Below are 54,912 nucleotides of genomic sequence, written 5' to 3'. Positions count from 1 at the left end.
CCTCACCGAGACCGCACAGCAGCACACACTGGACGTACTGGCCCGCACTCCGCTGGCCGTCGCCCTGGTGGACGGCGTCGCCTCCGTGCGGGAACGGGTCGCCGCCGGTCTCGCCGCCGAGCCCCGCCTCCCGGCCACCGGCATCGACGTGGTGGCCGTCCGCGTCGTCGCGATCCGGCCCGAGGCCGAGGTGGAGCGCGCCCTGCGCACCCCGGCCCGCGAGCAGATCCAGCAGGAGGCGGATCGGGCCACCTACGAGCGGCGGGCCGTCGCCGTCGAGCGCGAACGCGCCATCGCCGAGAACGAGCTCGCCAGCCAGATCGAACTGGCCCGGCGCGAGGAGCAGTTGGTCGAACAGCGCGGCACCAACACGCGTCGCGAGGCCGAGGAGAAGGCGGCGGCCGACAGCGTACGGACCGAGGCCGAGGCGGCCCGCAAGGTCCGCCTGGCCCGCGCGGACGCCGAGGCCGCACGCGCGACGGGCGCGGCGCGCGCCGAGGCCCAGGCCGCCTGGCTGCGGGTGCACGGCGAGGTCGACCCGGCCACGCTGCACGTCCTGGCGGCGACCCGGCTGGCGGAGAACCTGCCGCGGATCGAGAGCATCACCCTCTCCCCCGACGTGCTCACCGGGCTCCTGTCCAGACTCGGGCGCCCGGAAAGCCAGGCGGACGCGTGAGCCTGGCACCGCGGGCGGTGCTCGTGCACCGCCGGACCGAGTACGAGGAACTGCTCGCCCGGCACGGGACGCACGGACAGGCCGCGTTCTTCCTCTCCAGCCGCGGCCGCTCGATCGAGGAGGTGGCCCGCCGCCACGACGACACCCGGCAGGCGCTGCGGGACGTGGCGTCGGCGGTGCCGCTCACCTGGCGCAGCTCCCGGGTGGAGCGGGCGGACCTGGACCGCTTCCTGTTCGCCCCGGAGGACGTGGTGATCGTGGTCGGCCAGGACGGCCTGGTCGCCAACACCGCGAAGTATCTGTCCGGGCAGCCGGTAGTGGGCATCGACACCGACCCGGGGCGCAATCCGGGGGTGCTGGTCCGTCACCGCTGTGCCGACGCGGCCTCCTTGCTGCGGACCGCGATCGCCGCCGGGGACCGGGCGGAGGAGCTGACCATGGTCGAGGCCGTCGCCGACGACACCCAGCGCCTTCTCGCGCTGAACGAGATCTACCTGGGGCCGCCCGGCCACCAGACGGCCCGCTACCGTCTGGACGCCGACGGCGGAACCGACCCGGGGGAGGCCCAGGCGTCCTCCGGGGTGCTGGTCGGCACCGGCACGGGAGCCACCGGGTGGCTGCGTTCGCTGTGGCTGGAGCGCGGCAGCACGCTGCCGATGCCCGCGCCGCGCGACCCGCGGCTGCTGTGGTTCGTGCGTGAGGCCTGGCCCTCGCCCGCGACCGGGACATCGAGGGTCGCCGGTGAGCTGAGGCGGGGGCAGGTGCTGCGGCTGACCGTGGAGTCGGACCGGATGGTGGTCTTCGGGGACGGAATGGAGGCCGACACCCTGGAGCTGACCTGGGGCCAGAGCGTGCGGCTGGGCATCGCGGCGACGTCACTGCGCCTGGTGACGTGAACGCCCTGACCGCCCGGCCCCCGGAGGGGGGAAGCCTTCGCCGCGCGCGTGGACTTCCTACGACGACTCCCCCGCCCCGCCTTCGCCCTGTGGCGGTCCGGGGTGGCGCGGGCCTGGTCGGCCGCTGCAGGGTTTCAGCGGCCGTAGCCGGCCGATCCCTGGGGCCGCCCGACTTCCGTTCGGCCGGCCGGCTTTCCAGCAGAGACAGGCTTCAGGTCAGGACCAGCCAGCGGCGGCCGTCGATGAGCTCTCGTGCCGCATCGAGGTGGCCGGCATGGCACGCGGTCTCGGTGATGACGTGCAGCAGGACGTCGCGCAGGGTGTGCAGGTGCGGTTCGCCGAACAGGTCGTGGGGCCACCAGGCCGGAGCGGCGTCAGCGGGGACGGTGGTGAGGACGGCGTCGGCGAGCTCCGCCTCCTGCCGGTATCGGTCGAGCACGTCGCCGACCGGCACTTCCGGGGCCACGTGCCAGGCTTCGTCGCCGCTCGTCAGGCCGTGGATGATCTCTTCGTCACCGGCGACAACCGCGCGGAACCAGAACCGCTCGACGTCCAGCGCGAGGTGCTGGACCAGCCCCAGGCAATGCCATCCCGAGGGCAGCACGGGCCGTCGCAAAGCCTTTGCGTCGAGCCCGTCGAGAATGCCGAGAACGTGGCGCCGCTGCCCGTCCAAGACCCTGAGAAGCGCCCTGACCTCACTGCCCGGAGCCGTTTCGCTCGTATCTTCGGTCACGGCCACCAGGATCCCTCAATTCGTGTGGCCGGGCGGAGAGTTATCGGATACCCGGGCCACACACGGTCGGGAGGAGGGGCGGCGGAACCGTTGCAGCGGGCAGTTCCCGCCCAGCACCTGCGGCTCCAAGTCCTGGCGCCGGGTGGCGACTTGCCGTCCCTCCTCCAGCCATGGATCACGAAGCCGTACCGGGGTACCAGCGTGGTCGCGCACCTGCCCTGTGCACGGGGGCGGGCACGGCGACGCGGCGTCCCGCCAAACGCCGTACGTCGGCAAGGGCGTTCGTCGGCATGCCGGTCCGGCATCACGACGGATCACCCCGTACAGACCAGCCTCGAGAACGGTCGGATGCGCGCGAAGTGGTCCTCTGGCTCCCGGCGTCCGCCGCACTCTCGACGTCGCGGTTCTTCGGCGTCGAGGTGGCCGCCGCGAACGGCCCCTGAGCGGACTACCTTTACTGTCCCACACCCGACCGTATTGCTTCGCTGCCCAGAGGAATTCATGCACCGCACCGCCGTATCCACCACCCTCGTCGCCGTCTGCTGCCTCGGACTCCTCACCGCCTGCACCGACGACGGCACCAGGAGCCACCCGGCGCCGAGTGCGCATACGACGCTCAAACTGAGCCAGAGCGCCGACACCGCCGGTGCCGGAGGTGAGGGGACTCTGCGCATCACCCCCGACACCGTGCTCTACATCCGCAAGACGAGCACCGGCACCCCGGAGCACGGTCTGTACGCCATCGTCACCTTCAGCGCCGAGAACCGTTCCAAGAGCGCCGTCACGGCGACAACCAAGACCGGCGGCTTCCGCTGGAAGGCCGCCAACGGACACACCGTCAGCGCTGGAAACAGCAAGAGCGCGGCAAGGATCGCTCCCACAGGCTTCGCCGACGGCGGTCCGACCGTCCCGGCCGGCACCTTCAGCAGAAACACCGTCGCTTTCGACATCACCGACGCCGAAAAGGGCGGCACCCTGCTGTACGTCGACGGCAACGGTGACGACCGCCGATGGCAGATACCCTCCACCAGTTCGGGGCCTGTGGTCTCGGCGCTGAAGCGTGCACTCATCTGAGTGCCACCCGAGCAGAAGAGTGAACCCGACTCCCACAGCGTCTGCTGGATGAGCCGGCATCAGGGACGGTGGCCGCCCGCCGGGCACCCTCGACAAGGCCGTGGGGGGACCGTGACGACTCACCAGGGGATGTGGCTCTCCCGGGAATAGGAGATCATGAACCAGATGACCAGAGGGAGAAGGACCAGCAGGACGATGCCTGCCAGAACCTTCGCCCAAGCGGCGGTCTTCCCTCTTACTTCAGTCGGCACGACCAGGCCCCCCTGTGCACGATGCGGCAGGAGCCCGAGTGTAGGCGGTACTGCGCAGTGACAGCGGAGCAGCGGCCCCACCCCTGAGCGCGCGGAGCCGTGCAGGTCTGCGCAGGCGTACGCGGTCGACGGGGACGTCCTCGTCGACTTCCCGGGGGCGCCGCACGGGAGGACGCCGGATGCCGCGCGGACGTGGACATCGCCGTGCATGGTCCGCACCCGCGCACGGGCCCGCGGGTTCTTCTCGTCGGAGCATGTCAGCGCGTCGGCCCCGGGCAGGGGGGCGAATCCGTCATCCTGTCCGCAGCCGGTCCTGTCCGAATCCCGTGCGCCGGGGCCGTCGGGGACTGTTCGGCGCGGCTGTGCTGTCCCTACGGTGAGAAGGCACTCACTACGGGGGATCCCCAGGGGGCGCTCTCGTGTGCCGCCGATGCGGGCGGTGCCGGCACGGGCCGGTCCCCGGAAGGAGAACGGCTGCATGACACCTCCGCCTCGGGCCACGCACGGCACGCCCGCCCCGCTCCGGCCGCCCGCCGCCACCGTCGACTCGGCTCTGCTCGCCGAGGCGCGCCGGCTGGCCCCGGAAGCGGTCGCCCTGCGCCGGGCCCTGCACGGCACTCCTGAGCTGGGCCTTGACCTGCCCGACACCCAGCGCCTGATCCTGGACGCGCTCGACGGTCTCGGCCTGGAGATCCGTACGGGCCGCGCGCTGTCCTCCGTGACCGCGACCCTCGCCGGAGCGGGCGACGGTCCGACGATCCTGCTGCGCGCCGACATGGACGCGCTGCCGGTCACCGAGGACACCGGGCTGCCGTTCGCCTCGCGCACCCCGGGGTTGATGCACGCCTGCGGGCACGACGCGCACATGGCGATGCTGGTGGGCGCCGCGCGGCTGCTCGCCGGGCGGCGCGCTGCGCTCGCCGGGCGGGTGGTGTTCATGTTCCAGCCCGGCGAGGAAGGCGAGCACGGAGCCCGTCACATGATCGAGGAAGGGGTGCTGGAGGCGTCCGGGGCCCGGGCGGACGCCGCCTTCGCCCTGCACGTCCACCCGAACATTGCGGCCGGGGCGCTGCGGCTGCGGCCGGGACCGCAGATGGCGGCCTCCGACCGGTTCCGGGTCCTGGTCCGGGGGCGCGGCGGGCACGCCTCGGCGCCGCAGAGCACGTGCGATCCGGTGCCCGTGGCCTGCGAGATCGTGCTCGCGCTGCAGACAGCGGTCACCCGTGGGGTGGCCGCCGAGGAGAGCGCCGTCCTGAGCGTGACCCGGCTGACCGCGGGCACCGCCTCCGGAGTCATTCCGGACGACGCCGAACTGTCCGGCACCCTGCGCACACTGACCGAGCCGACCCGGCAGCGGCTGCACGCCGCGATCGACCGGGTGGCCCGGGGAGTGGCCGCCGCGCACGCGGCGACCGCGGAGGTGACCGTCACTCCCGGATACCCGGTCACCGTCAACGACGCCGCGTTCACCGACCTCGTCCTGCAGGCCGGGACCGACGTGCTGGGCGCCGAGGCGGTGGGCGTCCTGGCCGCTCCCCCGATGACGGCGGAGGACTTCTCCTATGTCCTGAGGGCCGTTCCCGGTGCGTTGGCCTTCCTCGGCGTGTGCCCACCGGACGTGGAGCCGGACGAGGCGCCGTCGTTGCACTCGTCCCGCATGGCCATCGACGAGGACGTGCTCGCCGCGGGGATCGCCTGCGAGGCCGCCGTGGCCTCGGCCTTCCTCGCCGGCCGCGGACCGGAGCCGGCCCGGTGACCACCACCGGGCCGCCCCTCCGGGGCGAGGTGGAGCGGGTCGAGGCCCCGTGGCCGGAGGCGAGCCGCCGGCCGGCCGGGGCCTCGACCGAATGACAGTGGCCGCCGCGCCGGTATCGCATGACGGAGGCCGTCAAGGTGGGCGACCGTCACCGGTGTGGGGTGCGGGATCGGGCCGCGGCGCGCTACAGCCTGCCGGCCGCGGGCGTGCCGCGGCTGTGGACGTGCCTCAACTCCCCTGCGCGGGAGGGAGGACGGTGGTGTGCGCGCCGATGCGGAGATCGTTCCCCACATGGCCGGGCGGCGCGTACTCGCCGAGCTGCGCCGGCGGGCCCGTGGCCCGCGAGGGATGCCTGTGCGCCGGCTCCCGCCGTCACCGGTGCCGGACAGACGCGAGGGCGCCGGCAGGGACGGGGGCCGGGAACCATGACCGGGGCCCGTGCAGGGGAGCGAGTGCCGGGCGACACGTTTGAGTGACATGGCGTTATCCCAACCAAGCGGCCAGGAAAGCCTTCGGTGTCTCTGGAAGCGCCCCTGATCAGGGGACCCTGCGGTCACTTGCGCATGCCATCGCCGGCCGCGAAGGAACAGAAGGGACCGCTATGCGGCGCATTCTCCACCCGCTCACCACCACTGCCCTGCTGGCCCTGCTCACTGCCGGTCTCGCGGCCCCGGCCCGAGCCGCCGACAGCGTCAGTCACGAAGACACCGCTTCCCCCTTTCCCACCACGGCGAAGGCCGCGAGCGACGCGGACTACACCGCCACAGACCTGGACACCGGAAGGACGCAGCGCGGCAGTGTCGCCCCCTCGGGGCCCGCCGGCACGCAGGCGCCCGCACAGATGGCCCTCCTCGTGTGCGCGCCCGGCAGATTTCCGACGGACCGGTCGTTCGAGATCACCTGCAACGGAGTCCGTTGGTTCGTCTTCGTCGACTGCACGGACGGATTCCGCTACACCTTCGGCCCGTTCAGCGGATCCCTCCGTGTCACTGCCACGTGTCCGCTCGGCACCCGCGCTACGGGCGGCGGCGCCTCCGGCACCTGACACCGCCGCGGCGATCCTCGCGGCCGCCGGGTCGGCCGGGGACCGGGGCGCTGTCCGGGGAGCGGCGTGACAGGGGGAGGACATCGACCCGGCCCGGTGCCCCACCTGGGCGGTGGGCCGGCGACGTGCCTTCCGCCTCGGCCGCCGGCACCGTGCGTCGACCGGCCCTGCCGGCGTGGCCGGGAGGCGGCGCGTGGGGTTCTGACGACCCGTGCATGCGCCATGCGTCTCCCCTGCCCCGAAGGCGCCGGAAGGCTGTGGCCCGTTACGCGGCCGGGGTGAGTTCGGCGCGGCCGAACAGCAGCGCGTAGCCGGTGGGGAGCTGGTGCAGGATGCGGGTGATGAGGTCGGGGCCGGCGTAGGCGGCCACGGCCGCGAAGACGGCTCCGGTGTCCCAGCGGGTGGTGGCCAGGGAGGCGCCGCAGCGGGCGGCGAGGTCCTTGACGAAGGCCCAGCCGGTCAGGGGTTGGGGGGCGGGAATCTGCGCGGTCAGGATGCGTGCGGCCTCGAGGGGAAGCCGGGCGGCAAGGTCGACGCGTTCGTCGCCGGTCAGCTGACGTCCCAGCCCCGACAGGGCCAGGCGGACGGCTTCCTCGGCCCTTTCCCGGGTGGGGTAGGCGCCCTCGTAGCGGACCTTCTCCAGCATCTGCTCGTACGCCGTTCCGTAGGAGTGCTGGAACGTCGAGCGCTGGTCGGACATCACTGGGTCGTTTTGCCTTTCTGTCGCCAGGGGTGGTGGTGGCGGTGTCGCCAGGGATGGTGGTGGCGGTGTGCGGGCACCGGGGTGCGGCAGGGTGGTCAGGTGGGCTGAGGGCGGCCGAAGAGCAGGTCGTAGCCGGCGGGGAGCTGGAGCAGGATCTGGCCCAGGAGGTCGTCGCCGGCGGTGTCGGCGACCGTGGACAGGACGGCGCTGACGTCCCAGGTCGCGGTCTGCTCGGTGGCGCCGTCGATCCAGGCCGCGGTCGCCCGCACGAACCGCTCGGGGGCCAGGGGCTCGGCGCTCTGCAGCGGGTTGAGCAGGATCAGGGCGAAGGCCTCCGGCAGGCGTGCCGCGAGCTGGGCGCGGACGTCGCCGACCAGGTGCGCGCCGAGCAGGGCGAGCACCACGCGGGCCGCGCGCTCGGCTTCCTCCGGGGTGTCGTACTCGCCGCGTTCCTTCACACGGTCGAGGAACGCTTCGCGTCGCAGAGTCATCTTGGCCGCACCCCCTTCCTCTTCGGACTGCGCACGCAGGTGCGGAGGGCGGGGTGAGGGGGGACTGGTGCCCGTCCTCCGCACCTGTCCGGCCGCTGTCAGCCGGAGATCTCCTTGTGGCCGGAGCCGACGCCGATGGAGATCTTGCGGGGCTTGGCGCGCTCGGCGATCGGGATGCGCAGGGTGAGCACGCCCGCGTCGTAGTCGGCCTGGATGTGCTCGGTGTCGAGGGTGTCGGCGAGCACGATCTGGCGGGAGAAGACGCCCAGCGGCCGCTCGGACAGTTCCATGTGCACGTCGTCGGCCTTCGCCACCGGCCGGCGCTCGGCCTTGACGGTCAGCATGTTCCGCTCGACGTCGATGTCGATCGCCTCGGCGCTGACGCCGGGCAGGTCGAAGACCACCACGTACTCGTCGCCCTCGCGGTAGGCGTCCATCGGCATCGCCGACGGCCTCGACCAGGTGCCCGGGCCCATCAGCTGCTGGGCCAGCCGGTCGAGCTCACGGAAGGGGTCAGTGCGCATCAACATCGGAACACACCTCCAGAGGGTTCGGGCAGCTATTGCCAATGCGCCTCACTGACACCGTTGTAACATGTCATCCAATGGATGACAAACATGGTGTCGTCCAACCGATGACACCAGAGGGAGGTGCCCGTGACCTCGGCCGACCAGCCGTCCCCGTCCCGTGCCGACGCCCACAGCCCGGCGTCGTTCCTCGCCGCCGCAGCGGCCCTCAGCGCCATAGACGACGCCCTGCGCGCCGCCCGGCACCAGGCTCCCGACACCCCCGGCGCCGGGCCGGGTCCGGAGCAGGCCCTGGCCTCCCTGATGCTGCTGCGGCAGGTCCGCGAGCAGCTCGCCGGATGGGAGACCGGCCTGATCGAGACGGCCCGCGACGCCGGCGCCAGCTGGGCCGACCTCGCCCATCCCCTCGGCGTCGCCAGCCGGCAGGCCGCCGAGCGCCGCTACCTGCGCGGCCGCCCCGGCCCGGCCGGCACCACCGGCGAACAGCGCGTGACGGCCACCCGCCGGCGCCGCGCCGCCCAGCGCACCACCGCGACCTGGGCCCGCCGCAACGCGGCCGACCTGCGCCGCCTCGCCGGCCAGATCACCGCGCTCACCGACCTTCCCCCCGCCGCCCGCCTCCCGGTCGGCAAGCTCCACGAGGCCCTCGCCCACGACGACCCCGCCGAACTGGTCGAGCCCCTGACCGCCACCCGCCCCCATCTGGCCACCGCCCACCCCGACCTCGCCGCCCAGCTCGACTCCCTCGCCCCTCCCGACAAGGGGTCGTAGCCCGGACGGGGGGCGGGCCCCCTCGCCCCCGCGATCCGCACCGCCGACCGGAGGGCTTCCGCCGCCGCAGCCTTCGCGTCAGGACACCGGCTGTCAGATCGACGCGGCCCAGTGCGCGCCAGGGGACAGCGACCTTCCCCGCGTCCGGAGCGAAAGCCAACGCGTCCAGCAGCCGCCAGTGGAGACGGGCAGTGCCGTCTTCGGCCAAGGTCCCTCCCGCCGCGACGTAGCGATCGGCGAAGCGCATGCCCGCGGGAACCCCCGTGCAGCAGGGCGAGGGCCGTCGAGCAATGAGCCACGTCCGGGTCGGCCGGCCCCCAAGAGGTCTCCACCCAGTCGACGACACCACGGATCAGAAGATCGTCGCCGGTGCCTGCGAAGAGGACGTTTCCCGGATGGAGGTCCCGGTGCAGAAAGCACCCCTGACAGGCCGGGGGCTCCCGCAGTGTCTGCAGGCGGCCAGGGGCCTACCGGCCGTCCGGCACGCCTAGCTCACGGCTGGTCCTTCGGGCGTGCGGCTGAGGCTTGCCGGGTGTCCGCGCCGGAGCTGACGTGCCGCTGGGTCTCCTGGGGGCCGTGCCAGTCCAGGCACACGGCGGTGGCATCGTCTTCGAGCCGGCCGTCGGCGGCGTCCCGGACCGCGGACGTCAGCGCCAGCGTGGTCTCCCTCGGGTGGAGGTTCCGGGTCCGCTCCAGCAGGGCGGGCAGGTCGACGTTCTCGCCATGCCGTTCGAGCATGCCGTCAGTGAACATGAGCAGGCGGTCACCGGGCCGCAGGTCGAGGTCCTGCACACGGTACGGGTGGGGGGTCAGCTCAGACAGCCCGAAGGGATGGTCCACCTCGCAGGTGATCGCCTCCACGGCCCCCTCGCGCATGCGCAGCGGCCAGGGGTGACCGGCGTTGACGAGCTGGGCCCGCCCGGTATGGAGATTGATGCGCAGGAGCTGCCCGGTGGCATGACCGTGGCCGTGTCCGATCAGCGCCTGATCGGCCCGGTGGGCCTGTTCGGCCAGGTCGGTGCCCGCCCGGCGGGCACCGCGCAGGGCGCCCACCAGGACCGTGGCGGCCAGAGCGGAATCGATGTCGTGGCCCATGGGGTCGGTCACCGACACGTGCAAGGTGTCGCGGTCCAGGGTGTAGTCGAAGGTGTCGCCGCTGAGGTCTTCGGAGGGCTCCAGGTTCCCGCACAGGGTGAACTGCGCAGCCTCGCACGACAGCGACGGGGGCAGCAGCTGGTACTGGATCTCAGCTGCCAGGGTGGGGGGCTTGGAGCGTTTGCCCCAGGTGTAGAGATCGGTGAAGCGACCGTTGGCGATCACGATGTAGGACAGGATGTGCGCGGCTTCCCCGACCGCATCGAGGACGTCCTCGCCGGGGTCGGTCGGCAGGAGCAGTTCCAGCAGCCCGATCGCATCCCCCCGGTTGGTGACCGGCACGATCACCCGCTGCCCCTGGCCGGTCGCCTCCTGGTACAGGCACTGGGTACGGATCACCTCCTCGTAGACGCTGCCGAACAGGGGGATCCGCTCCGCCTCCCGCCCACCCTCGGCGGGGGCGGTGGACAGCCGCGCCACCGCCTTCCCCGTCAGGTCCACGATGAGGAAGGAGACCTTCGTGGCGTCGAAACGCCGCCGCAGGTCTTCCGCGATCACGTCGACGGCGTCCGCCGGCGCCGCTGTCTCTGCCGCCGTCAGCAGCCGGGGAAGCCCACTCTGTCCACCACTCACGACTGCGGTCCCTTCCACCAGCCCCCCCACCAGCTTGGGAATCACCGCAGTGAGCGTCAATCCGTGAACGGTCACGCCTTCGGCAGTCGTCCGCGGACGCGGCCGCCACGGCTGCTCTGGTGCAGGACTCGCCGAGGGGCCCGGCCGAAGCCGCCCCGTGTCCGGCGGCCCCAGCCGCGCAGGGCGGCGCCGGCCATCTCCTGGAGTTCGTCGCGGCCGACACCGCTCGCGGCTTGTACGGCGATGCCGAACGCCAAGGTGGTTGAGGAGCTCCCTCCTGTACCGCTGCCGAGCAGGGCGCCGGTCGCACCGTGCCGTGCGCCACCACCGTTCGTTTTGCCGGACCGGCAACAGAGCTGGCGTGACGGGGACACGCCGGGCGACGGTGGGGCCATGACCGACGACATCGCAGCAACAGCACGCCCGTCCGACATCGCCTCGGCCACCGAGGGATACGTCGGGGATCCCACGGTGCGGGCCGAATGGGACAACCGCTACGCCGACCGGGAACGGTTGTGGAGCGGCCGGCCAAACGGCGCGCTCGTGGCCGAGGTTGCCGGGCTCACACCCGGGCGGGTGCTCGACGTGGGCTGCGGTGAGGGCGCGGACGCCATCTGGCTCGCACGGACCGGCTGGGAGGTGACCGCGCTCGATGTCTCGGGCGTGGCGCTGGAGCGGGCGGCCGGGCACGCGCGGGACGCTGGTGCCGCCGTCCGCTGGGTCCATGCCGCACTGACGGAGGCGGCGCTGGCACCGGCCTCCTTCGACCTGGTCTCCGCCCAGTACCCGGCTCTGCTGCGTACCCCCGACGCCGCGGCGGAGCGGGCGCTGCTCGCGGCCGTTGCACCGGGCGGTGTGCTGCTGCTCGTACACCATGCGGGGATGGAGACCCGGCAAGCACACGACAGCGGCTTCGACCCGGCCGACTACGTGTGGCCCTCGATGGTCACCGCTCTCCTCGACGACGACTGGGTGGTGGAGGTGGACGAGCAGCGGCCGCGCGTGGCGCCCGGCGGCGGCGCGGGCGCGCACCACACCGACGACCTGGTGCTGCGCGCGCGCCGACTGCGCTGAATCCCCCCGGCCACCGCCGGGAGCGGTGCGCGTGGGCCGGCACGCGGGCGGAGGCCCGGAACTCCCCCACACAGGGACAGCACGGGGTTCGGCCTCGGCGGCCACCCCGCGCCGGAAGCGGGTCTGCGGATCGATCGCTCCAGCGCCTCGGTGGAGAGGCGTTCCGCCTCTGCCAGGTCGCCCTCCTCCAGGGCCGTGTCGCCGAGTCCGCGCAGCGCAGCCGCCAGGTAGGAGGGACTGCCGGCGCGGCGGGCGAGCACGGCGGTGTTCGCATAGGCGGTGCGGGCCCCCGGCAGGCCGTCCCGGGCGAGGTGACCGCCCCGGGTGACCAGCAGGTCGGCGCTGTCCTCCAGGGCGCCGAGCCGTTCGGTGAGCACCAGTGCCTCGTCGGTCAGCGCGAGCGCCCGTCCCGGCCCGGCCCCAGACGCCGTCCGGGCGCCGGGTCTTGAGCGATGGGACCTCGTCGGCCTTCGGGACGGCCCCCGTGCTGCCGGGACGCGCGGGTGAGAGCCATGCGGAAGCAGAGGGCAGGATGGGACCATGACCGAGATCCACACTCCCCGTCTTCTCCTGCGTCGCTGGCAGGATGACGACCTCGTCCCCCTGTCCGAGATCCACGCCGACCCGAACGTGATGCGGTGGGTCGGCAACGGTGTGCCGCGCTCCTTCGAGGAGACCGCTCAGGACATCGAGGCCTGGGAGGAGGAGTGGGACGAGGAGGGTTTCGGGATCTTCGCCGTCGAACTCCTCGGATCCGGGGAGCTGGCCGGAGCGGTCGGCCTGTACCTCGCCGACTCCCCGCCCGCCGTCGCGGACCAGGTGGCGATCGGCTGGCGGCTCGGGCGCCAGTACTGGGGGCAGGGTTACGCGTCGGAGGCGGCCCAGGCCACGCTCGAGTTCGCCCTCCAGGACCGCGGTCTGGACCGGGTCGTCGCCGTGTGCCGTACCAGCGACACCGCGTCCGCGAACGTCCTGGACAAACTCGGCCTGCGCGCGACGGGCACGGCGCAGGACCCGGACACGGGCCACGATCTGCGGGTGTACGGCATCGATCTCACGGAGTACGAGGCCTGACCGCGGCCGACGGCGCTCACCGCAGCGGTCGCCCCTTGCGGCAGCCCGGCGCACGCGGCGGCCACGGCGTAGCGCCGTCTTCGGCAGCGCACGGCGTCCCACCGCCCGAACTCGCGCACCGCCCTCCCGCACGGCATCTCATCGCGACCGGCAGGCCGGCCGGGCGTGAATCCGGACGGTTGAGGTGGCGCGGGACCGGAAACTCCCCCCACCGGGGACCGGTCTGACGTCCGAGGGGGCTGCGGGGCCAGGTGGGCTTTTCGATGTCGGTTTGTGGGTCATGATGCCGGCGGTCGTCCAGGCAGGGGCGGCGGCTCGGGGCCGCCCTACCGCCTTGCCGTTCGGGGCGATCCCCGAAGATGGAACCATGACAGGGGAAGCGAGCGATGTCGTTCTGAGCAAGCAGGACCTTCGTGAGGTCACCGCGTTCGCCGCGGCATGCGCAGAGGGGGTGCTGGAGATATTCGAGGCCGGTCAGCCGGACGACTCGCGGCCTCGAGACGCCATCGGTGCCGCGTGGGAGTTCGCCCGGGGTGGTGAGCGCGGGAAATCTCTGCGGGACACAGCGGTGGCGGCCCTCAAGGCAGCCAAGGGCGCGGAGACTGCGGCTGCGCGCGAGGCGGCGTGGGCGGCGATGTCTGCGGCAGGCGCCCCCTACCTGCATCCGCTGGCCAAGGCCACCCAGGTCAAGCACATCCTCGGGGCCGGCGCCTACGCGGCCAGGGCGGCCGAACTCGTCGCCGGCGACGACCGGAGCGTCGGTGCCGAACACCTTGAGCGGGCGGTGCATCGGGCCACACCGGTCGTCGTCGACGTGCTCAAACGCTTCCCCACGGCGCCGGGTGGCGGCGGACGCGTCGGTGAGTTGATCCGCATGCTGGACGCCGACCTTCGTGTGCGCACCTGCACCGAGTGACGTTCGGCGTCCAGATGCCGGCCCCCGGCGAGGGGTGTCCAGCACTCACCGACAGGTCCTGTGGCCATCTCCTGACTCACGCGGATGCGGGAAGAACTTCGCGTACGGCGCGGAGCACCCACCGGCAGGGTGCGCAGGCTCACCCGTTGCGCAGCCTCGCCCAGGTGTTGGGGCCGATGATGCCGTCGGCGGCCAGGCCGCGGCTGGTCTGGAATGCCTTGGTGGCCTTGGTGGTGAGGGGACCGAAGACGCCGTCGACTCCTTGCGGGCCCACGTAGAAGCCCCAGAGCTGGAGCAGGCACTGGGCCTCGCTCACCGGGTTTCCGGCAGCACCCTCGCGGATCGTGGGCGGCGTGAGGCGGTTGTCGAAGCCGCAGAAGGCCGGGTCTCTCACCGTGGAAGGGCCCGCGGCGGCGAACGGGGCGGTGGCGGCGGGTGACGGCGCTGCGGGCGCGGGTGCCGCGGTGGCGACAACGGCCGCGCCGGCCAGTACGAGGGCGGCGACGGAGGCTTTGAGACCTCGTGTGATCTGCATGATGCTCCTTCAGGGAGGACCGGTACCGGGCCGAGCGGGCGAGCCGTCCGCACCGGACGTGGTGAGGCGGAGGAGAGGGGGCGGCCGGGCAGGGACTGTGCGGGCTCTTGGGGAGACCGCCCCGAACCACCCGCACACCAAGAGTGACTGATCCGATACGCAGAGCCACAGGGCGTGCGAGGCGGCGCGCGCGGCAGGCCGTCGCCGGCAGGCGGCCACCCCGCGATGGGCGCGCACCCGGCTCACCCGGGCGTGAAGAGGACGAGCCGCGGGCACCGATCGGGGGCGCTGCGGGTGAACTCCCGGCCCTGGCAGGCCCGTTCCGCCCCCCGGCGCCTCCTGCCGGTCATGCCGAGCGGTGCACGAGGTGCGCGTGCCGGAGCCGGGGCTGATCGTCGTCGACGTCGCGGCGGCCGCAGGCCCGGAGCCGCACGGGGTCCGGTGTGAGGGCCGGGCTTGTGAGCCGGGGACCGCGGGCAGGCAGTCAGCCGGGAGCGCCGGCTCCGGCGTCCTCGCCGAGGCGGTCCGGCAGGCCGAACAGCGGGAAGAGGCGGCCGGTGTCGCGGAAGGCCGTGATGCTCATGATCCGGTCGCCGGAGAACTCGAGGACTTGAAGCGCCCAGGGCACGTAGCCGGCGCCGTCCGGGCGAGGGCGATACTGGCCGAAGGCGGGGGCCCCGTTGGCCTCGGTCGGAACCAGACGCGAGCCGCGGCAGCCGATCGCGGGGCCGGTGAGCCACGCCTGGATGTCGGGCACGCCCCGCATCCACTTCGCGTACGGCGGCAGGCACAACGTGGCATCCACGTGGAGGAGCATGTTCAGCTCCTCCAGGTCGTAGCGGGAGAAGGCCACGGCGTACCGCTCGGCCAGCAGCCGACGGACACTGTCGTCGCACATCCGGGCGGCCGGTGTGTCCGTCGCCCGGCGGCGTTCGGCCAGCGTGGCACGGGCCCGCTGCAGTGCGCTGTTGGCCGAGGCGACGGTGGAGCCGTGCAGGTCGGCGACCTCCCGCGCCGAGAAGCCCAGGACGTCCCGCAGGATCAGCGTGGCCCGCTGCCTGGGCGGCAGGTGCTGCAGCGCGGCGACGAACGCCAGCCGCACGGACTCGCCCGTCGTCGCGGCCGACTCCGGATCACCGCCGGGGCAGGGTTCCACCCACAGCGCGGCGTCCTCCGCGGGTGCCGGCGGCGCGCCGCCCTCGCTCGGACCCGACAGGTCCATCGGCAGCGCCCGCCGCTTGCCCGAGGCGAGAGCGTCCAGGCAGACGTTGGTGGCGATCCGGTACAGCCACGACCGCAGCGTCGACCGGCCCTCGAAGCGGTCGATGCGCCGCCACGCCCGGACCAGCGTCTCCTGCACGGCGTCCTCCGCCTCGACGTGAGACCCCAACATCCGGTAGCAGTAGCCAGTCAGCTCCCGCCGGTACTCCTCAAACCCCTCCGCCGCTACGCCGGCCGCCCCCATACCTCACCCCTCCGGAGAAAGTCCCTGTCCTGTGACCCGATGCTCGGTGCAGAGCCGGTGTCATGACCGAAGCACGGGGCACTGCGCGCAACTGGCAGGAAGATTTGAGCACATGGACGGTCGGACGGGCCCACCAGGTGGTGGTGTCCGGGCGATCGTGTGCGCAGCCGGCCGGAGAGGGCCGCTGCCGTGGCGGTGCCCGGGACGACGCAGCCGCGTTTGCCGTCGCGAGCGGCGACCGCCCGGCATCGCTTCACAGGGTTGATCGCCCGTTCGGCTGTCGGTGACCGCCACCGGCCGCAACGACCCCCGGGTGAACGGCAGGAACGGCCGCGGCCGTTCCCACGCGGCATCGGCCGGGTCATCCTCCGGTCCGCCCGGCCCCGCCCGCCGAAGCCGTTGACGCATTGGTCCAGACCTTCTACGTTGTGAGCCCTCAGTCAGGCAACGCGCACGCACGGTTCACCTCGCCCCTGTACCACCCCACGATGACAGGGAGAGCCATGTTCCACCGGCGCAGACCACCACGCGCACCGTCGCGCAGAACCCCGCTCGGAGCACTCTCCGGCGGCCCCGGCCCTGGATCCGTCGCCCGGCGTCGCGGTGCCGGGTTCCGTCGGCGGGTCGCCGCTCTGGGCACCGCACTGCTCCTGCCGCTCGCGCTGCTCACCACGCTCGCCGCCCCCGCCCACGCGGCCGGGAGGCTGACGGCGACGTTCACCACCGAGGACAACGGCTCCTGGTGGAAGGGCACCTACGTCGTCCGCAACGGCGGCTCGGCCGCTGTCAGCGGCTGGAGCCTGGAGTTCGACCTGCCGGCCGGGGTCTCCGTGACCGGCCACTACAACGGTGACGCGACCGTCTCCGGGCGGCACGTGAGCGTGAGGAACGCCTTCTACAACGCCGGCGTCCCGGCCGGCGGCAGCACCGAGCCGTACAGCTACTGGTTCATCGCCAACGGGCCGATCGGCACCCCGGCGGGCTGCACCGTCAACGGCGACAAGTGCGACGGCACCCCCGACGTCCCGCCGACCGCGCCCGGCACACCGAAGGCCACCGCGGTCACGGCGCACTCGGTCGCGCTGAGCTGGGCCGCCGCGCAGGGCGGCGACCACCCCGTGGCCTCCTACGAGGTGCTCAGCGGCTCGGCCACCGTGGCCACCGTGACCGGCACCTCCGCCACCGTCACCGGCCTGACGCCGGCGACGGGCTACACGTTCACCGTGCGCGCCAGGGACACACGCGCGAACGCGGGACCGGCCAGTGCCGCGTTGACCGTCAAGACCGTGGACCCGGCGACCGACCCGACACCCCCGACGGCGCCCGGCGATCTGCGCGCCACCGGCAAGACCTCCTCCAGCGTCGGCCTGGCCTGGGACAAGTCCACCGACGACGTGGGCGTGGCCGCCTACGACGTGTACCGCGGCGGCGCCCTGGCGAAGACCGTCGGCGCGGACACCACGACGGCCACCGTCGAGGGGCTCTCCCCCGCCACCGCCTACACCTTCACCGTCAAGGCCCGTGACACCGCCGACAACACCTCACCGGCGTCGAACACGGTGTCCGCCACCACCGACGACGTGGCCGGACAGGGCAGGCAGCTCAAGGTGGGCTACTTCGCTCAGTGGGGCATCTACGGCCGCCAGTACTTCGTGAAGAACCTGGACACCTCGGGCGCCGCGGCCAAGCTCGACGTGGTCAACTACGCCTTCGAGAACCTCGACCCGGCCAACCTGACCTGCCAGGCGGGGGTGACCAAGGGCGTCTCCGCGAACCCTCAGGACCCCGACGAGGGCACCGGCGCGGGTGACGCGGACGCCGACTACGCGCGTCCCATGTCGGCCGAGCAGTCGGTGGACGGGGTCGCCGACGACGGCTGGGGCAGACTCCGGGGCAACCTGAACCAGTTGAGGAAGCTCAAGGCCACGTACCCGAAGCTGAAGGTGGTGGTGTCGCTCGGTGGCTGGACGTACTCGAAGTTCTTCTCGGACGCCGCTGCCACGCAGGCCTCCCGGGAGAAGTTCGTCAAGTCCTGCGTCGACGTGTGGATCAAGGGTGATCTGCCCGTCTACAACGGCGCGGGCGGCCCGGGCACGGCCGCCGGGATCTTCGACGGCATCGACATCGACTGGGAGTGGCCCGGCTCCGAGGGACATCCGGGCAACCACTACGGCGCCCAGGACAAGGCCCACCTCACCGCGCTGCTCGCCGAGTTCCGCAAGCAGCTCGACGCGCTCGGCGGTGGGCACCGGCTGCTGACCGCGTTCACCCCGGCCGACCCGGCGAAGATCTCCGCCGGCTGGGACCTGAGCCGGATCTTCGACTCGCTCGACTACGCCAACGTCCAGGGATACGACTTCCACGGCGCCGGCAGCGACAATTCCTGGGAGCCCGGGCGCACCGGCCACGGCTCCAACCTGTACGCCGACCCGCAGGACCCCTACCCCTTCCACTTCAGCGTCGAGGACGCGATCGAGGTCTATCTCGAAGCCGGGGTCGACCCCCGCAAGCTGACGGTGGGTTTTCCGTTCTACGGGCGCGGCTGGCAGGGCGTGACCGACGGCGGGGCCGCCGGTGAGTGGCAGGACGCGGGCGGTGCGGCACCCGGCCAGTTCGACACCGAGGCCGGGGTGCGCGGCTACAACAACCTGATCACCAGCTTCCCGGCCATGACCGTCCGCCACGACGAGCAGTCCGTCTCGACGTACGGCTACACCGGTCCGGGCGGCCAGTGGTGGACGTTCGACGACGCCTGGTCGATCGGGAAGAAGACGGCCTGGATCAAGTCCAAGGGGCTGCTGGGCGGCTTCGTCTGGGAGATGTCCGGGGACACACCGAACGGTCGGCTGATGACCGCGCTGGACGACGGACTGCGGTAGCCACGGCGCCCCGCGCCACGCACGGCTCCCGGCCCGGCCCGGACGGCGCACCGCCCGGGCCGGTGGCCGTACCCGCGCTCCGCCGGCAGACGGTGCACAGCGGGTCGTCGGCCGAGACGGATCTCCGTCACCGCTCATCCGCGATGTGCGTCGGGGTTCCCTGACAGACCGGCCACCTCGTCGACCAGGGGCTGGACCCGGTAGGGGATGACCGCGCTCAGTGCGATGACCGTCGTGCTGCGGCGGACACCGGGCACCTCGAGGACGTGGTCGATCACCTGTTGCACGTGCTGGTTGCTCGTGCCCGCGATACGGCACCAGATGTCGCCGGGGCCCGTCACGATGCGGGCCTCCAGGATCTGCGGCACGGCCCGCAGGCGGGCGGTGATGGCCTCGCGGGCCGGCTGGTCCACCTCGAACGTGGTGAACGCCTCGACCACGTGGCCCAGAGCGGCGACGTCCACGTCCGGTCCGTAGCCGGTCACGACGCCGGAGCCGGTCAGTCGGTCGAGTCGTGCCTGCAGCGTGCCGCGTGCGACACCGAGTCGGCGGGCGATCTCCAGCAGGCCCTCGCGTGGACGCTCCCGGAGCAGGCGCAGCATCCGGCCGTCGAGCGCGTCGAGTCCCTGCCGTGCCACCGCACCTGCCGATCTGCGACCTCCAAGGCAGCTCCATGCCTCGTTCTTCGTCAGATTAGCAACGGGAGGAGGAGTCTGTTGCCCATGCGACTGTCCCTGGCCCACGCTGTGGGCCCCGTCCACGAGGAGCAGTCGTGAGGCAGCACACCCACCCGTTCATCCCCTACCGGCCCGACCGGTACGACGAGGCCGAGATGGTCCGGCGGGGTGAGGACTTCGTGTCGTTCCTCGACCGTCGGCGCAGTGTGCGGTTCTTCAGTGACGAGCCGGTGCCGCGTACGTGCGTCGACCTGGCCATCGCCGCGGCGAACACCGCGCCCTCCGGGGCCCACTTCCAGCCGTGGAAGTTCGCCGTGATCGGTGACGCCGAGACCAAGCACCGCATCCGGGTCGCCGCCGAGGAGGAGGAACAGGCCAATTACGAGGGCGGGCGGATCCCGCCTGCGTGGCGCGCCGCGCTCGCCCGCCTGGAGACGAGTTCGGACAAGAGCTTCCTGGACGTGGTGCCGTGGATCGTCGTCTGTTTCGCCGAGAAGAGCACCGCGATGCCGGACGGTTCGCTGCGCAAGAACTACTACGTGAACGAGAGTGTGGGCATCGCGTGCGGTTTCTTCCTCGCCGCCCTGCACGCGATGGGGCTGAGCACCCTGCCGCACACGCCCAACCCGATGGGCTTCCTCACCGCGATCTGCGAGCGGCCCGGCAACGAACGGCCCTACATCCTCTTTCCCATCGGCTACGCCGCGGCCGACTGCGAGGTCCCGGACCTGACGCGCAAGTCGCCGGCGGAGGCAACCGCGGAGAGCCCGGGCCGCCGCTGAGCACACGCCGGCCGGTTCGCCCGCCGGCGCGTGGAGGGCGCGCGTCGGGGCTTTGAGCACCCCCGGGCAACCGGCGACCGGGGGACGCCCGGTGCCCTCGGCACGGACAGCGAGCCGAGGGCTTCGCGCGTACTGCACGCCAGGAGGCCGAAGACGGGCCCGGGGTGGTGGTCTAGCAGGCCCCGAGGTCTTCCCAGACACCCCACTGGCCGGTGGTACCGGGCTTGTCGCCCGTCACCCACCACTTGGCGCGCCAGTTGTGGCCGCCGTAGGAGACGGTGTCACCGCCGTTGTAGACCCGTGCGGTGTCCCAGGCCGGTGTGGTGCAGGTGTCCGCGCCGCCGCCGTTGCCGCCGCCGGTGTCACCGCCGCTGCCGCCACCGATGGTGACGTCGACGCAGGAGTAGAACGCGTTGGCGGTGTCCGCGATGTTCCAGACGGCGAGGACCTTCTGACGGCCCGTGAAGGTGCCGAAGTCCACCTGCTGGCTGACGTCCGCGGCCGGCTGCTGGTTGCGGCCGTCGAACTCGGCGATCTTCTGGCCACCGATGAAGTACTGCCAGTTGGTGGTGGCGTGCCGGGCCGTGTTGTGCCATGTGAACGTCGCCGTCGAGCCGACCGGCGTGGCCTTCCAGCCCTTGCTGTCGTTGTCGAGCTCGGCGTACTCCGCGTGTCCGCCACTGCAGCTCTGCAGGCCCTTGGGCCCCTCGACGCTCTGCGGTTCGTACTTGATCTGGCCGCAGTCGACGATGCCCTCGGCGCACTGCTGCTGCCGGCTCGTGGGCAGCGTGACCCAGCCGTGGGCGCTGGCCGTGCTCGCCGGGAGGCTGACGGCGAGCACCGGAGCGACCAGCGCACCGATCGCGAACGCCGCTCGTCTTTTTGCGTTCATGCCATGTCACTTCCTTCGGGGGTGTTCCACACCGGCGCCCGTGCAGCCGCCTTGCCGGCCGTGCGCTGTGCGCGGTCCGGCGCCGCTCGCGCAGGGGCGGCACAGGTCTGGACCTGTGCGCCATTAGGTCTAGACCATATCCGCGGACCCGGCCCGGTCAAGGGCCTGGACAAGGTGAACTGCCGGACCGGGGCGCCCGCTTGGGAAATGAGGAGGGCCGCTCCGGAAAACCGGGCCGGGGCCCGGTTTTCCCCTCCCTATTGGTCTAGACAAGCCTGGCCGGAATGCTTCACAGTTCGACACCGGCGCCGTCCGGGCCGGCCCGCCCGCACGCGCGAGACCGTTCCGGCATCCCCCACCGCGGCGCAGCGCCCCCGGGGCCGCTGCGCGAGAGAGGAGCACTTTCCATGGAAGCGCTGGAAAGAAGCAAGGAGCACGTGCTCGGGCTTTTCCGGATCGTCGTGGGGCTGCTGTTCGCCTGCCACGGAGCCGCCACCCTGTTCGGCGTCCTGGGCGGTCCGCACGGCACCGAGCCGGACTTCGCCGCATGGCCCGGCTGGTGGGCCGCGGCCATCCAACTGGCCGGCGGGGTGCTGGTTCTGTGCGGCCTCGGGACTCGCGTCGCCGCCGTGCTGTGCTCGGGGTCCATGGCGTACGCCTACTTCGACGTGCACCAGGCCCACGCGGCGCTCCCCATCGAGAACGGCGGCGAACCGGCGGCCATGTTCTGCTGGTCCTTCCTCCTCATCGCCGTCCTCGGGCCGGGCCGGTGGGCACTGGCGTCCCTGCTCCCCCACCGCCGGCGCTCCGGTTCCGGGCCGACCGGCCCGACGTGGCCCCGGAACACGCCGACCTCCGTGTGAGCGGACGGCCGGGCCCGCCCTTCGCGCGTCCCGCCGGCCTCGCGCCGCCGGTGCCGTGAACTGGTGGAACGTTCGCGCGTGGTCCACTGCGCCGCCGTGCGCCCTGTACAGGGAGGGGGCACCCGGGCGCCCCGAATTGGTCTAGTCCCTTCTTGGTCCAGACCATTGACCCGCCGCTGTGGCGGGCGCTATTCCAGTAGTCGGCAACACCCTGTCCGCGCACGGACATTGGCCACCCCTCGACACACCGGGACTGACATGAGACTCGTGCGTTCCTTCCGCGCGGCCCTCACCGCGGCCGCCACCACGGCGGCCGCGGTGGGCCTCGCCCTCACGGGAACCGGCACCGCCCAGGCCGCGACACCGCTGCCGAACCACGTCTTCGCCCCCTACTTCGAGGCCTGGACCGGTGAGAGCCCCGCCGCCCTGTCCGCCCAGTCGGGCGCCAAGCACCTGACGATGGCGTTTTTGCAGACCGCCTCCAAGGGCTCCTGCACGCCGTACTGGAACGGCGACACGAGCATGCCGATCGCCGCCTCGACCTTCGGCGCCGACATCAAGACGATCCAGGCCAACGGCGGCGACGTCATCCCCTCCTTCGGGGGATACACGGCCGACACCACCGGCACCGAGATCGCCGACAGCTGCACCGACGTCCAGCAGATCGCCGCCGCGTACGAGAAGGTCATCACCACCTACGACATCTCGCGGCTCGACATGGACATCGAGGTCGACTCGCTCGACAACACCGCCGCCATCGACCGCCGCAACAAGGCCATCAAGCTGGTCGAGGACTGGGCGGCGGCCAACGGGCGCAAGGTGGAGATCTCCTACACCCTGCCGACCACCACGCACGGTCCCGCCGACAACGGCGAGGCGCTGCTGCGCAACGCGGTGAGCAACGGCACCCGGGTCGACGTCGTGAACCTCATGACGTTCGACTACTACGACAACCAGGCCCACGACATGGCCAAGGACACCCAGACGGCCGCCCAGGGTCTGTACGACCTGCTCGCCGAGCTGTACCCGGGCAAGAGCCCGGCCCAGTTGTGGAACATGGTCGGCGTCACCGAGATGCCGGGCGTCGACGACTTCGGCAAGGCGGAGACCTTCACCCTGGCCAACGCCCGGACCGTGTACGACTGGGCGGTCGCCAAGGGCATCAACACCCTGTCCTTCTGGGCGCTGCAGCGCGACAACGGCGGCTGCGCGGGCGGGGCCGCCGCGGACAACTGCTCGGGCATCCAGCAGAACACGTGGGACTTCACGCACATCTTCGCGCCGTTCACCGGCACCACCACCACCCCGTCCAACGATTTCTCCGTCGCGCTCAGCCCGGCCTCCGGCTCCGTGACGGCCGGCCAGTCCGCCACGGCCACCGTGAAGACGGCCGTGACCAAGGGTGACGCGCAGAGCGTGCAGCTCAGCGTCAGCGGGGCCCCGGCGGGTGTCACCGCCTCCCTGAGCCCGACGTCCGTCACCGCGGGCGGCACCTCCACGCTCACCCTGGCCACCACCTCGGCCGCGGCCTCGGGCACCTACACGGTCACCGTGACCGGCGCGGGCGCCCCGGGCAGCCACGCGGCGACCTACTCCCTGACCATCACCGGCGGCTCCGGCAACCAGTGCACGAACGCCCCGTGGGCCAAGGACAAGGTGTACACCGGCGGCCAGCAGGTCTCGTACAAGGGCCACACCTGGAAGGCCAAGTGGTGGACGACGGGCGAGGAGCCCGGCACCACCGGCGAGTGGGGTGTCTGGCAGGACCTCGGCGCCTGCTGAACGCGAGCGGCCGGCACCGGCTCGTCGGAGACGAGACGGCCCTGACGGCCGCTCCACCGCGTGAGCAGCCGAGCAGGCACGGTCGTCCGGCACGGTGGCCGGGGCCCCTTTTTCGAGGGGCCCCGGCCATCGTTGCCCGTGAGCGCGGCCGTGCGCACACCCCTCCCTCTCCGTCCCGGCGGAAACCGGTCACCGGGCCGGGCTATTCTGGCCGGCGTACCTGGACACGGGGTGCCCCCGCGCGGGGGCTGAGATCACACCCGTTGAACCTGAACCAGTTAGGACTGGCGGAGGGATGTCGTATGTCGTTGCCGCATGCCCATGAAGAGACGGCCGTCGCCCGGGCGCGGCGCGTCTTCGACGGCCGGATGCCGACGGCCCCCGGGGATCTGCGGGTGGAGGCGCGCGGCATCACCCCGGTGCCCGAGGACGCCCGCTACGGCAGCCCCCGGCGGCTGTTCACCGTGTGGTTCGCCCCCAACCTGACGATGACCGGCGTGTTCACCGGCACCGTCGGGGCGGCCCTCGGACTGGACTTCGCCACCGCACTGCTCGCCGTGGTGCTCGGCACCCTGATCGGTGCGGTGCCCACGGCCTACCTGGGGACCTGGGGCAGCCGGACCGGGGCGGGCCAGCTGCCGCTGGCGAGGCTGGCCTTCGGGCGGGCCGTCGCTCTGCCGGGCGCCCTGCAGTGGCTGTCGTCCATCGCCTGGGACGCGCTGATCGGCCTGTTCGGCGGGGACGCGCTGGCCCAGTTGTTCGGCTGGCCGTTCTGGCTGGGGGTCCTGGTGATGCTGGCGGCCCAGGGGGCGCTGGGCGTGATCGGGTACGAGGCGATCCACCGCCTGCAGACGGTGATGACCTTCGCGCTCGGCGCCTCGCTCGTCGCGTTGGCGGTGAAGCTCGCGCACGGTGCCCAGCCCGCGACGGCCGCGACCGCGCACGGCGCGGACCGGGCGGGCGCGTTCGTGCTGACCTGCACCATCGCCCTGAGTCTCGCTCTCTCGTGGGCCCCGTACGCCAGCGACTTCAGCCGGTACCTGCCCCGGACGGCGTCCCGTCCGCGCATGTTCTGGTGCACCCTGCTCGGTGTCGGGGTGTCCTTCGTCGCGGTGCAGGCGCTCGGCCTGTGGGGCGCCGCGCAGTTCACCGACCAGACCGCCCGTGGGGTGGACCGGCTGCTCGGCGGCGGCGCGCTCGGCGCGTTCGGGCTTCTCGCGATCGCTCTCGCGGCGCTGTGCAGCAACGCCATGAACGACTACAGCGGCTCGCTGGCGCTGCAGACGGTCGGTGTGCGGCTGCCGCGGCCGGTGGCCGCCGCGCTCGCCGCGGTGCTCGGTTTCCCGCTCGTGCTGTGGATGCATGCCGCCGACACCACCGCCCGCTTCCAGAACGTGCTGCTGTTCGTCGGCTACTGGATCCCCGCGTTCGTCGCGATCGTGATCGTCGACTGGGCGGCCCGCGCGCGGGCACGCGGCGGGCGTCCGGTCGATCTGGCGGCGGAGGAGGCGGAGCCGCAGCCGTGGTGGCCGGCTCTCGCGGCGTTCGTCGCCGGTTTCGCCGTGGCCGTGCCGTTCATGAGCACCAGCCTGTACGTGGGCCCGGTCGCCCGGGCGCTGCACGGCGCCGACCTCGCCTACCCGGTGGCGTTCCTCGCGGCTCTGCTTCTCTACGTGCCGTTGCGCGTACGGCGCCGCACCTGAGCGCGCCCGGCGCGCGCATGGCTCAGTAGGCGGAGTCGACGTTGTCGATGGAGCCGTAGCGGTGCGCGGCGTAGTTGGCGGCCGCGGTGATGTTCGCGACCGGGTCGGTGATGCTGTGGGCGGTCCCGGCGACGTGGTAGGCGTTGAAGGTGGGGTCGATCACCTGGAGCAGGCCCTTGGACGGGATGCCCTTCTGCGCGTTGACGTCCCAGTTGTTCTGGGCGTTGGGGTTGCCGCCGGACTCGCGCATGATGTTGCGGTGCAGGCCCTCGTAGCTGCCGGGGATGCCCTTCTGCTTCATGATGGCCAGGGACTTCTTGATCCAGCCGTCGAGGCTGTTCGCGCCGCCGACGGCACCGGAGTCGGTGCGGCCCTCTCGCGTGGGGGCCGCGACGCTGTGGGCGCTGCGGGGGGCCTCGGCAGCGTGCGCGGCGGCCGGCATCAGGGTGAGGGAAGCAGCGGCGGCGCCGGTCGTGGCGAGGCCGGCCAGGGCGAGGGAGCGCAGGCGGGCGAGGCGGGGGGTGGCGGTGATCGCGGTCATGAGGAAGGGACTCTCCTGTGGGACGTCTTTCGAGGCGCCGGCCGGTGGTACCGGTCGCGGCCTGCAGGGCGTCGGGGTGAGGCCCTGTGCTGCACGGCGCAGGGGGCGCGTCCGGCGGTCAACGCCTGGTCGGCTCTGCGGCTTGCGGCAACGAGCAACATGGTTAGCGGCCTGCCGGGACCACGGCAAGAATGTGACGTACTACCCAGCTTCGGAGAAATGCCGGAAAATGGGCATGTGGGGACTTTCGCCGCTGTTTGCCGCAGTGCGCGTCTACGGTCTTCTTTAGGACGTGACATGGGCCCTATGGGCCGCGTCACCCGTTTCCCGGGGAACCAGCCCCCCGGGACGGCCGTCCTCGCTCCCCCGACCCGGCCGCCTGCGGCTCCCGAGCGGGCCGGGCGCTCCTGCCCGCTGCTCCCTCGCGAGGCCGTCGCGGCCTGCCACGAAGCGTCACCGGAGGCATCGGCCCGGGCCAGGGTGCCGGGGCCTCGCGGGCCTCGTGGGCCTCGCGGGCCTCAGGAGGCGAGGTGGGTGCGGTCCCCCATCACCATGACGGGGTACTGCGCCGGGTCCAGGGTGCGCAGGAGGGTCTTCATGCCGGACTCGGGGACGGTGACGCAGGCCGAGGTGCCGTCGCCGTGGTCCGTGTGGAGCCAGATCCCGCCGCCCTTCTCCACCCCGTCCGGGCGGCTCCAGTCGAACGGCGGAGCGCCCTTGAGCCGGTTGTAGTCGATGGCGATGACGTAGTCGAAGTCATGGGCGTGGGCCTGCTCCGGAGGCAGCATGGTCGCGTAGGCGTTGTCGTCGTGCCAGTACCTCAGCCGCGTCCCGGGGTCGGCGAGGGTGCCTCCCGCGTCGGTGAGCGTGAACACGCCGACGGGACTGCGCTCGTCGTCGATGCGGTGGTCCTCCGTCCAGCCCAGCCTGCCGTTGTGCGCGGGCCAGCTCGCCGTCCGCACCCACGTCGAGCCCTGCTTCTGATAGAGCACGGCGAGGCCGTCGGGGGAATCCTCGCGCTCGCCGTAGACGACCACCGCCTGCCCGGTGGCGGCCGGCACCTGGCTCCACATCCGGTCCCCGACGCCCGGAAGGCGTCTGCCCACGGCCTGACCGGGATAGGCGGACGCCGCGCCGGGTGCGCCGGAGATCTTCCGCTCGGCCACCTGGTCGCACGCCGTGGCACCGGCCAGCAGGACGCCGCAGGCAAGAGCGGTGGATATGGCATGACGCGCACCGCCGCGTCGCACCGGCCGACGGCAGGACGGGGTCACCGTGAATATCCACATGGTCAGGATCTTGTGACGAGGCGGATGCGACCCGCATCCGGACGCGGCATCCGGCCCAACTGTCCGCCGCCCGCCCACCGGTGCCGCCGCCCGCGCGGCGGGGAGCGTGCCGCGGTCCCTGCAGAGGTCCGGCGTGGGGCGGGGGTGCCGGGGGTGTTCTACTCCGCCGGGCTGCCGTGCGCCTGCACCGCGGCGGCCAGGTGGTCGGCGAGGGGCGCGGGCAGCGCCTGGCCGGCGGTGGTCCGCAGAAGGGCCTCGGCGACGAGGTGCAGTTTCGTGTTGCTGTGCTGGGACGCCGTCACCAGCACCTGCCAGGACTGCCGGGCACTGAGCCGGAAGGACGACATGAGCATGCCCCGGGCCATGTCGATCGCCGCACGGGTCTGCAGCGCCCGGTGCAGTTGCGCGTTCTCGGCCGCGAGATCGCCATCGGACGAGCCTGCCGCAGGGGCCGCCCGGGCGTGTGCGGGCTCCGGGGCGGCGGCCGGGTGCTCCTCCGGCCCCGCGGAGCCCGCCGGGAGGAGCGGGAGCGTGCCGGTGAGGGCCAGCAGGCGTTCCACCGCCGGACTCGTGGCGCGCACAACGAGGCTCTCGGCGTCCTCGCGGGCGCGACGGCGCACGCGCAGCAGCACGTTGAGGGCGGAGCAGTCACAGAATTCGACGCCCGCGACATCCAGTTCCAGACCCCCGTCGGCGTGGTCGAGCGCCTCGCGAGCCGTCTGCCGCAGCAGCCGGTCGCACTCCAGGTCCAGCTCGCCGGACACCGTCACCAGCAGGCGGCCGTCGATCACGTCGACGCTCAGGGTCACCGGTGCCGACGTCTGCGCGAACGCGGCGCCGCACTCAGGGCAGGGGACCTCGCCTGGAGGAAGATCCGTGTGATGGGACATGTCAAGCTCCCGCACTGCCGTCTTCTCGAGCACTCCCAGCATCACCTCACCGGACTTTCGCGTCAACCAAGACACGAAAAGGGATTCAGCCTTTTGAACGCACGAATCGGGGATCGTACGCTGGGGTGTATGGATCGAGCGCCGGAGTCGCATGCAGGCTGGACGTTTCTGACCAATCACTCCCGGGTGCTGGCCGCCATCGCCGAGGACCGCACCACCCGCGTCCGGGACATCGCCGCCCGCTGCCGGCTCACCGAACGGGCCGTACAGAAGATCATCGCCGACCTGGAGGAGGGCGGGTACCTGACCCATGTCCGGGAAGGCCGCTCCAATGTCTACCGCATCCCTCCCGGCACGCTCCTGCGTCATCCCGCGGACGCCCCGGCCACCGTCGCGGAGCTGCTGTCGATCCTGGTCCGCCACGAGTCCGGGCGCCCCGCGCCGTCGACCGCCGAAGAACACGACGGGCCCTGACCCGGCGGCCTCGGCCGGATCGCAGCACGGCGGGAAGCGGCGGCTGGAGCAGCGGCGCGGGGGCGCCCCGGCGCCCGATGCGGGCACGCGACCTCACCCGGGGCATCACCGGTGAACGGCCCTGCCGGCCGGGGCGGTTCTCCTACGATGGCGGCGACGCCATGCCGACGGACAGGACTGGTTCCCATGACCGATCGCACCCCCGAGGTTGATCAGTCGAAACCGAGCATCGCCCGGGTCTACGACTATCTGCTCGGCGGCAAGGACAACTACGCCGTCGACCGCGAGATCGGCGACTTCTTCCTCAGGGACCAGCCCGGTTCGGTGGCGATCGCGTTCGCCAATCGCCATGCCCTGACGCGCGCCGTGCAGGCCATGGCCCGCGGGGGCATCTCCCAGTTCGTCGACCTGGGCAGCGGCCTGCCCACCGCCGACAACGTGCATCAGGTCGCCCGGCGGCACAACGCCGCGGCGCGCGTCGTCTACGTCGACAACGATCCGGCCGTGCTCGCCCACGGCCGGGCCCTGTTGGCCGCCGACGAGGGCACCGAGGTGATCCAGGCGGACCTGCGCGAGCCGGAACGGATCCGCCACCACCGCGATGTGCGGAACCTGATCGACTTCGACGAGCCGGTCGGTGTCGTCTTCAGCGCCGTCCTGCACCATCTCAACGACGACGAGCGGCCCGCCGACCTCGTGCGCTGGTGGGTGGACCGGGTGCCGTCGAACAGCCAGGTCTACATCTCCCACTTCCGCTCCGGCGCGAACGAGGAGAGCCGTCTCGCGGAACAGAAGCTGCAAGGCACCTTCGGCCGCGGACGCTGGCGCACCGACGAGGAGATCGCCGGCCTCTTCGGTGACCTGGAGCTGCTCGAGCCGGGCCTGGTGAACTGCTCGCTGTGGCGGCCGGAGTCCGCGCCGGGCGGCCACGCCGCCGAGGCCGGCACGGGCAGGCGCGGCCTGACGGCGTGGGAGCAGCTGATCTCCTGCGCGCTGGCCCGCACACCGTGACCGGCCGGACGCCCGGGCGGGCTCGCAGGACTCTCGCGGCGCCCGGTCGCCCTTGTTACCAAGTGCGGACAGAACCGGGTGAACATCTCCGGTGCGGGCGCCCTCTCACGGGGTGCAGGAAACAGCAGATGCGGCCGGGCGCCCCCGCGGGAGCGGGTGCAGGTGCCGCGTCCTGACACTCCGTGAGGGACTTCGACCATGACCACTCGCCGTGTACGCCGTACCGCCCGTTCCGCCGGCCTGGTGGCCGTCGCCGCCGCCGCGGCGTTCTCGCTGACCGCCTTCCAGTCAGGGGGCAAGGACGCCGCCGCCGGCCCGGAGAAGAAGGTCTCCGCCGCCTCCGATCCCGCCTCCGGCTCCACCGGTGGCGGCGGTGCTCCCGGCGGTACCCGGACCAGCGCGGACAAGGCCCCGGCCGACGTGCCGACCGAGACGTCCGCCGCGCCCCGCACCACCGCGCCGGCCGCCCCGGCCAAGACGGCACCCCCGGTCCGCACCCAGACCCTGGCGGACGGCAGCACGGCCGAGATCTACAAGCGCGGTGCCGAGCACTACCTCGCCAAGATCGTCCACGGTGGTGCGGTCTTAGCCACGCTGGAGACGGACCAGCACGACGCCGGGCTCGACGCCAACGACATGTTCGTCGTGCTCACGCTGGGCGGCCAGGTCCACTCCTGGATGGGCGGCGGACACACCGGGCCGGGCACCTTCAAGCTCGCGGGCGGCTGGACGGCCAAGGTCACGAAAATCGGCGAACTCCGGTACCGCGCGCAGATCCTCGGCCTCGACGGCTCGGTGGACGCCACGCTGGAGACGGACCAGCGCGACGCCGGGCTCGACGCCAACGGCGTGTACATCGTGCTCAGCAGCGGTGGTGTGATCAGCGCCCACCTGTGAGCGCCTGCCCGGCCGTGCGGTGGAACCGTCTCCAGGGGAGGAACGCCGGGCCGCGGACACCGCTCGGCCGCCTCCGCCCGTGCCGTCCTTGGTCCCCTCCCCCTCGCGGGCCCGGGCGGCGGAGGACAAAGCCGGTGCGGAGCACCGCCGGGCCCGGCGGAGGGACTCACTCCGGCCGGGAGGGGGGAGGGAACTGCCGTGTCGCGGTGCGGGGTTGTGCCCGTGCGGTGACGTCGTCGGCCGGGCCGGCTGCCCGGCCGTCCGCACGCCCGGTCAGGAGGCCCGCGTCGCGGGCAGCGCGCGGGTCACCTCGGGCAGCGGGTCGGCCCGGCGGGCCACGTCGAGCAGGGTGCGCAGGGTGCGCTCGGCCGGGCCCAGCCGGGGCCGCCACCGGGCGACGATGCTGACCGGGCGGATCCGCTCGGCCAGCCGCAGTTCGGTCAGTTCCCCTTCCTGCAGTTCCCGGGCGACCGCCAGCTCCGGCAGCAGCGACACCCCGTGCCCGTGCCCGGTCAGCCGCAGCAGCGCCGACAACGAGCCCTGGATCATGGCCAGTTGGGCCCCGGCCAGCAGATCCCGGCCCAAGCGGTCCACCAGCATCTCCGAGGTGCACCCGGGCTCCGCCACCAGGAAGTCGTACCGCAGTATCTCCTCGGGCGTCACGACCTCCTTGCGGGCCAGCGGATGGCTCGGCGCCGCCACCAGCACCGTCCGGTCGTGCCCGACGACCGTGTGCGGGCCGGGCGCCCGGAGGCCGTTGTCGTACTGGAAGACCAGGTCCAGCTCACCGCCGGTGAAAGCCTGGTCCAGCGTCCGCCGGTTGGCGACCGTCAGTTCCACGTCCGCGCCGCTGTCCGTGCCGCCCGCCCCGTACTCCAGCGCGGCCAGTACATCCGGCATCCACACGTGTGCCAGCGACTCCTGCGCCCCGATCCGCAGCCGCGGCCGGTCGCCGTGCGCGGCCCGGCGCATCCGCTCCTCCAGTTCCAGGGCCTCGCGGGCGTGCGGCAGCAGCCGGGCGCCGGCCTGCGTGAGTACCGCCCCGGTGCCCGCGCGCACCAGCACGCTCACCCCGAGATCCGCCTCCAGCCGCTTGATCTGGGCGCTGAGGCTGGACTGCGCGTATCCCAGGGCCTGTGCGGCGGCGGAGATGCCGCCGTGGTCGGCGACCGCGACGAGGGCGCGCAGATAGCGAGAGTCCACGTCGGCAGCATAACCACCATCGGACTTTCCGATGGGGGTATCGGATTCACGGCGTCGCAGGTCCGGGGGCCGCTGGGACACGCTGCGCCCATGACCGCAACCGACCCCCTCCCCGCCGGCGTCGCCGCGCCGAAGGCGCCCGCACCGTCCGGGTTCCCTGCCCGGCTGGCGTTCGCCGGCATCGCCGCCGGCAACCTGCTCGTCCTGCTCGACACCTCGATCCTCAACGTGGCCGTGCCCGATGTGCAGAGGTCCCTGCACCCGGTCGCCGCCGCACTGCCCTGGGCCGTCGACGCCTACACCGTGGTCTTCGCCGGGCTGCTGCTCGCCGGCGGCGTCATCGCCGACCGGTGGGGTCCCCGGCGCGTGTACGCCGCCGCGCTCGGCTCGTTCGCCGTCCTGTCCGTGGTGTGCGCCCTCGCGCCCGATGCCGGTGCCCTGATCGCCGGGCGTGCGCTGCTCGGTGCCGCGGGCGCCGGTCTGGTGCCCGCCTCGCTGGCGCTGCTGATCCACCTGAACCCCGACCCCGCCCGCCGTACCCGCGCCATCGGTGCGTGGACCGCGCTCAGCGGCCTGGGGGCCGCCGCGGGGCCCGTGCTCGGCGGCGCCCTGGTCGAACTCGGCGGCTGGCGGCTGGTGTTCCTCGTCAACCCGCCGATCGCGCTGGCCGCGCTGCTCCTCGTCCGCCGGCTGCCGGTGCCGCCGGTGCGCGCCGCCCGCGCCCTGGACCGTCCGGGCCTGGCCCTGTCCACCGCCGGACTCTGTCTGCTCACCTTCGGCCTGGTCGAGGCCGGCATCGAGGGCTGGGACTCGGCGCAGGCCCTGATCCCCGTCGCGGCCGCGCTGGTCTGCTGCGTCGTCGTCGCCCTCGTGGAGCGCCGGGCGGCCTTTCCGGTCCTGCCGCCTGCCCTGCTGGCCCTGCCGAAGGTGCGGGCGGCGATGGTCGCCGCCGCGGTGTCCTGCTTCGCCTACTTCGGCGGGATGTACATGTTCGCGGTGTGGCTGCAGCACACCTACCACCTGACCCCGTTCAAGGCCGGTCTCGCCTCGCTGCCGATCGCCCTGCCCGTCTGTGTCATGCCGTTCTTCACCGGCCGGCTCGTCGCCCGCCGCGGCCCCCGTCCGATCCTGCTGGCCGGCATGTGGGCTGCCGTGGTCGCCGGTGTGCTGCTGGCCTTCGCGGGGGGCCACCATCCGCCGCTGCCGCTCATCCTCGCCGCCGAGCTGGCCCTCGCCGCGACCGGCACCCTGTCCGTCCCCGGCGCCGCCGCCGCGATGGCCGTCTCCGTCCCGCCGGAGTACGCCGCCACCGGCCAGGGCGCGCTCAACGGCGTCCGCCAGGCCGGCTCGGCCCTCGGCGTCGCGGTGCTCGGCACCCTCGGTGCGCTCCCCACCTGCGGTCACGTCCTCATCGGCATCGGCCTGGTGGCCGTGCTGCTGGTGGCGAAGCCGAGCGCCTGACGCGGACCGGCACGGCGGATCCCGGCAGGCCGGCACCGCACCCCGCACCCCGCAGGGCGGCGGGGGCGGGGCGGGTCAGAGGCCGCCTGTGTCGAGCAGCCGGTTGGGGGTGTCGGAGCGGACGCCGTGCACGACGCCCCGGGTGGCCGTGTGGTCGAGCCAGACGTGGACCTCGCGGGCCGTGGCGTGGGGGTGCACCGACAGGTACAGCGCGATCACGCCGGTCGCGTGCGGCGCGGCCCAGGACGTCGCGCCGTCGTCCTCCGTGGTCGTACCGCCGCCTGCGAGGGCGGCGGTCACCTTCTGCCCGGGGGCGTACAGGTCCACGCATCGTCCGTAGTCCGATCCGTAGGAGCCGCCGTCGCTCCACGGGCGGTCCTTCGGGGTGGAGGCCGCCACGACGATCGTGCCGGGAACGCCGGCCGGGGAGTGCTTGCAGGCGTCGTCGTGGAAGTTGCCGGCCGACACCACCGTCGGGATTCCCGCATCGACCATCTTCTTCACGGCGGACTCCAGGGCCGCCGACCGGTGGTCGAGGTTGAGCGACATGTTCACCACCGCGGGTTTCTGCGCGTGCGCGGTCACCCACTTGACCGACTTCACCAGGGCCGCTTCGGCCGCCGAGGGGGAGCCGCCGCCCTCGCTTTCGCACAGGATGCCCTGGACCCGTACGAGTTCCGCTTCGGGCGCCACCCCGTACCGTGCCCCGCCGACGATGCCCGCGACGAACGTGCCGTGGCCGGTCCCCGCCTCGCTGAAGCAGTCGCCGGAGTCCTTGGGGCCGACGAAGTCGGCGCCGAGGCGGGCGCGTCCGCCGAACTCCTTGTGGCTGATGTCCATCCCGGTGTCGATCACGTAGACGTGGACGCCCTTGCCCGTGGCGGTGGTGGTGAACTTCCCGTTCAGGGGCCGCGACCGCTGGTCCAGGATGTCCAGGTTCCACGGCACGTTCCGGGTGAGGGGCGAGGCGGCACCCCCTGCGATCTTGGACAGCGTCCCCACGGTGCCGGCGGACGTCGGCGCCGAGCCGGACGGCGCCCCGTGCCCCGCGGACGCGGCGGACTGCCGCTTCCCGTGCGCGGAGGGCGTGCCGCCGCTCCCCCCGGCCGCCGCGCCGGCTTTCCCGCCGCAGGCCGAGGCCCCGAGGACCGTCGCCATGGCCACCGCCATGAGGCCCGCCTTCGTCACGTTCCGCGTCACAACGTCCCCCCTGATTCGTGCACAGTCAGCGCACAAGACGGCCACCGGGGACGGGCGGTTCCGGCGACGGGCGAGGGGGGGCGGCCCGCGGCCTGGGCGATCACCCCGGACGCCTATACCTGGCGTGTACACGTAACGGCCGCCGCACCGAAACGCACTCAGCGATCATTACGGTAAATATCTGCAAAAGCTGCGCGGCGGCCCGCCGAGGCGACGACCGGCCTGGAGCAGGCTGGGGCCCGGCACCGCGCCACCGGCGGGCCCGAGACCGGCACCGTGCCACCGGCGGGCCCGAGACCGCGCCGTGAACCGGCTCCGGGGCGCATGTCAGGGCGCTATGCCCTCATTGCGTAGATATTCTGTGAAGTGTGATCGAGTCTGGACGGCCGTGGCCGCGTCGTCACCACGGCCGCGGCAGCCTTGTGCGGCTGTCGCCGGTCATCCTGACCGTCGTCATCGCCAGCCTGGCATACGCCACTCCCCCGGAAATGGCCTTCAGCCGTCTCCTGCCCGCGGCGCCGGCCCTCGCCGCCGCCATGTGGCCGGTGCTCCCCACCGTCCTGCTGGGGACGGTCTGCCTCTTTCTGATGATCGGGCTCAGCATCGTGTTCCCCGGTCTGGGGACGTGGTGGACGGCCGCGGGGATCATCGCGGTCACGGTGGCGGCCGCGTACGGCAGCCACGTCCGGCTCCAGCGGGAGCGGACCCTCTTCCAGGTGCGGCTCGTCGCCGAAGCGGCGCAGCAGGTGGTGCTGAGTCCCATGCCGCGCCGCTTCGGGAGCGTCGAGATCGAGTCGCTGTATCTCGCGGCCGCGGCGGAGGCCCGTATCGGCGGGGACTTCTACGAGGTGGCCGACACGCGGTACGGGGTCAGGCTGCTCATCGGTGACGTGCGGGGCAAAGGCCTGCCGGCGGTGGGGGCGGCCGCAGCGATCGTCAACGCCTTCCGGGAGGCGGCCTACGGCGAGGCCGACCTGGTCGGCATCGCACGCCGGCTGGACGCCAGCAGCACCCGTTACAACGCCGCCTTTCCCCCCGAGGGGTCGATGGAGCGCTTCGCCACCGCCCTTCTCGTCGAGATCCCGCACGAGGGCAGGCACATCACGATCCTCAACTGCGGACACCCCCCGCCACTGCTTCTGAACCGTGGGGAGCTCCGTGCCCTCGACCCCACCGATCCCTCGCCGCTGCTCAACCTCGCGGAGCTGATCGGCGATCACTACAACGTCGACACCTTCGACTTCGCCCCCGGCGATCTGCTGCTTCTCTACACCGACGGGGTCGCCGAGGCACGCGCCCACGACGGCGAGTTCTTCCCGCTGGCGGCCTGGATGCGCCGACAGCCCCCGACACAGCCCCACGAGCTGCTCACGGCTCTTCACCGCGACCTCCTCCACTACAGCAGAGGACGCCTCGACGACGACATCGCCGCCCTCGCCGTGCGCCTGTGCGACCCCCCGGCCAGCGCGCGGTCGTCGTAGCGGGGCACAGGCTGCCGTCGCGGGCCTTCGGTGACTTCTTTTGTGAGCCCGGGACGGCCGTGGACGCGGGATCGGCCGTCGGCCGGCCGGAGCGCTCCCCGGCCCCGCAGGGCCGGGGAGCGCGGGGGTCACGCGGTCGCGGTGCGGCCGGTGATCGGGCAGGTGCCGGCTGCCGCCGCGCCGAAGGCGGCGGTCTTGGCGGCCGGTGCCGTGCCGCCGATCTGCTGGAGGATCTCGTCCGACAGCAGGTCCTCCTTGCCCTTGAGGGCGTCGGCGACCTTGAGGTCGGTGTTGAAGACCATCTCGGCGGCGACGTTGTCCTGGACGATGCGTGCCAGGTTGTCCAGGGCCACGGCGATCGGGTCCGAGGGGGTCTCCACGGTGGGCAGGTCGATGAGGTGGGTGGCCACCTTCGCCTGGTTCATGGTGCGGCGGATGATGATGGACGCCTGGTTCAGCTCGGACGTCGTCCAGATCGACAGCACCGTGACGTACAGGTCGCTCCACGCCTGCTCGCCGATCAGTGTGCGCCACCGCTTCATCAGTGCCTCGATGCCGGTGATCTGCGCGGTGGCGGCGAAGGTCATGTTGACGCGGATGGACGGGTAGACGGTCGCGGCGAAGCGGTTGTACGACACCATGTCGAACGATCCCGCCTTGACGATGGTGTCGATGAACTTGACGGCCTCCGTGAGGATCTTGTTGCAGGAGGTGTACAGGTCGTCGGGGAGGTTCGCGGTGGGCAGTTTGACGAGTGCCGAACTCAGAGTGGTCCGGTAGGTGTTCAGCGGGGTGATCCAGCCCTTGTCGCCCGGGGTCTTGAACGCGACCATGTCCAGGTCGTGCGGGTCGATGCGCTCGGCGTTGGGGATGTTGGGCACCTGGTCGCCGAGGTAGGCGGCGATCACCGAGTAGATGCCCAGGGGGATGTGGGCGATGGACTTGGCCAGTTCGAAGTACTCCGGAACCGGGTCGACCGTCTCGACCCGCACTCCGTTGTTGATCAGGGTGAAGCGTCCGCCGACGGCGTTGTTCTGGACGACGATGACCGGGGAGAGGTGTTTGATCAGCTCGGACTTCAGTGACGCGTAGTTGCTGCGCATCCCGGCGTTGACGTTGCGTATCGCGTCCCGCGCCGCTTTCTCGTCGGTCGCGGAGGGTGCGGCCGACGCGCTGGTGGCCGCTTGTGTCTGTGTGAGGAAGGTGGCTGCCCCTGCTGCCGAAACGGTACCCAGAAATCCTCTACGAGTTGCCATGCCCCGTCTTTCCATGGTGAGTGATCGGTTTCTGCGGGGTGGGGGGAAAGATGTGGGGGGGTTCAGGGTGGGGGGACAGGCGTGGGGGAAGCCCGAAGGTGGGGGTGTGTGGGGGGAGCCGGCGGAGGCGGTGCGTTCCGCCCGCCGGCATCCCGACCGCCGGCGTTCCGGCGGCTGCCCTTCCGGCCGCCGGCGTTCCGGCCGCTGCCATCAGGTCAGGGACCGACGCCGGGTATCAGTCAGGGACCGACTCCGGGTGTCAGGTCAGGGACTGACGCCGGATGTCAGGTCAGGGACTGACGCCGGGTGTCAGGTCAGGGACTTCTGGGACGGCACCACGACGCCGTAGAGGTCCTGGACCGTGGCGAGAGCGGCTTCGTGGACCTGCTTCGCGGGAATGCCGTTCGGGTTGCCCTTCAGCGGCAGCGGCCGGGTGGCCGAGGCGTCGGCGACCACGGTCGGCTTGTAGCCGTTGAGGAAGGCGCCCTGCGCGGTGAACAGGACACACATGTTGGTCATGAATCCGGCGACGATCACATTCTTGTTCCCGGCCTTCTCGACCTTCTCGGCGAGATCGGTGCCGTGGAAGGCGTTCGGGACGCTCTTCACGACGACCGGCTCTCCCTTGGCGGGCTTGAGCGCCGGGATGATCCGGCCCGCCTTCGACTTCAGGTCGTACCCCTTGTCGACGATGTGAATGACCGGGGTGCCCGCCTTGCGGGCCCGCTCCAGCAGAGACTTCGCGTTGTCGACGGCGGGCTGCCACCCGTCGAGTTCCATCACGCCGTCGGTGTAGGTGTTCTGGTAGTCGACGAGGATGAGTGTCGCGTCGGACAGGTCGGCCGGGGTCTCGTCGAAGTGGTTGAGTTCCCTCAGCGTCGTCGTGTCCTGGGCGACGTTCGTCCGCGTGACGGGAGCCGACGGCTCCTTCCCGGGGGAGGCGGCCTCGGACGTTCCGCCGCACCCGGCGACGGTGGCCGCGACGACGGCGGCGGTGCACAGCGCGACGGCTGAACGCAGCGGCTTCATCGGCCCAGGTCCTCCTCGGACGCGACGACGACCCCGTACAGGCCGGCGCTGGCGGAGAGGGCGCGAAGACGCCCCCGGGAGGCGAGCTTCGCGGGCGGGTCGCCTAATCCATTGAGCTGACGCAGCATCGTTCTGGGCATGAAGTACCGCCTGGAGGTGGGGAGTCGGGAAGGAGTGCATCGGTCCGGTGACCTGCATCCATGACGCTATGGCCCGGCACGTGCGTCGGCAATGTCATCCAGCACGCAGAAAACGACATCGCCGCAAGGGCATCCCCGTGCCCGGCGGCCGGGGAAGGCCGTGCCTGCGCGGGCCCCGCTCCCGTCTTCGCGCGCGGTCCGGTGGCGGCTTCGGCGGGCTACGGCGAGAGGAGCGATGAGGTCGGGTTCACCTGCGTACCGTTGCGGTGATCGTGGGGAGATGCGCCGCCGTGTGAGCCGGAAGCCTTGGTTCGGGGCGAGACGCGTGCTGAGATGGGCAGCCTGCGATCGGCGGCTCGTCCGCGCACAGGGGACGGCAGCCGCATCCCACCGATTCGTCGAGGGAGTTGCGATGCATCTGCGCAAGCGTGCATGGGCCGTCGTGTTCGTGGCCGCCGCGGCCTGCACGGTCCTCGGACCGCAAGCCGCCGTGGCCGCGCCCATGCCCTGGGAGACCAGCAGGACCCCCACCGTCGTCACCCACCACACCGACGTGACGGCCGGCCGGAGCGGCACGGTCACCGTGCTGTGCGGGACCCCCTGCTACCAGTAGGCGTCCGCGCACGCCCGGGGCGGGTCAGGGCGCCGTCATACGACGGTGCTGAGCAGCAGGAGGCAGGCCAGGGAGGTGAGGGAGAGCAGGGTGTGGGAGACCGTCCAGGTCCGGAGCGTGCCGCTGATCGACGTGCCGAAGTACTCCTTGGCCATCCAGAAGGCCGCGTCGTTGACGTGCCCCGCGAAGGCTGCGCCCGATCCGAGGGCGAGGGCGAGCAGTGACGCCTGCGTGGGTGCCAGGCCGTGCGAGAGAGGGCCGACGATGCCGGCCGCGGTGATGGTGGCGATGGTGCCGGAACCGACGATGGTCCGCATCACCGCGGCGACCAGCCAGGCGAGGAGGAGCAGGGGGATGTGGAAGCGGCCCGCGGCCTGGGTGACGGCCTGATCGACACCGGTGTCCTGCAGGGCTTGCGAGTATCCCCCGCCCGCGCCGACGATCACGATGACCCCCGCGACGGGTGCGAAGCTCCTGGCCAGGGATGCCTGGACGTGGCGCCGGCTGAACCCGAGCGCGTACCCGAAAGTGATCAGCGATACGAACACCGTGAGCAGCAGCGCGATCATCGGCGTGCCCAGGAACTCCACGACGGCGTACAGCGTGCCGTGGGACATCGGGATGCTGTCGAAGACGGCCTTGATCGTCATCAGCACGATGGGGAGCAGGATCGTGCCGAGGGTGGCCGGGAGGCTCGGCATCCGGCAGGGGGCCGTCCCTTCGGCATGCCCGGTGGCGGAGTCGGTGTCTGCCGTGGCGTGTCGGTGGTGCGCGGCGGTGGTGAAGGCGGCGGTGGCGGAGTCGGGTACCCGGGCCGGTACGCGGGGCCAGATGTAGGCGGTGAACAGCGGGCCGGCGACGATGGCGCAGGGCACGGCGACGAGGAGCCCGTAGAGCATGGTGAGCCCGATCGGCGCGTGCACCGCCTGGATCGCGATCAGCGGTCCCGGATGCGGGGGGACCAGCGCGTGCACCGTGGCCAGACCGGCCACGACCGGCATGCCCACCCGCAGCACCGGGAAGTGCGTCTGTCTGGCCAGTTGCAGCACCAGCGGCATCAGCATCACGAAGCCGACCTCGAAGAACATCGGCAGGCCGATGAGGGCCGCGACCAGGGTGACCGCCCAGGGCAACCGTTCGGGCCGGACCCTGCGGGTCAAGCTGTTGACGACCTGCTCGATGCCGCCGGAGTCGGCCAGCATGCGGCCCAGGACCGCGCCCAGGATGATGAGTACGCCCACCGAACCGGTGATGCGGCCCAGCCCCGTGGTGAAGGAGACGATGGCTTTCTGGGCGGACTGCCCGGCCAGGAGCGAGACGGTCAGCGAACCCACCGTCAGCGCCAGGAAGGCGTGGATCTTCAGCCAGCTGATGAGGACGACGACGACGGCGATGGAGATGCCCACCACCGCCAGGAGCCATGTGTCGTCGGAGGTCCAGTTCTGACCCGTCGACAAGAGCCCGGCCGCTGAGCTCACCATCCAGTGGTCTCCGTTCCCATTCCCCGCCTTGTGCGGTGCGCGGGCTCCGGGGCAGGCTGACGGACCGCCCAGTCGCGGATGGACAATCTGGCAAACGACACCACACCGGGCGCGTGCCGGACCGGCGCAACGAGGACGTGGCTGTCGCGATCACTCGATCAGCGCGATCGGCAGCTGGTCGTGCGGGGCGTCGCCCGCCCGCCGGCGGGGCTGTCTCGTGGACGGTCGCGTCCGAGGCGTGCGTCCATGACGGGGGCGGTCCGGGGAAGTTCCCGGGGGTGTCTTCGAATTGGCTTCTGTCGTAGGTCGAGTTCCGCGGAGGTCTCCGTGCGGTGCGGGACGAGCCGCCGGCATGACTCGGCGCGGTCGTCGGCTTCCGAGCGCTGGTGGCCGGTCCTGCAGCGTGCGAAGTGGCCGTGCCGGCAGCGGACATGACGGTGGCTCCGGCCGGCGAGCCCGGTCGGGGCGTCGTCATGCCCGGTCGGGGCGTCGTCATGCCCGGCCGGGGCGTCGTCATGCCCGGCCGGGGCCGGTCAGCCGCGGGTGGGGGGTGGGGCGCGGAGGGCGGTGCGGGGAGGGCAGGGACTGCGGCGGCCCGGTCACGGGGTGTCGGGTGCGGGCGGGCCGGGGGTGGCCGCGGCGTCGAAGGGGGCCTGCAGGCGGGCGAGCAGCTGCTCGAGGTCGGCGAGTTGGCGGGGGCTGAGGGTGCCGAAGACCTGCTGAAGAGCCTGTCGGCCGGCCTGTTCTCCGGCGGTGAGGGCCGCCTGCCCCTGGTCCGTCAGGTCGACGGTCTTGCGTCGTCGGTCGGTGGGATCGGTGGCGCGGGTGACCAGGCGGAGGCGTTCGAGGGCCTCGACGCTCTGGGTGACCGAGCGCGGGGCCAGGCCGAGTGCCTCGGCGAGTTCGGCCTGGTGCATGGCGCCGTGCAGGGCGAGCTGCTGGAGCAGTTTGGTCCGGGACAGTGACAGCCCCGCGGCGGCCATGTGCTGGTCCGCCGCGCTTCTGACGTGGTGGGCGACGGTCAGCAGGCGCAGGCCCACGCCTGCCGGATCGGGGCCGGTCGGTGCTGTTTCGTGCTCGCTCATGGTGTCCGGTATCGTCGCACACACGATTCATGAGGTACCTCACGAATGGAGTGGCGATGAGCCGACCCCTTGCTGTGATCACGGGCGCGACCTCCGGGCTGGGCCGCATCACCGCCCTGGACCTGGCACGCCGCGGATACCGGCTGGGCATCGTGGCACGCTCCGGCAGCAGAGCCGCGGCGCTCCTGGAGGAGCTCAGGGGTGTGGCCGACGACGTGCGGGCCGACCTCTTCCTCGCCGATCTCTCCCTGGTCGCACAGGCCCGCCGGGCGGGACGGGAGATCGCCGCGCGGTACGGGCGGGTGGACGTCCTGGTCAACAACGCGGGCCTGCACGCGTTCTCCCAGCGGATCACGGCCGAGGGCCTGGCGGAGATGACCGCGGTCAACTACCTCGCCCCGTTCGCCCTGACGCACGAGCTGATCGACACGCTGGCGGCCTCCGGGCCGGCGCGGATCGTCAACGTCGCCTCGGAGGCCGCGCGGCACGCCGGCAGCATCACGCCCGCCGCGGATCTGCGGAACACCCTCCCCTACACACGGCGCGCGTCGATGGCTCTCTACGGACGGACGAAGCTGATGACCATCATGTGGACCCGCGAGCTGGCCCGGCGCCTGGACGCGGCGAAGGTCACGGTCAACTGCTGCGATCCCGGCTTCAACGTCACCGGCCTGGGCCGGGACCTGCCCGGTGCCGCCGTCCTGCAGCGCGTGCTGCACACCCTCGGGGTGGGAGACCCGCGCAAGGGCGCCGGCATCATCGTGCGCCTGGCGACCGACCCGGCGTTCGCGGAAGCCAGCGGCGGCTACTTCTCCGTACGGGGCGCCCAGCCCCTGCCGTGCCCGGAACCCGGACGCGATGAGCAGGTGCAGCGGGAACTGTGGTCGCAGACGGTGTCCTTGCTCGACCGCATGGGCGCTGCCTGAGGCCGCCCCGGGCGGCGCGGCGGGTCTCCGGCCCGGGACGTCGCCCGGGGAAGGGGGCGTTTCGAGGCGGAGCCGGTACCGCGGCAGGCGCACCGCGGTCGTACGCGGCCGCCCGCCGTGGTCTCAGGCGGGGCGCGGAGCCCGCCGGTCCTTGCGCTGTGCCAGCTCCTCGTCGTCGACCAGGGTCAGCATGGGCCGGCCCGGCGCGCACATCATCGTCACCAGGAAGCGGCTCCAGGAATCCGTTCGGTTGTTGCCGTCCTGATAGTGGATGACGTCGCCGCCCGGCTCCCAGAAGGTCTCCCCTGCCTTGATCACGCGCTCCGGCTCGCCTTCGAGCTCGAAGAGCATCTCCCCCTCCAGCATGTAGCCGAACGCGGGGCCGGAGTGCCGGTGCGGTGGGGTGCCCGGGTCGCCGGGGGGAAATTCGACCAGGACGGTCATCGCCTCGGCCCCCTCCGGGACGAACGGCGGCTTCGCCGTCTGCAGCAGGGTCAGCGCCGTCTTCCATGCTTCGGAACGGCGTCCCGCTCGTGCGCTCGTCGGCTCGTTGTTCGACATGGCTGCCTCCCTGGGTGCCTGGCGGTCTGATGCGCGCCCGGACCGGCCGGCGCGGGCCGCGCCACCGGCGGGACGTGCCGGCCCGGGTCACGAGGGAGGCGAGGACCTCATCCCGGGCAGCGGGTACGACCGCAGGGGCCCGGCGAGTCGCCCTCCCGCGCCGGCGCCGGCGCGGGAGCCCACGGGTGAGGGCGGCCGGGGCCGACGACGCTGCCGGTCGGGCTGCCGCGCCGGCTCGGGCAGCCGATCGATCAGGCGTACGTGAGGCTTGCCGGCCTGCGGGCGCCGCCACCGCGGGGACGGCCTCCGCCAGCCTGTACGGTCCAGTCTCGCACCGGCTCCCCCGTGCCGCCTCCGGCCGGTGGCGGGCCTTTTGCCGACCGGCACCGTGCCCGCCACGGCCGGCCTCCGGCCCTCGGCCCCGGCCGCCGTCACCCGTGCCCCCTCCCCCGGTCGCCGTCACCCGTGGGCTACGGGCGGCCATGCCGGCGCGGGAGGTGGACGTTCAGGGTGGCGGCGTCGGTGTCCTCGAAGCGCTCCCGCCGGCGGCACAGGGCGTCGTTCCCCGTCCGGGCGCGCGGGTAGCGTGGGTGGGCATGGACGTCGAACTGATCGAAGGCTCCGCGGAGTTCGGGCACCTGATCGCCCGGGTCGAGGAGACCGGCGAGCGCGTCCGGCTCACCGCGGACGGCGAGCCGACGGAGGTGCTGCTACCGGCGGCCGAGCTGGCGGCGCTGGAGTACTGGGCCGCACGGTACGACAAGGGCGCGCGGCCGGAGGCCGAGCCGGCCCCCGAGTATCCGCCGGGGCCGACGGAGTACGGGCCGTACATCGGTTACCGCCATCCGCACGGCGGGATGACGCTCACGCGGGGCCGGGTGGTGGTGGCCGAACTGCGTGACGCCGACACGGTGGCGTGGCTGGAGCGGCAGGCGGTGTACGGGCGTCAGGGATACATGGGGCCCAAGCAGTCGGCGGCGTTCGCCGAGTTCCTCGCCCGGCAGGCACCGGTCGGCGACGACGGGCACTGAACGGCGCACCGGCCGCGCGGGCTCCCCGGCAGGCGATGACGGTGGGTCAGGAGGGGTGAGCAGGGTGCCCGCCGCCGAGGCACCGCAGGGGTCCGGCCGGTGCCCGGGCTCCGGCGTCCGCGTCACCGCCGATGACGGCGATGCCGCGATGGGGCTGCGCGTGGTGGGGCTGCGTCTGGAGAACTGCGGGACGCGCGCGTACGCACTCGACGGCTATCCGCTCCTGGAACTGCTGGACGAGGATCTGTCCCCCGTCGAGGGCATCCGGATCGTGCGGGGAAGCGGCGGCATCGGCATCGGCACCGGCACCGGTTTCGACGCCCCGGCCCGCCCGCTGGTCCTGAAGCCGGGCGAGAGCGCCGTCTCGGGCCTCATGTGGCGCAATACCACCGGGTTCGGCACCCCTGTCGACGTCCCGTACGTCAGGGTGCGGGCCGAGCGGGGTGCCGACCCGGTGACCGTGGCGCCCCACCTCGACCTCGGCACCACCGGCAAGCTGGCCGTCCGCGCCTGGACGCGCCCGCCGGAGTAGGGCGCCGGCCCGCGGACGGCCCGGAGGCGATTCGCTCCGGGCCGTCCGCGCGTCATGCGCCGAGCCGCACGCGCAGCTGATGGTTGTGGCCGTTGGCGGCAGCCGCACCAGGCACATCGCGGGCCGGTTCCCGTACCCGCGGCTGCAACTGCGGCTGCGGCTGCGGCTGCGGCTGCGGCTGCGGCTGCGGCTGCGGCGGAGCCAAGATCGATTGTCAGTGGTGGGTGGGACAGTAAGAACATCGAGCCGGAAAGAGGGGGAGCTGTCATGTCCGGAAACCAGAACTACATCAATCACGTCGCCCTTGTGCTGGATGCCAGTTCGTCCATGTCGCACCTGAGCCGCAAGGTCGTCGAGGTCGCCGACCAGCAGATCGCCTACCTCGCCCGCCGGTCGCGGGAACTGGACCAGGAAACCCGCGTCACGGTGTACGTCTTCGCCGACCAGGTGGAGTGCGTCATCTACGACAAGGACGTGCTGCGGATGCCGTCGCTGAAGCAGCTGTACCGGGTCGGCGGCATGACGGCTCTGCTGGCGGCGGCGCTGAAGTCGCAGCGGGAGCTGGCGCAGACGGCGCAACTGTACGGCGACCACAGCTTCCTGACGTTCGTCCTGACCGACGGGCAGGAGAACGCAAGTCATCGCTGCCCGGATGCTCCTGCCAGGGATCCGCGTGAACTGGTCGAGGCCGTGGCCGGGATGATCGAGGCGCAGCAGGACAACTGGACGCTGGCCGTCCTCGTGCCGGACCAGATGGGCAAGCGCGAGGCCATGCGGTGCGGTTTCCCGAAGGACAACATCGCCATCTGGGACGCCACGAGCACGCAGGGGCTGGAGGAGGCCGGGCAGGTCATCCAGCTGGCCACCGAGAAGTTCATGGTGGGCCGCAGCCAGGGCATCCGGGGTTCGCGGGCGGTGTTCTCCACGGGGGCGGAGGCGGTCAACAAGGACACCATCGAGGCGGCCGGTCTCACCCCGGCGGATCCGTCGGCGTATGAGCTGATACCGGTGGCCCGTGACGCGGCGATCCGGGAGTGGGTCGTCGAGTCCGGGCACACCTACCGTACCGGTGGTGCGTTCTACCAGCTGAGCAAGTCGGAGAAGATCCAGGCGCGGAAGCAGATCGCGGTGCTGGAGAAGGCGACGGACCGGGTGTACACGGGGCCCGAGGCCCGGGTCCTGCTCGGGCTGCCGGACGCGGAGGTCCGCGTCAAGCCGGACCACAACGACGACTTCACGATCTTCGTGCAGAGCACCAGCGTGAACCGCAAGCTCGTGCCGAACACGCGGCTGCTGCTGATGCTCTGACGTCGCGAAACCCCTCCGGTGGGGTCCCGGCGGCCTCGTCGCCCCGGCACCCCGCCGCCGACGGAGCCGGCGGCGGGCGCGGCGTGCGAGAGGGTGCCGCCGTGACCGCCGCCGCCATCACCCCGATCGCCCCCGCGCGGCCCGGCGACGCCGGCCGAGCCCACCAGCGGGCGGTCATCCGAACGTCAGGAGTGTCCGTGGGCATCCCCATTCTCCCCGCCCTACACGTCGATGATCTTGAGTGGCAGGTGCGGACGTACGGCGGGATACCGCCGCGGACGGCAGAGCTTCTCCTCGAACTCGGGCACCTGGACCTCGTGGAGCAGGCCGCGGGTGAGCGTGGTGAGTGGTTCTGCGCGCTGGCGGCGGTGCGCGAGCTGTGTGCGGCCGAGGATCACGAGCGGGCGTGGGCGGTGCTGGAGCCGTTCGCCGCGACCGGCTGGAAACCGGCCCTCGTGGAGGCGGCCGAAGTCCGCTTCCGGAGGGGGCGGGTCGACGACGCTCTGGCCCTGCTGCGCCCAAAGGAGCCGGTGGAGGAGGGCCGCCAGTGGCGGAACTACGCCCTGATGCTGGTCAGAGCCGGGCGGCCGGACGAGGCGATCGAGACCCTTGCTCCCCACCTCGATGACTGGTGGCTGCAGTCGACACTGGTCGAGATGACCGAGGGGCAGGATCGGGACGACCGGGTCCTGAGGCTGCTGGCCCCGTTGGCGGAGGGAGCCAGACGGGCCAGGGCGCAGGGCGCGTGGCACCATCCGGGCGAGCAGGCCCTGGTTCTGCAGGCCCGGGTCCTGGAGCGGTCCGGGCGCGTCGACGACGCGATCGGCGTCCTCGGAGCGGACGTGGCGGCGCGACGGTACTTCACGCAGAACACCGTCGAGTCCTACGCGGAGCTGCTGGCGCGTCACGGCCGGATCGACGAGCTGCGCGAGCTGGCCGCCGGCGACCACGCGCCCACCGCCCTGAAGTCCTATGTGAGGGCGCTGGACGGCCGGGGCCGGACGCAGGAGGCCGAGACCCTGCTGCGCGAGGTCATCGACGCCACCGGTCATCCCGCTCATCGCAGCACTCTGGTGGAGCTGCTGGCCCGGCAGGGCCGGATCGACGACGCCGTCGAGGCCGGGCGGCCCACGTTCGAGTACCACGACTGCGGCAATCACCTGGAGTGGGCCCTCCATCTGCTGGCGGAGGACGGGCGGCCGGAACAGGCTCTGGCCCTCCTGGCGGAGCGCAGCGCGCACTACGCCGAGGAGCACGCGTACTCGGTCAATTCCAAGCGGCTGTGGCTGCTGGCGGAGGCCGGACGCCATGAGGAGGCCCTCGCGCAGGCCATGGCGCTGTCGGCGGAGCAGTGCTGGGGCAGAGACGCGACGATCGCGCGGCTGCTGGAGGAGGCCGACCGTCCGGACGAGGCCGCCGCCTGGCTTCGGTCGTCCCCCGACTCCCGGGCGCCCCTGGAGCTGGCGAACCTCTTGATCAGGCAAGGCCGGCCCGCCGAGGCCCTCGCGGGCCTGCCCTCCCTGTCCGCGCAACGCGAGCGGCAGGAGGCCCGGGCCCGGTACGACACCGAACCCGGTCCGTTCGGCTGATCCCCGGCGCGCCTTCGGCAGCGGCAGGTTGCCCCGTTCCCGGCCGGGACCGCGATGATCTGCGCCTGCGTCAGCTCGCGGGCCCTTGCCGGTCTTGTCCCGCGAGACCTCGCGGTTCTCCGGCTCGCCCGCCTCGCGGCAGCGGACCCGGCCGCCGTCGCCCCCCTGGCGGGCGCGGCGTCATGCGGCCGCAGCGCACCACCCGTTCGGCTCCGTATGCCTGTGCTGATGCGGGGCACACGGTGCGGTGCGTGTCCCGTGGTGGGTCGTGCCGCGGTCGATCCCCGAGTCCGGCCGCGGCACTGCCGCCATCGAAGAGGCCGCATCGACGGCCCCGAAGCGCCCCGGGGCCCTCTCGGCGTCACGGCCCGGGACAGCCCCGGCGCCGGAGCCGTCGTTCAGGGGGGAATGAGGTGGGGCTCCGGCGCGGGGAGTTCATGTCCGTCCGGCCGTCGGCGGGACGGGGTGCGGGGGCCGGCCGCTCGGTGTGTCCGGCCGGCGTGTGCCGCGGCGGGAAGGGCCGCCGTGGTGGTGTGTCATGCGGCACGGTCGCCGAGGGCCGCAGCGGCGATGCCGACGCTGAGGTGCTGCGCCGTCGCGTCGAGAGTGGCGTGGCAGTCCTGGGCGTCGGGGCCCAGCGCGATCCAGCAGGCCAGGCGGTCGTCCGGGGTGGCGTCGGGGAGGGCGCGAACGCGGTTTCCCGGTCGCTGGAGCAGGACCATGCGTTCCAGCTGCGGTTCGCCGGCGGCCTCGGGCGAGACCTCGATGTGTGCGATGCGGCCGCTGACGGCGGGGTAGGCGAAGTGGACGGCTGCCGCTCGCTGCCGGGTGGGCGTGAGATCGGGTGTCCTGCCCACGGCCAGGGCCGCGGCGGTGCGCGGGAGGTCTATTCCCGTGGCCCGCTTGACGAGCAGGGGGATCAGGTCGTTCGCGAGGTGGGCCTGGACAGCGGTGATGCGCGGGCCCAGGCGGGTCAGCTTCATGCCGATGTGGAGGACGCCGAAGGAGATGTCGATCGCCCGTACGACGCGGTCGACGGTCTGGCGGATGAGGGGGTTGTGCAGCAGGCTGTCGTGGGCGTACACGCAGTGACGCGTCGCCTCCCGGCTGCCCGGGGGGCCGAAGGCGGTACGGGTGAGGGCGACCACCCGTGTCTCACCGTCCGGCAGGACGACGGTCTCGGCGGAGACGGCGGGCCCCTCGAGGTGCTCCTCGGCCAGTTGGCCGCCGGCGCCGGGTACGTCTGCCAGTGCTCTGCGCAGCGCGAGGCGGTCGTCCAGTACGGCCAGCGACGCGGCCCGGGGCGCCGGGAGTCTCAGCCGGCCGGCGATGTGCGAGGCCGTGACCAGGTGCTCCGGTACATAGCTGAGCACACCGCGCGCGTCGTGGCGCGCGACGTAGTCCTCGACCGCGTCGGCGACGGCCAAGGGGTGGGCGAGGTCGACGGCAATGTGTTTCACCAGGTGAGCCCTGGCCCAGGCCGGCGCGTTGGCATCGACGAGGATGACGGGGTGTGCGGCGGCGATCCCGGCGAGATGCGCCTCTGCCCCGGCCGCTGCCGAGCCGGCACCGAGCAGTAACAAGGGCTCGGACATCGCGGGTCCCCTCTCGACGGGATGGGTGCGGACGGTCGGGAAGCCCGCTGTGCCTCGTCCTCGCCTGTCCGCGCGGGGGGCCGGGAAGGGCTCGGCTGCAACAGCCGAACCGCGCAAGCGGTTTGATGGATCACCGTGCGCGGTGATCCTGCTACCGGACGCCATCGAATGTCAACCGAGCCTGCGTACCCATGCAGGTTTTCCCGACACTGTCGACCGGTTGAGGCGATGCGGATACTCTCGCGTACGTCCCGCCCCTGATCAGCGACGTGCCCAGGAGAATGCTCGGTGGCAGCAGACGATGCCTACGCAAGACTGGCCGGAACCCTGGAACGCATCCAACACGCCTCGGGAAGCTCGCGGTTGACGGACGTACTGGACGCGCAGGACCTGTCGTCGGAGACGGGGATCCCCGTGCATGTCGTGCGTACGCTGCTCGCGGGGGGCCGGGCCGAGGAGATCTCCGTGGCGGAGCGCGTGCGCCAGCGGCTGGATCTGCTGCGCGAGACCCGCCGGCGCGAGGACGGGAAGAAGTACACCCTGGAGGAGATCGCCGCGGCCGCGGGCGTGACCCGTCAGACGATGAGCGAGTGGCACAGAAGGGGCATGCCGAGTCTGGAGTCGGCCGACCGGCTCCGGCGGTTCTTCTCCCTGCCGCCCGGGTTCTTCTTCGCCGACGAGCCCGAGGCACTCAACGAAGCGCTGCAACGGCATCTGCACCACCTGGAGTCGCGGGCGGATCCCCTCGCCGAGCTACGGACGCCCGAGATCCTCCGGCTGGCCGCACGCGGGCTGCTCTCCCCCAGCGGGGTGCGGGCGATGGCCCAGTGGGCGGAGGGCATCACCCGGCCCGCCGCCTCCGGTGCCGACAGCGCCGGCCGGCGGCACCAGGGGCCCGTGTCGTGAATGTCGTCCCGGGCGGGGCGCCGCACCCGCCGCGGCCCGCCGGGCTGCCCGCCGGCCGCCGCACCCGTGCCGCAGCCCGCTGTCGCCCGGCTTCCCCGAGCGGTCGGGACGGGCGATGACGGCTCTGGAGCAGCTCCGCCAGTGGCAGAGGTTACGCAGACGCGACAGGGAGATGCGCCAGTTCGCCGAGACGCTCATCGCTCCCGTCCGGGAGAGGCTGAGCGGCACCGGCGCGGAGGACGGCGGGCCGGCCGACGAGGCCCTGACGGATCCCGAAGCGCTCTTCGAAGCCCTGGTCGAGTCGGCCCGTCGGTGGCGCGGCGGGCGCAGGCTCGTGGTGCACAAGGTGCACATCCCGCGGGAGTTCAAGGCCACGGGGATGTGGCTGGAGCGCGCGGAGCAGGACGACGTCATCATCGAGCAGGACGCGGAGATCTGGCATCAGGCGCAGATCTTCGGCCATGAGTTGTGGCACATGCGGCAGAAGGACGGCTTCACGCCCGAGCAACTGGCGGCCGGGGCCTGGGACGCGCTGGAGTCGGGGCACATGCACGACGCTCAGCCGGCCGCCGCGCGTTCCCGTTTCGACGAGGATCCCGAGAAGGAGGCCGAACTGTTCGGGATCCGGGTCGGGCAGGAGATGCGGGCGCTGATGGAGCGGGACGTGCTCACCGGCGAGACGGCCCGCCGCATCGCGGACGCTCTCAACTATCGGGGGAACGGGAACCGGAGATGAGCGGGGCGATCAACTACATAAGCTGCGGCCTGCTGTGGATCGCCCTGCTGGCGAGGCTGCCGGACCTGGTCCGGCGCGGGAGCGAGCCTTCGCTGCGGGCGGTCAACGGGGTGCTGGCGTTCGCGTCGCTGTGCTTCCTGCTCGGGGCGCCCGCTTCGGTGAAGGTGATCAACCAGGTCAGCGGCGTGCCCAACCTGGCCGCTCCGCTGACCTACGCCTCGATCACCGCCTACAGCGCGGCGCTGCTGATCGTGATCGCCTGCTGGCGGGGCGGGCCCTCTCTTCGCCGGACGACGCTGAGCTGGATCTACGGGTACGCGGGCGTCCTCGCCGGTATCGCGACCCTGTTCGTTCTCGGGGATGCCGCCGAGGAGCGCCGCAGGGACTTCGACACGTACTACGCGACGACGCCCTGGATCTCGGAGATGGTCGTCCTGTACCTGGTCGCCAACTTCACGGCGGTGACGGTCAGTGCCGTCTGGTCGCTGCGCTGGGGCTTCGAGGCGGAGGTGCGCAGGCGGCCCTGGCTGCGGGCCAGCCTGCTGACGATCGGTACCGGCACGGTGATCGGCTCCGGGTACAGCATCTCCAAGCTGATCGCCGTCGGCGCGCGGTGGAGCGGCCGGGACTGGGCGGTTCTGGGTACGTCCATCCCGCCGCTGTGTGCCGGTCTGGGTGCGCTGCTCACCGTGGTGGGGGTGCTTCTCCCCATGGCCGGCCATCACCTCTCGGCCTGGCGTGACTTCCTCCGTCTGGCGCCCCTCGACGCCGTGCTGGATCCGGTCCTCAAGGACCGTGCCCTGCGGGTCGAGCGGCCACGCTCCCCCTTCCTGTGGGGCACGTGGCGCTGGAGCACCATCCACAACGGCCTCCTCGCGATCGAGACGCTCTACGACGAGTCCCTCTACGCCGACACCCTCGACGCGGAGCTGGCGAAGACCGGTGACTGGCGCAGAGCCAGCTCCGCGGCGTGGGCGGTGACCATCGCCGCGGCCGTGCAGCGCAGCACCCGTCCCGGGCCGGAGTCCGCCGCCGCGCCGGCCCGGCTCTCGCACCCGCGTGATGCCGCGTCCCTGGCTCTGATCGCCGATGCCGTAAAAAGGACCGGGCGTCAGGCACGGGCCGTCGAGCCGGGCCCCGCCGAGGCCCGGTCGGTGTGACCGCGCGCTTGGTGCACGATTCCCCCCGCAGCCAGAGGACCTGAACGGAGTCCCCGAAAGATGAGTCTCGTCGTGTACATGGCGTCCTTCCTTCTGGCTCTGGCCGCCGTGCTGCTTCGCCGGCCGCGCAGGACTCCGCGCTCACCGCTGTCCGTCGCCACGCGGGCCACCGCGTTCATCGCCGCCGTGTGCTTCTTCTGGTCCGCCCCGGTGACGCTCGCCGCCGTCAACCACGCCACCGGCATTCCCAATGTCGGTGCCCCGCTGACCTACAGCTCGATCTCCGCCCTGAGCTGTTCGCTGATCATCTTGCTGATCCACTGGAAAGGCGGCCCGAAGGAGCAGATACGGCGGATGACCCGCAGGGCGGTTGCCGTCTACGGCACGCTCATCGTCGCCATCGTCGTGCTGTTCGGCCTCGCCGACGCGCACACGGAGCGGCTCACCGACCTGGACACGTACTACGCCAACACCCCGTACATGCGGGAGATGATCGCCCTTTACCTCATGGGGCATCTGGCGAGCACGATCGTCCTGAGCGCCGTCTGCCTGAAGTGGGCACGCGACGAGGTCACCGGGCTCCTGCGCGTCGGCCTCCGGCTGATCCTGGCCGGCCTGCTGCTGGACGCCCTCGGGTTCACTCTCGCCAAGGTCACCGCGGTCGTCGCCCGCTGGCTGGGGCACGACCTGGACTTCCTGTCCACCACCATCGCTCCGCCGGCCGCCGCGCTGGGCGCCCTGATCTACTCCGCCGGCTTCGTGCTGCCACGGCTGGCGTCCGCGGCCGCCACGGAGCGGCAGAGCCTGACCACCTACCGCGCGCTCAGGCCCCTGTGGTCGGCGGTGAAGGACGTGGCGGCCGCGCCGATCGCGGAACCGACCTGGTGGCAGCTGTGGTGGCAACTGCCCAGCACCCGTCTCTACCTGCTCGAAGCCAACATCCGTGACGCGCTGCTGCAGTTGACGGCGTACTTCGACCAACGGGTCGGCCACACGACGTACGCGGCCGCCGTGGAGCGTGGCGAGCAGCAGGACAGCGCGCGCATCGCCTCGGAGAAGGCGATGATCATCGACGGTATACGCCGTGCGACGGGCACGGGCGGCGGCCCTGCCGATCCGCCGGAGAAATTCCGCGTCACCATCGATCTGGTGGAGCTGGCGAACACGGTGCACCGCCTTCTCGAGGCGGCACCGGAGCAGGTGCGAATCCAGTGAAAACGTCTCATGAACGCTACGAGGAGAACCCGTTGTCGCACAAAGCTGTCGTGGTCGGAGCCGGCGTGGCAGGGCTGGTGGCCGCCGCGGCGTTGTCCCTGGCCGAACCCACGATGCAGATTCTCCTGCTCGACAGGGACGAGCTTCCGCAAGGCCCGGAGAACCGGCGCGGTGTCCCCCAGGGCCAGCACGCGCATCTGCTCATGGCCGGCGGGCTGTCCGCCATGGAGTCGCTCTTCCCCGTCAGTGTGCGAGAGCGTCTCCTGGACGCGGGAGCCCACGAGATCGCCCTCGGCAACGGCATGCTGGCCCTGACCCCGGACAGCGGCTGGCTGCGCCGGTGGAGGTGGCACGGCCCGCACGTGATCACCTGCACCCGTGCCCTGCTGGACTGGGTCCTGCGGCAGGCCCTGCTCGACTCCCGCCCCAACGTCTCCGTCCACCGGGCGACCGTCGAAGGGCTTCTCGGTGACGCCCGGCGCGTCCGCGGCGTCCGGATCGGCGCAGCGGAGGACGCGCTGGGCACCGAGCTGGAGGCGGACCTCGTCATCGACGCGAGCGGGCGCGGCTCGGGCAGCCTGAAGTGGCTGGACGGCATAGGCATCACGGGCATCGAAGAGAGAAGGATCGACTCCGGCCTCACCAACGCCACCCGGATCTACCGCACGCCGGCGGGGGCGGAGTCCTTCCCGCTGACGGTGATCCAGGCGAACCCCTACGACGGGATGCCCGGCCGGAGCGCCATGGTGCTCCCGGTCGAGGGAAACCGGTGGATGGTCAGCGCGGGCGGCACCCGGGGCGGTGAACCTCCGCAGGATCCGCAGGGCTTCCTCGCCTACGCGCTGAACCTGCCGCACCCGATCGTCGGCCAGCTCATCTCCGGCGCCGAGGCCCTCACCGACGTGGTGGTCAGCCGCGGCCGCAGCACCAGCAACGCCCGCCGGTACTTCGAGAAGGCGACGCACTGGCCCGAGCGGTTCATCGTGCTCGGCGACGCGTTGGCGACCTTCAACCCCGCCTACGGGCAGGGCATGTCGGTGGCCGCGCTGGGCGCCCGGGTCCTGGCCGAAGAGCTGCGCCGGACCGGCCTCGCCGGCCCCGGACTGGCCCGGCGTGTCCTTCGCGGGGTGTCCCGCCACGTCGACACGGCGTGGGCGACCGCCGTCGGCATGGACGTCCTGTACCCGGGGGTCCTCGGTGGGGAGCCGGGCTTCGCCGACCGCGTCGCCGCCCGGTACGCACGCCGGCTGACCAGAGCGGCGACCGGTTCCTTCGACGCGGCGTCGGCGCTGTGGGACGTCACCAGCCTCACGGCGGCTCCCACCCGGGTGCTGCGGCCGAAGGCCCTGCTGGCCGCCCTGACCGGCCCGCTGCTGCCCCGGACCTCGGAGCCTCCGCTGCTGCCTTCGGAGCAAGAGGTGTTCAACCGGCTCAAGAAGGGGCTGGAGGAGTCCGGCGGCCGGTGAGCACAGCGCTCACCTCCCCCTGGACACCAATCGGATCACTCTTCGGATTCGACGTCCGGTCACGTGTCGAATCGCATGTAGACAGCTCATGAGTGCCGGATCGGCCGTCGGACGCCTGTGACGTCGGGCGAGGGCCGGTCATCGCGAGGTGCGCTCGGCCGGGCCTCGTACGGGCGGGACGGCGTGCGGGCCGACAAGGGGCCAGGCACGCCGCCCGCCCGTCGTGTTCGGGCGACAGCACGACCTCCTCAGGCGAGCTCGGCGTCTGCGGCGATCGGCGTCTCCGGCATAGCGTTCACCGTCATCCATTGCAACGAAGGAGCGGGGCACTGTTGCGTTACGCTGCAGAGCGTTGCAACGATTTTCTGGCTCTCACCTGCGCTTATTGTGGAATCACGCAATGAATATGTTGCTGATCGCGCGAACGCAACGTAGCTTTTCCGTCATCAGAAAGCACCGCGCCGAAGGAGCGCACGGTGCGGAAGAAGGAGAGCCACGATGCAGAAGTTCGACACCCCCGCCCAGGTGACCGCCGTCCTGGAC

The 54,912-nt window shown here is 72.2% G+C and carries 52 protein-coding genes, 1 pseudogene and 1 riboswitch (1 of these 54 only partly in view); of the genes and pseudogenes, 30 read left to right on the top strand and 23 right to left on the bottom strand.

All coding sequences use genetic code 11. The features are described from left to right. Together ACZ7KF_RS33810 and ACZ7KF_RS33805 are read left to right on the top strand one after the other, a co-directional pair. A protein-coding gene (locus tag ACZ7KF_RS33810) for an SPFH domain-containing protein (protein ID WP_471083822.1) crosses the window boundary here: on the top strand, positions 1–676 show its 3' portion. It extends 338 nt beyond the left edge of the window; the window shows 676 of its 1,014 coding nt (coding positions 339–1,014); the start codon falls outside the window, past its left edge; its stop codon occupies positions 674–676. After that, positions 673–1,572, top strand: a complete 900-nt coding sequence (locus tag ACZ7KF_RS33805; protein WP_471083819.1) for an NAD(+)/NADH kinase — start codon at positions 673–675, stop codon at positions 1,570–1,572. The genes ACZ7KF_RS33810 and ACZ7KF_RS33805 overlap by 4 nt, the downstream gene beginning before the upstream one ends. A 211-nt stretch (positions 1,573–1,783) precedes the next feature. Here ACZ7KF_RS33805 and ACZ7KF_RS33800 read toward each other — a convergent pair whose 3' ends face one another. Continuing rightward, positions 1,784–2,311: a DinB family protein gene (locus ACZ7KF_RS33800; RefSeq protein WP_471083816.1), complete on the bottom strand. Its 528-nt coding sequence runs from the start codon at positions 2,309–2,311 to the stop codon at positions 1,784–1,786. 495 nt (positions 2,312–2,806) lie between these two features. Here ACZ7KF_RS33800 and ACZ7KF_RS33795 point away from each other — a divergent pair, with 495 nt between their 5' ends. From ACZ7KF_RS33795 to ACZ7KF_RS33785, 3 genes are all read left to right on the top strand, one after another. Then, a complete protein-coding gene (locus ACZ7KF_RS33795; protein WP_471083813.1) occupies positions 2,807–3,379 on the top strand; it encodes a hypothetical protein in 573 nt (190 codons plus the stop codon). Positions 3,380–4,108: 729 nt separating this feature from the next. Continuing rightward, positions 4,109–5,386, top strand: coding sequence for a M20 metallopeptidase family protein (locus ACZ7KF_RS33790; RefSeq protein ID WP_471083810.1), 1,278 nt, complete (start codon positions 4,109–4,111; stop codon positions 5,384–5,386). A gap of 601 nt (positions 5,387–5,987) precedes the next feature. Next, a complete protein-coding gene (locus ACZ7KF_RS33785; RefSeq protein WP_471083807.1) occupies positions 5,988–6,431 on the top strand; it encodes a hypothetical protein in 444 nt (147 codons plus the stop codon). A gap of 265 nt (positions 6,432–6,696) precedes the next feature. Here ACZ7KF_RS33785 and ACZ7KF_RS33780 read toward each other — a convergent pair whose 3' ends face one another. The 3 genes from ACZ7KF_RS33780 to ACZ7KF_RS33770 all read right to left on the bottom strand — a co-directional run bounded on the left by ACZ7KF_RS33780 (position 6,697) and on the right by ACZ7KF_RS33770 (position 8,155). Next, a complete protein-coding gene (locus ACZ7KF_RS33780; protein WP_471083804.1) occupies positions 6,697–7,131 on the bottom strand; it encodes a DUF2267 domain-containing protein in 435 nt (144 codons plus the stop codon). 98 nt (positions 7,132–7,229) lie between these two features. Next, entirely contained in the window at positions 7,230–7,625 is a 396-nt protein-coding gene (locus ACZ7KF_RS33775; protein ID WP_471083801.1) for a DUF2267 domain-containing protein, read from the bottom strand. A gap of 98 nt (positions 7,626–7,723) precedes the next feature. Beyond that, positions 7,724–8,155: an Hsp20/alpha crystallin family protein gene (locus tag ACZ7KF_RS33770; RefSeq protein ID WP_471083798.1), complete on the bottom strand. Its 432-nt coding sequence runs from the start codon at positions 8,153–8,155 to the stop codon at positions 7,724–7,726. 126 nt (positions 8,156–8,281) lie between these two features. On the opposite strand from ACZ7KF_RS33770, the gene ACZ7KF_RS33765 reads away from it, so the two are divergent. Continuing rightward, on the top strand, positions 8,282–8,923 hold the full coding sequence (locus ACZ7KF_RS33765; protein ID WP_471083795.1) for a type III effector protein: 642 nt from the start codon (positions 8,282–8,284) through the stop codon (positions 8,921–8,923). Between the two features lie 67 nt (positions 8,924–8,990). Here the strand turns inward: ACZ7KF_RS33765 and ACZ7KF_RS33760 are convergent. From ACZ7KF_RS33760 to ACZ7KF_RS33750, 3 genes and pseudogenes are all read right to left on the bottom strand, one after another. Beyond that, a pseudogene (locus ACZ7KF_RS33760) lies at positions 8,991–9,366 on the bottom strand (phosphotransferase); the annotation flags it as partial. A 49-nt stretch (positions 9,367–9,415) separates the two neighbouring features. Beyond that, entirely contained in the window at positions 9,416–10,651 is a 1,236-nt protein-coding gene (locus tag ACZ7KF_RS33755; RefSeq protein WP_471083793.1) for a PP2C family protein-serine/threonine phosphatase, read from the bottom strand. A gap of 71 nt (positions 10,652–10,722) precedes the next feature. Next, positions 10,723–10,908 (bottom strand): hypothetical protein, encoded by a 186-nt coding sequence (locus ACZ7KF_RS33750; protein WP_471083790.1) that lies wholly within the window; start codon positions 10,906–10,908, stop codon positions 10,723–10,725. 136 nt (positions 10,909–11,044) lie between these two features. Here ACZ7KF_RS33750 and ACZ7KF_RS33745 point away from each other — a divergent pair, with 136 nt between their 5' ends. From ACZ7KF_RS33745 to ACZ7KF_RS33735, 3 genes are all read left to right on the top strand, one after another. Next, positions 11,045–11,725 carry a class I SAM-dependent methyltransferase gene (locus ACZ7KF_RS33745; protein ID WP_471083787.1) on the top strand — a complete coding sequence of 227 codons (681 nt, stop codon included), beginning with the start codon at positions 11,045–11,047 and terminating at the stop codon, positions 11,723–11,725. 540 nt (positions 11,726–12,265) lie between these two features. Continuing rightward, positions 12,266–12,799 (top strand): GNAT family N-acetyltransferase, encoded by a 534-nt coding sequence (locus tag ACZ7KF_RS33740; RefSeq protein WP_471083784.1) that lies wholly within the window; start codon positions 12,266–12,268, stop codon positions 12,797–12,799. Positions 12,800–13,166: 367 nt separating this feature from the next. After that, positions 13,167–13,715, top strand: coding sequence for a putative immunity protein (locus ACZ7KF_RS33735; RefSeq protein ID WP_471083781.1), 549 nt, complete (start codon positions 13,167–13,169; stop codon positions 13,713–13,715). 139 nt (positions 13,716–13,854) lie between these two features. Here the strand turns inward: ACZ7KF_RS33735 and ACZ7KF_RS33730 are convergent, their stop codons facing one another. Next, entirely contained in the window at positions 13,855–14,250 is a 396-nt protein-coding gene (locus ACZ7KF_RS33730) for a peptidoglycan-binding domain-containing protein (protein ID WP_471083778.1), read from the bottom strand. A gap of 484 nt (positions 14,251–14,734) precedes the next feature. Beyond that, positions 14,735–15,715, bottom strand: a complete 981-nt coding sequence (locus tag ACZ7KF_RS33725; RefSeq protein ID WP_471083775.1) for a sigma-70 family RNA polymerase sigma factor — start codon at positions 15,713–15,715, stop codon at positions 14,735–14,737. Between the two features lie 488 nt (positions 15,716–16,203). Between ACZ7KF_RS33725 and ACZ7KF_RS33720 the strand changes: the two genes are divergently transcribed. Further along, positions 16,204–18,594, top strand: coding sequence for a glycosyl hydrolase family 18 protein (locus tag ACZ7KF_RS33720; protein WP_471083773.1), 2,391 nt, complete (start codon positions 16,204–16,206; stop codon positions 18,592–18,594). Positions 18,595–18,728: 134 nt separating this feature from the next. Here ACZ7KF_RS33720 and ACZ7KF_RS33715 read toward each other — a convergent pair whose 3' ends face one another. Next, positions 18,729–19,232: an Lrp/AsnC family transcriptional regulator gene (locus ACZ7KF_RS33715; protein WP_471083770.1), complete on the bottom strand. Its 504-nt coding sequence runs from the start codon at positions 19,230–19,232 to the stop codon at positions 18,729–18,731. Positions 19,233–19,366: 134 nt separating this feature from the next. Between ACZ7KF_RS33715 and ACZ7KF_RS33710 the strand changes: the two genes are divergently transcribed. Beyond that, positions 19,367–20,053: a nitroreductase family protein gene (locus tag ACZ7KF_RS33710; RefSeq protein ID WP_471083767.1), complete on the top strand. Its 687-nt coding sequence runs from the start codon at positions 19,367–19,369 to the stop codon at positions 20,051–20,053. 172 nt (positions 20,054–20,225) lie between these two features. Here the strand turns inward: ACZ7KF_RS33710 and ACZ7KF_RS33705 are convergent, their stop codons facing one another. Beyond that, a complete protein-coding gene (locus tag ACZ7KF_RS33705; RefSeq protein WP_471083764.1) occupies positions 20,226–20,945 on the bottom strand; it encodes a lytic polysaccharide monooxygenase in 720 nt (239 codons plus the stop codon). A gap of 407 nt (positions 20,946–21,352) precedes the next feature. Here ACZ7KF_RS33705 and ACZ7KF_RS33700 point away from each other — a divergent pair, with 407 nt between their 5' ends. The 3 genes from ACZ7KF_RS33700 to ACZ7KF_RS33690 all read left to right on the top strand — a co-directional run bounded on the left by ACZ7KF_RS33700 (position 21,353) and on the right by ACZ7KF_RS33690 (position 25,293). Beyond that, the gene (locus tag ACZ7KF_RS33700; protein ID WP_471083761.1) at positions 21,353–21,808 is read left to right on the top strand and encodes a DoxX family protein; all 456 of its coding nucleotides are present in this window, start codon (positions 21,353–21,355) and stop codon (positions 21,806–21,808) included. A 258-nt stretch (positions 21,809–22,066) separates the two neighbouring features. After that, positions 22,067–23,590 (top strand): chitinase, encoded by a 1,524-nt coding sequence (locus ACZ7KF_RS33695; RefSeq protein WP_471083758.1) that lies wholly within the window; start codon positions 22,067–22,069, stop codon positions 23,588–23,590. 217 nt (positions 23,591–23,807) lie between these two features. Beyond that, a riboswitch (TPP riboswitch) is annotated at positions 23,808–23,903 on the top strand. Further along, complete coding sequence (locus tag ACZ7KF_RS33690) at positions 23,893–25,293, top strand: purine-cytosine permease family protein (RefSeq protein WP_471083755.1); 1,401 nt, start codon at positions 23,893–23,895, stop codon at positions 25,291–25,293. Its footprint overlaps the riboswitch before it by 11 nt. 22 nt (positions 25,294–25,315) lie before the next feature. Here ACZ7KF_RS33690 and ACZ7KF_RS33685 read toward each other — a convergent pair whose 3' ends face one another. The 3 genes from ACZ7KF_RS33685 to ACZ7KF_RS33675 form a co-directional block, all read right to left on the bottom strand. Continuing rightward, positions 25,316–25,834, bottom strand: a complete 519-nt coding sequence (locus ACZ7KF_RS33685) for a transglycosylase SLT domain-containing protein (protein WP_471083752.1) — start codon at positions 25,832–25,834, stop codon at positions 25,316–25,318. 518 nt (positions 25,835–26,352) lie between these two features. Continuing rightward, positions 26,353–27,123, bottom strand: a complete 771-nt coding sequence (locus ACZ7KF_RS33680; protein ID WP_471083750.1) for a hypothetical protein — start codon at positions 27,121–27,123, stop codon at positions 26,353–26,355. Between the two features lie 158 nt (positions 27,124–27,281). Continuing rightward, entirely contained in the window at positions 27,282–28,013 is a 732-nt protein-coding gene (locus ACZ7KF_RS33675; RefSeq protein WP_471083747.1) for an anti-sigma factor antagonist, read from the bottom strand. A 129-nt stretch (positions 28,014–28,142) separates the two neighbouring features. On the opposite strand from ACZ7KF_RS33675, the gene ACZ7KF_RS33670 reads away from it, so the two are divergent. From ACZ7KF_RS33670 to ACZ7KF_RS33660, 3 genes are all read left to right on the top strand, one after another. Further along, positions 28,143–28,487, top strand: coding sequence for a helix-turn-helix transcriptional regulator (locus ACZ7KF_RS33670; protein ID WP_471083744.1), 345 nt, complete (start codon positions 28,143–28,145; stop codon positions 28,485–28,487). Positions 28,488–28,673: 186 nt separating this feature from the next. After that, positions 28,674–29,498, top strand: a complete 825-nt coding sequence (locus ACZ7KF_RS33665) for an SAM-dependent methyltransferase (RefSeq protein WP_471083741.1) — start codon at positions 28,674–28,676, stop codon at positions 29,496–29,498. Between the two features lie 198 nt (positions 29,499–29,696). Next, positions 29,697–30,395, top strand: coding sequence for a hypothetical protein (locus tag ACZ7KF_RS33660; RefSeq protein WP_471083738.1), 699 nt, complete (start codon positions 29,697–29,699; stop codon positions 30,393–30,395). A gap of 273 nt (positions 30,396–30,668) precedes the next feature. Here ACZ7KF_RS33660 and ACZ7KF_RS33655 read toward each other — a convergent pair whose 3' ends face one another. Next, positions 30,669–31,598: a LysR family transcriptional regulator gene (locus ACZ7KF_RS33655; protein ID WP_471083735.1), complete on the bottom strand. Its 930-nt coding sequence runs from the start codon at positions 31,596–31,598 to the stop codon at positions 30,669–30,671. A 90-nt stretch (positions 31,599–31,688) separates the two neighbouring features. Here ACZ7KF_RS33655 and ACZ7KF_RS33650 point away from each other — a divergent pair, with 90 nt between their 5' ends. Next, positions 31,689–33,059 (top strand): MFS transporter, encoded by a 1,371-nt coding sequence (locus ACZ7KF_RS33650; RefSeq protein WP_471083733.1) that lies wholly within the window; start codon positions 31,689–31,691, stop codon positions 33,057–33,059. Positions 33,060–33,134: 75 nt separating this feature from the next. Here the strand turns inward: ACZ7KF_RS33650 and ACZ7KF_RS33645 are convergent, their stop codons facing one another. Further along, the gene (locus ACZ7KF_RS33645) at positions 33,135–34,259 is read right to left on the bottom strand and encodes a S8 family peptidase (protein ID WP_471083731.1); all 1,125 of its coding nucleotides are present in this window, start codon (positions 34,257–34,259) and stop codon (positions 33,135–33,137) included. A gap of 368 nt (positions 34,260–34,627) precedes the next feature. Here ACZ7KF_RS33645 and ACZ7KF_RS33640 point away from each other — a divergent pair, with 368 nt between their 5' ends. After that, complete coding sequence (locus tag ACZ7KF_RS33640) at positions 34,628–35,740, top strand: PP2C family protein-serine/threonine phosphatase (protein WP_471083728.1); 1,113 nt, start codon at positions 34,628–34,630, stop codon at positions 35,738–35,740. Positions 35,741–35,868: 128 nt separating this feature from the next. Here the strand turns inward: ACZ7KF_RS33640 and ACZ7KF_RS33635 are convergent, their stop codons facing one another. From ACZ7KF_RS33635 to ACZ7KF_RS33625, 3 genes are all read right to left on the bottom strand, one after another. Further along, on the bottom strand, positions 35,869–36,843 hold the full coding sequence (locus ACZ7KF_RS33635; protein WP_471083725.1) for a hypothetical protein: 975 nt from the start codon (positions 36,841–36,843) through the stop codon (positions 35,869–35,871). 462 nt (positions 36,844–37,305) lie between these two features. Beyond that, the gene (locus tag ACZ7KF_RS33630) at positions 37,306–38,025 is read right to left on the bottom strand and encodes a cysteine hydrolase family protein (RefSeq protein WP_471083723.1); all 720 of its coding nucleotides are present in this window, start codon (positions 38,023–38,025) and stop codon (positions 37,306–37,308) included. Beyond that, positions 38,022–38,165: a hypothetical protein gene (locus tag ACZ7KF_RS33625; protein ID WP_471083720.1), complete on the bottom strand. Its 144-nt coding sequence runs from the start codon at positions 38,163–38,165 to the stop codon at positions 38,022–38,024. The genes ACZ7KF_RS33630 and ACZ7KF_RS33625 overlap by 4 nt, the downstream gene beginning before the upstream one ends. 412 nt (positions 38,166–38,577) lie before the next feature. Between ACZ7KF_RS33625 and ACZ7KF_RS33620 the strand changes: the two genes are divergently transcribed. Beyond that, the gene (locus ACZ7KF_RS33620) at positions 38,578–38,778 is read left to right on the top strand and encodes a hypothetical protein (RefSeq protein ID WP_471083717.1); all 201 of its coding nucleotides are present in this window, start codon (positions 38,578–38,580) and stop codon (positions 38,776–38,778) included. A 35-nt stretch (positions 38,779–38,813) separates the two neighbouring features. On the opposite strand, the gene ACZ7KF_RS33615 is transcribed toward ACZ7KF_RS33620, so the two are convergent. Both ACZ7KF_RS33615 and ACZ7KF_RS33610 read right to left on the bottom strand, forming a co-directional pair. Beyond that, on the bottom strand, positions 38,814–40,259 hold the full coding sequence (locus ACZ7KF_RS33615) for a GntT/GntP/DsdX family permease (RefSeq protein WP_471083714.1): 1,446 nt from the start codon (positions 40,257–40,259) through the stop codon (positions 38,814–38,816). Between the two features lie 599 nt (positions 40,260–40,858). Continuing rightward, a complete protein-coding gene (locus ACZ7KF_RS33610) occupies positions 40,859–41,344 on the bottom strand; it encodes a MarR family winged helix-turn-helix transcriptional regulator (RefSeq protein ID WP_471083711.1) in 486 nt (161 codons plus the stop codon). A gap of 56 nt (positions 41,345–41,400) precedes the next feature. Between ACZ7KF_RS33610 and ACZ7KF_RS33605 the strand changes: the two genes are divergently transcribed. Next, positions 41,401–42,270: an SDR family NAD(P)-dependent oxidoreductase gene (locus ACZ7KF_RS33605; protein ID WP_471083708.1), complete on the top strand. Its 870-nt coding sequence runs from the start codon at positions 41,401–41,403 to the stop codon at positions 42,268–42,270. A 123-nt stretch (positions 42,271–42,393) separates the two neighbouring features. Here the strand turns inward: ACZ7KF_RS33605 and ACZ7KF_RS33600 are convergent, their stop codons facing one another. Beyond that, the gene (locus tag ACZ7KF_RS33600; protein WP_471083705.1) at positions 42,394–42,831 is read right to left on the bottom strand and encodes a cupin domain-containing protein; all 438 of its coding nucleotides are present in this window, start codon (positions 42,829–42,831) and stop codon (positions 42,394–42,396) included. A 596-nt stretch (positions 42,832–43,427) separates the two neighbouring features. On the opposite strand from ACZ7KF_RS33600, the gene ACZ7KF_RS33595 reads away from it, so the two are divergent. From ACZ7KF_RS33595 to ACZ7KF_RS33580, 4 genes are all read left to right on the top strand, one after another. Next, positions 43,428–43,862, top strand: coding sequence for a type II toxin-antitoxin system prevent-host-death family antitoxin (locus tag ACZ7KF_RS33595; protein ID WP_471083702.1), 435 nt, complete (start codon positions 43,428–43,430; stop codon positions 43,860–43,862). Positions 43,863–43,917: 55 nt separating this feature from the next. Continuing rightward, complete coding sequence (locus ACZ7KF_RS33590; RefSeq protein WP_471083699.1) at positions 43,918–44,394, top strand: DUF4232 domain-containing protein; 477 nt, start codon at positions 43,918–43,920, stop codon at positions 44,392–44,394. A gap of 267 nt (positions 44,395–44,661) precedes the next feature. After that, entirely contained in the window at positions 44,662–45,702 is a 1,041-nt protein-coding gene (locus ACZ7KF_RS33585; RefSeq protein ID WP_471083696.1) for a vWA domain-containing protein, read from the top strand. 197 nt (positions 45,703–45,899) lie between these two features. Next, positions 45,900–47,291: a tetratricopeptide repeat protein gene (locus ACZ7KF_RS33580; RefSeq protein WP_471083693.1), complete on the top strand. Its 1,392-nt coding sequence runs from the start codon at positions 45,900–45,902 to the stop codon at positions 47,289–47,291. A 536-nt stretch (positions 47,292–47,827) separates the two neighbouring features. Here the strand turns inward: ACZ7KF_RS33580 and ACZ7KF_RS33575 are convergent. Next, entirely contained in the window at positions 47,828–48,886 is a 1,059-nt protein-coding gene (locus tag ACZ7KF_RS33575; protein WP_471083690.1) for a hypothetical protein, read from the bottom strand. A gap of 288 nt (positions 48,887–49,174) precedes the next feature. Between ACZ7KF_RS33575 and ACZ7KF_RS33570 the strand changes: the two genes are divergently transcribed. The 5 genes from ACZ7KF_RS33570 (at position 49,175) to ACZ7KF_RS33550 (ending at position 54,369) form a co-directional block, all read left to right on the top strand. After that, positions 49,175–49,792: a helix-turn-helix transcriptional regulator gene (locus tag ACZ7KF_RS33570; RefSeq protein WP_471083687.1), complete on the top strand. Its 618-nt coding sequence runs from the start codon at positions 49,175–49,177 to the stop codon at positions 49,790–49,792. Between the two features lie 172 nt (positions 49,793–49,964). After that, positions 49,965–50,528 (top strand): toxin, encoded by a 564-nt coding sequence (locus ACZ7KF_RS33565; protein WP_471083684.1) that lies wholly within the window; start codon positions 49,965–49,967, stop codon positions 50,526–50,528. Beyond that, a complete protein-coding gene (locus ACZ7KF_RS33560) occupies positions 50,525–51,688 on the top strand; it encodes an MAB_1171c family putative transporter (RefSeq protein ID WP_471083681.1) in 1,164 nt (387 codons plus the stop codon). Before ACZ7KF_RS33565 ends, ACZ7KF_RS33560 begins: the two co-directional genes overlap by 4 nt. Positions 51,689–51,748: 60 nt before the next feature. Next, a complete protein-coding gene (locus ACZ7KF_RS33555) occupies positions 51,749–52,903 on the top strand; it encodes an MAB_1171c family putative transporter (protein ID WP_471083678.1) in 1,155 nt (384 codons plus the stop codon). A 32-nt stretch (positions 52,904–52,935) separates the two neighbouring features. Further along, complete coding sequence (locus ACZ7KF_RS33550; RefSeq protein WP_471083675.1) at positions 52,936–54,369, top strand: NAD(P)/FAD-dependent oxidoreductase; 1,434 nt, start codon at positions 52,936–52,938, stop codon at positions 54,367–54,369. Positions 54,370–54,912: the final 543 nt, after the last annotated feature.

It is taken from the genome of Streptomyces sp. NPDC038200, assembly GCF_055600785.1.
Note: the sequence above shows the minus strand (reverse complement) of the source record. Positions and strands in the feature narration are given on the sequence as shown.

Bases quoted from the DNA above. Each gene is read 5' to 3' on its own strand.
- ACZ7KF_RS33795 (WP_471083813.1), top strand. From the start codon at position 2,807: ATGCACCGCACCGCCGTATCCACCACCCTCGTCGCCGTCTGCTGCCTC.
- ACZ7KF_RS33790 (WP_471083810.1), top strand. From the start codon at position 4,109: ATGACACCTCCGCCTCGGGCCACGCACGGCACGCCCGCCCCGCTCCGG.
- ACZ7KF_RS33785 (WP_471083807.1), top strand. From the start codon at position 5,988: ATGCGGCGCATTCTCCACCCGCTCACCACCACTGCCCTGCTGGCCCTG.
- ACZ7KF_RS33780 (WP_471083804.1), bottom strand. From the start codon at position 7,131: ATGTCCGACCAGCGCTCGACGTTCCAGCACTCCTACGGAACGGCGTAC.
- ACZ7KF_RS33775 (WP_471083801.1), bottom strand. From the start codon at position 7,625: ATGACTCTGCGACGCGAAGCGTTCCTCGACCGTGTGAAGGAACGCGGC.
- ACZ7KF_RS33770 (WP_471083798.1), bottom strand. From the start codon at position 8,155: ATGTTGATGCGCACTGACCCCTTCCGTGAGCTCGACCGGCTGGCCCAG.
- ACZ7KF_RS33745 (WP_471083787.1), top strand. From the start codon at position 11,045: ATGACCGACGACATCGCAGCAACAGCACGCCCGTCCGACATCGCCTCG.
- ACZ7KF_RS33740 (WP_471083784.1), top strand. From the start codon at position 12,266: ATGACCGAGATCCACACTCCCCGTCTTCTCCTGCGTCGCTGGCAGGAT.
- ACZ7KF_RS33735 (WP_471083781.1), top strand. From the start codon at position 13,167: ATGACAGGGGAAGCGAGCGATGTCGTTCTGAGCAAGCAGGACCTTCGT.
- ACZ7KF_RS33730 (WP_471083778.1), bottom strand. From the start codon at position 14,250: ATGCAGATCACACGAGGTCTCAAAGCCTCCGTCGCCGCCCTCGTACTG.
- ACZ7KF_RS33725 (WP_471083775.1), bottom strand. From the start codon at position 15,715: ATGGGGGCGGCCGGCGTAGCGGCGGAGGGGTTTGAGGAGTACCGGCGG.
- ACZ7KF_RS33720 (WP_471083773.1), top strand. From the start codon at position 16,204: ATGACAGGGAGAGCCATGTTCCACCGGCGCAGACCACCACGCGCACCG.
- ACZ7KF_RS33705 (WP_471083764.1), bottom strand. From the start codon at position 20,945: ATGAACGCAAAAAGACGAGCGGCGTTCGCGATCGGTGCGCTGGTCGCT.
- ACZ7KF_RS33700 (WP_471083761.1), top strand. From the start codon at position 21,353: ATGGAAGCGCTGGAAAGAAGCAAGGAGCACGTGCTCGGGCTTTTCCGG.
- ACZ7KF_RS33695 (WP_471083758.1), top strand. From the start codon at position 22,067: ATGAGACTCGTGCGTTCCTTCCGCGCGGCCCTCACCGCGGCCGCCACC.
- ACZ7KF_RS33690 (WP_471083755.1), top strand. From the start codon at position 23,893: ATGTCGTTGCCGCATGCCCATGAAGAGACGGCCGTCGCCCGGGCGCGG.
- ACZ7KF_RS33685 (WP_471083752.1), bottom strand. From the start codon at position 25,834: ATGACCGCGATCACCGCCACCCCCCGCCTCGCCCGCCTGCGCTCCCTC.
- ACZ7KF_RS33680 (WP_471083750.1), bottom strand. From the start codon at position 27,123: ATGTGGATATTCACGGTGACCCCGTCCTGCCGTCGGCCGGTGCGACGC.
- ACZ7KF_RS33675 (WP_471083747.1), bottom strand. From the start codon at position 28,013: ATGTCCCATCACACGGATCTTCCTCCAGGCGAGGTCCCCTGCCCTGAG.
- ACZ7KF_RS33670 (WP_471083744.1), top strand. From the start codon at position 28,143: ATGGATCGAGCGCCGGAGTCGCATGCAGGCTGGACGTTTCTGACCAAT.
- ACZ7KF_RS33665 (WP_471083741.1), top strand. From the start codon at position 28,674: ATGACCGATCGCACCCCCGAGGTTGATCAGTCGAAACCGAGCATCGCC.
- ACZ7KF_RS33660 (WP_471083738.1), top strand. From the start codon at position 29,697: ATGACCACTCGCCGTGTACGCCGTACCGCCCGTTCCGCCGGCCTGGTG.
- ACZ7KF_RS33650 (WP_471083733.1), top strand. From the start codon at position 31,689: ATGACCGCAACCGACCCCCTCCCCGCCGGCGTCGCCGCGCCGAAGGCG.
- ACZ7KF_RS33635 (WP_471083725.1), bottom strand. From the start codon at position 36,843: ATGCGCAGCAACTACGCGTCACTGAAGTCCGAGCTGATCAAACACCTC.
- ACZ7KF_RS33630 (WP_471083723.1), bottom strand. From the start codon at position 38,025: ATGAAGCCGCTGCGTTCAGCCGTCGCGCTGTGCACCGCCGCCGTCGTC.
- ACZ7KF_RS33625 (WP_471083720.1), bottom strand. From the start codon at position 38,165: ATGCCCAGAACGATGCTGCGTCAGCTCAATGGATTAGGCGACCCGCCC.
- ACZ7KF_RS33620 (WP_471083717.1), top strand. From the start codon at position 38,578: ATGCATCTGCGCAAGCGTGCATGGGCCGTCGTGTTCGTGGCCGCCGCG.
- ACZ7KF_RS33615 (WP_471083714.1), bottom strand. From the start codon at position 40,259: ATGGTGAGCTCAGCGGCCGGGCTCTTGTCGACGGGTCAGAACTGGACC.
- ACZ7KF_RS33610 (WP_471083711.1), bottom strand. From the start codon at position 41,344: ATGAGCGAGCACGAAACAGCACCGACCGGCCCCGATCCGGCAGGCGTG.
- ACZ7KF_RS33605 (WP_471083708.1), top strand. From the start codon at position 41,401: ATGAGCCGACCCCTTGCTGTGATCACGGGCGCGACCTCCGGGCTGGGC.
- ACZ7KF_RS33600 (WP_471083705.1), bottom strand. From the start codon at position 42,831: ATGTCGAACAACGAGCCGACGAGCGCACGAGCGGGACGCCGTTCCGAA.
- ACZ7KF_RS33595 (WP_471083702.1), top strand. From the start codon at position 43,428: ATGGACGTCGAACTGATCGAAGGCTCCGCGGAGTTCGGGCACCTGATC.
- ACZ7KF_RS33585 (WP_471083696.1), top strand. From the start codon at position 44,662: ATGTCCGGAAACCAGAACTACATCAATCACGTCGCCCTTGTGCTGGAT.
- ACZ7KF_RS33575 (WP_471083690.1), bottom strand. From the start codon at position 48,886: ATGTCCGAGCCCTTGTTACTGCTCGGTGCCGGCTCGGCAGCGGCCGGG.
- ACZ7KF_RS33565 (WP_471083684.1), top strand. From the start codon at position 49,965: ATGCGCCAGTTCGCCGAGACGCTCATCGCTCCCGTCCGGGAGAGGCTG.
- ACZ7KF_RS33560 (WP_471083681.1), top strand. From the start codon at position 50,525: ATGAGCGGGGCGATCAACTACATAAGCTGCGGCCTGCTGTGGATCGCC.
- ACZ7KF_RS33555 (WP_471083678.1), top strand. From the start codon at position 51,749: ATGAGTCTCGTCGTGTACATGGCGTCCTTCCTTCTGGCTCTGGCCGCC.